Genomic DNA, 55,336 nt, shown 5'->3' on the forward strand with positions numbered 1-55,336 from the left:
GGGGGCACTGGATGCCCCCAACGCCGCTTTCGGGTACTTCCTAGGCCTCCACCGAAGCGGCGTGGACGAGACGGGCGTAGGGGCCGTCGGCGTCCAGCAGGTCCGCGTGGCTGCCCAGTTCGGTGATGCGCCCGTCTTCCAGCACGGCGACGCGGTCCGCGGCGGCCGCGGTGTGCAGCCGGTGCGCGATGGCGATCACCGTGCGCCCTTCCAGCACCCGGTTCAACGACCGTTCCAGCTCCCGCGCCGAACCGGTGTCGAGCAACGACGTCGCCTCATCGAGCACCAGCGTGTGCGGGTCGGCCAGGACGACCCGAGCCAGCGCGAGCTGCTGCGCGATCGCCGCGGGAACGGCTTGCGCGCCCGCGGCGAGCTTCGTGTCGAGCCCGTCCGCCAGCCCTTCCGCCCAGGCCAGCGCGCCGACCGAGGTCAACGCCGCCAGCAGCTCGTCGTCCGCCCAGTCGCCGCCGGCAGGGCGCACCGGGAGTGTCAGGTTCTCCCGCAGCGTCCCGGCGAAGACGTGGTGCTCCTGCGTGAGCAGCAGAACCTCGCCGCGTAGCACGTCTTCCGAAAGCCCGGAGACGTCCGTGCCGCCGATCCGCACCGAGCCCGACGTCGGCGCGGCGACCCCGGCCAGCAGTCTGCCGAGCGTCGACTTGCCGGCCCCGGACGGCCCGACGATCGCGAGCCGCTGCCCGCGCGGGATCCGTAGCTCGATGCCGTGCAGCACCTCGCGGCCCGTCGAGTACTCGAAGTGCACGTCGGTGACGGCGATGTCCCGGCCGCGCGGCGTGCTGCCGTCGCCGGACGCGTCGACAGCCTTGACGCCGAGCACCCGCCGCAGCGCGGCGATCGACACCTGGAGGTCCTCGAACCAGAACTGGATCTCGCTCAGCGGTGATGTCATCGCCTGCGTGTAGAGCAGTACGGTCGCGATCGTGCCGAGCCCGACCAGGCCTTGGCTGTAGGCCACGCCGCCGAGCACGAGCATCGCCGCGATCGGCATGACGTTGCTGATCTCCATCCACGGCAGCCAGTTCATCTGGATCCTCCGCAGCCGCTGCTCGCTGAGCAGGGCCAGCCGCAGTGCCTCGCGCCCGGAGGTGATCCGTCGTTCGGTCAACCCGAGCGCTTCCGCGGTCCGCGCGCCTTCGACGGTCTCGTGCATGTTCGACTGCACGTCGCCCCAGCGGTCCAGCATCCACGCCATCGACGCCGGGATGCGCCGCTGGTACCAGACGTTGGCGAGCACCAGCGACGGCACGGAAACCAGCAGCCCGAGCGCGAGCAGCGGTGAGGTCACGACGATGGCCGCGACCGTCAGCAGCACGGTGATCACCGCGACGAGGATCGTCGGCGCCGCGAAGCGCACCGAGTGGTCGATGCGGCCGATGTCGGAGGTGGCCCGACTGAGCAGGTCCCCGGTACCGGCCGCTTCGACGGTGCCCAGCGGCAACGTCAACGCGTTGCCTACGAGCTCCTCGCGGGTGTCCGCCAGCACGCGTTCGCCGAGCACCCGGGAGCGGAACTGCGCCAGCCGCTTCAGTGCGGATTGGACGAGCAGGATTACGACGAACGCGCCCGCCAGCAGATCGATCCGGCCGGCCGACATGCCGGCGACAACGGAGTCCACCAGCATGCCGATGATCTGTGGCCCGGCCAGCCCGACCACGGTGGCCAAGCCGAACAGCCCGATCATTACGGAGAACTCGCGCCGGTTGTTTCGCGCGGTGAGCTTCACCCACGCCCAGACCTCACGCCCGGACGCCAACGGCAGCCTTTTCATGCCCATACCTTCGAACTGAGTACTTCGTCGGCAACCACTGTCCATAGTGGACTTTGGCTGAACACCACGGTGGTCTTTCCCTGCCGCAGCTTCGCGACCCGCTCGGTGATGCGGGCTTCGGTATGCGCGTCGACGGCCGAAGTCGGCTCGTCGAGCACCAGTACATCCGCGTCGATGGCCAGCGCGCGGGCCAGGCTCAGTCGCTGCCGCTGCCCACCGGACACTTCCCGGCCGCGCTCGCCGATCAGCTCGTCGACACCGTTCGGCAAGCCTTCGATGATGTCGTCGGCGTCCGCGGCGAACAACGCCGCCGCGACGCCGACCTCGCTGGGTACGGCCGGGCTGACCTGCTCGCCGAGGATGCCGGAGAACCAGAGGTCCTGGTTGTGCGCGTAGACCACGCGCCGCCGCAGCTCGGCCAGAGCCACCTCGCGCACCGGAACGTCACCGACGCGGACGTCCTCGCCGTCCGACGGATCGGTGAAGCGGGCCAGCCTGTCGGCCAGCGATTCGGCGTCCGCACCCGCGTCGATCACGATCAGCTTGCCGGCGGGCACCGTGACGCCGGTCTCGGAGTCGTGCAGGCTCAACGGGCCCTCCGGCAGCGCGACAGGGTCGGCGGTGTCGATCATTTTCGGCTTCAGGCCAAGGATTCCGCAGACCTTGCGGGCCGAGACCAGGCCGGAGCTGAAGGAGCCCACCGCTTCGGTCGCCGTGGTCACCGGCACCACGAGGAACGCGGACACACCGTAGAACGCGACGAGCTGGCCGACGCTGATGGTCCCGTCGAGAGCCAGCCGCGCGCCCAGCCAGGTGATGGCCACCGTGACCAGCCCCGGCAGCGCGATCTCCGCCGCGGCCAGCCAGCCTTCGCTGCGCCCGACCTCGACACCGGCCCGGCGCACCCGCTGACTGGCGACCCGGAACCGGCCGAGGAACTGCCGTTCGCCGCCGACCCCGCGAAGGATCCGCAGGCCGGACACGATGTCCGCGCCCAGTGCGGTGACCCCGCTGAGCTCCTCACGCTGCTTGGTCTTCCGCTTTTGCAGCGGCGACAGCAGCGGGCCGATGCCGAGCACCGCGAGCGGCACGCCGACCAGCGCGACCACGCCGAGCAGCGGCGACGTCGAGAGCAGCGCGATCCCGATCGCGACGAACATCACGGCCGAACCGACCGCACGCCCGATGACCTCCAGCACATTGCCCAAGTAGTTGATGTCGGAGGAGGTGACGGTGACCACGTTGCCGGTTGTCGTGCCCTCGCGCAGCGTCGCCCCGAGCTTCGCGGCGTGCTTGGACACCAGGCGCTGGGTCGAGCCTGCGCCGTGCAGCCACATCCCGAACGAGCTGAAGTGCAGGACACCGCCGGCGATCGCCTGCAGGATCCCGAGCCCGGCCGCGGCGAGCGCCCAGAACCAGATGTCCGGCTGGTCACCGGCGGCGATGGCTTCGATGCCCTGACCGACGACGAGCGGCAGCACCGCGCTCGGCAGCGCCCACACCGTGCCGAAAACCGCCGCTGTGACGACCAGGCCCGCCCGGGCGCGCAGGAGCGCCAGCAGGTACCTGCCCGGCGTGAGGCGGGTCGGCAGGCGCAGCTCTGGCAAGGGGTACGGGGTCAGGGGCACAGTTACTGAAGGTATGCGGGGGACTTCGCCACCGCGAACGATTTTCCGCCGGGCGTGAGTCGACATGCCGGAGCCGGAGGCGCTCTGACCTCCAGCTACGCTCTTGTCGTGGCGAACCCTGACGTGGACACCTTGACCGTCGACACCACCGCGCGTGCCGGGGACACCCCGGACCTCACGCAGCCGTACGTCGAACTCGGCCTCGCCGAAGACGAGTACGCGCGGATCCGCGAGATCCTCGGACGTCGGCCGACCGACGCCGAGCTCGCGATGTACTCGATCATGTGGAGCGAGCACTGCTCCTACAAGTCGTCGAAGAAGCACCTCGCGTACTTCGGTGAGACGACCACCGACGAGATGAAGGCCAAGATGCTGGCCGGCATCGGCGAGAACGCCGGCGTCATCGACGTCGGCGACGGCTGGGCCGTCACCTTCAAGGTGGAGAGCCACAACCACCCGTCCTATGTGGAGCCGTATCAGGGCGCGGCGACCGGTGTCGGTGGCATCGTCCGCGACATCATGGCGATGGGCGCCCGCCCGATAGCGGTGGCCGACGCGCTGCGCTTCGGCCCGGCCGACGCCCCGGACACCCGCCGCGTGCTGCCCGGCGTGGTCGCCGGTGTCGCCGGCTACGGCAACTGCCTCGGCCTGCCGAACGTCGGCGGCGAGCTGGTCTTCGACGAGAGCTACTCGGGCAACCCGCTGGTCAACGCCCTGTGCATCGGCGCGATGCGGGTCGAGGACCTACACCTCGCGTTCGCCACCGGCACCGGCAACAAGATCATCCTGTTCGGCGCGCGTACCGGCCTCGACGGCATCGGCGGCGTTTCCGTGCTCGCCAGCGACACCTTCTCCGGTGACGAGTCCGGCGGCCGCCGCAAGCTGCCGAGCGTGCAGGTCGGCGACCCGTTCACCGAGAAGGTGCTCATCGAGTGCTGCCTCGACCTGTTCAAGCAGGACCTCGTCGTCGGCATCCAGGACCTCGGCGGTGCCGGGCTGGCCTGCGCGACGTCGGAGCTCGCCGCGTCCGGTGAGGGCGGCATGCGCGTCCAGCTCGACAAGGTTCCGTTGCGGGCACAGGGAATGAGCCCGGCCGAGGTGCTCTCCAGCGAGTCGCAGGAACGTATGTGCGCGGTCGTCTCCCCGGCCAACGTCGAGGCCTTCATGGCCGTCTGCGCCAAATGGGACGTCATCGCCACCGAGATCGGCGAGGTCACCGACGAGCCGAACCTGGTCGTCACCTGGCATGGCGAGACCGTCGTCGACGTCCCGCCGCGGACCGTGGCCCACCAGGGCCCGGTGTACGACCGGCCGGTCGTGCGTCCGTCCACACAGGACGCACTGCAGGCCGACACCACGGCGTCGCTCAAGCGCCCGTCCACCCCCGACGAGCTGCGCGCGGCGGTGCTGAAGCTGATCTCCTCGCCCAACCAGGCGTCGAAGGAATGGGTCACCCAGCAGTACGACAGGTACGTCCGCGGGAACACCGTGCTCTCGCAGCCGTCGAACTCCGGGGTCATCCGGATCGACGAGTCGACCGGCCGCGGTGTCGCCGTTTCCACCGACTGCAACAGCAAGTTCGTCTACCTGGACCCGTACGTGGGCGCCCAGGCCGCGCTCGCCGAGGCGTACCGCAACGTCGCCACCAGCGGCGCGACCCCGGCCGCGGTCAGCAACTGCATGAACTTCGGCGCCCCGACCGACCCGGGCGTCATGTGGCAGTTCGAGCGCGCGGTGCACGGCCTCGCCGACGGCTGCGCCGAGCTGGGCATCCCGGTGACCGGCGGCAACGTGAGCTTCTTCAACCAGACCGGGGACAAGGCGATCCTGCCGACGCCGGTCATCGCCGTGCTCGGCGTGATCGACGACGTCAAGCGCCGTATCCCGACCGGTGTCGGCGCCGAGGCGGGCGAGACCCTGCTGCTGCTCGGTGACACCCGCGACGAGCTCGACGGCTCGGCGTGGGCGCAGATCGAGCACCAGCACGTCGGCGGCCTGCCGCCGAAGGTCGACCTGGCGCGCGAAAAGCTGCTCGCCGACGTCCTCGTCGCCGGTTCCCGCGACGGCATGATCTCCGCCGCGCACGACCTGTCCGACGGTGGCCTCGCCCAGACACTGGTCGAGACCGTCCTTATTGGACAGTGCGGCGCCCGGATCTTCTTCGACGCCGACCAGGACCCGTTCGTGCAGCTGTTCTCCGAGTCCGCCGGCCGCGTGCTCGTCGCCGTGCCGCGCAGCGAGGAACTCCGGTTCACCGAGATGTGCACCGCCCGCGGCCTGCCGTGGCGTCGCACCGGCGTGGTCGACCCGGACTCCGGCACGCTGGAGCTCCAGGACATCACCACGTTCACCCTGGACGAGCTCCGCGAGCCGTGGGAAGCCACCCTTCCGGCGCTGTTCGACTAGTCGCACTTTCTCGCAAAAGTGCCTCGTGAGGGCACTTTTGCGAGAAAGTGCCTCAGGTGGGCAGCGTCAGGCGGGAGCGGCCGTCTCGCAGGGTCTCGATCTGCCAGCCGTGGGGGAGTTCGTGGGTGCGGTCGGCGTCGACGAGCGTGTTGTAGAGGTCGACGCTTTTCGGCGGTGACGCGAACGCCAGGTCAGTGTGGCCGTCGAACTGGGTTTGGCGCAGATTGAGTGAATCGCCGAACTCGGCGTCCTTCATGGAGAAGTCGCCGTGGAACACCGCGCCTTTGAAGTTCGCTTCACCGTCGAAGGTCGTGCCCTCGAAGTCAGCGTCCGCCTGGAATTCGGTCCCGCTGAACCACGCCTGCTCGTGGAATTTCGTGCGCTGGCAATAGAACCGGCCACTGAGTCGTCCGGTTTCCGTGGCGGCGGCGGTGAAGTACGCCCGCCCGGTGATCTCGCAGTCGCTGAGGTTGGTGCTGTTGCACAGCTTCGCGTAGCGCAGCAGCAGATCACCGACCTTGTGCCCGCGCAGGTCGAAGTACTCCAGCACCGCGCCGGTCAGATCGAGGTCGTAGCTCGGCGCTTCGGCGTCTCCCGCCTTCGGCAGCAGTCCGACGATCAGCCGCTGGGCGGTCAGGCGGACCTGCAGCTCACGCTCCAGCTCGGCGTTGCCCGCTGTGCGCGGTGCGTCTTCGTCGCCTTGCTGTGGATGTGTGAACGGCCGGTGCAGGTACGAGCACAGCACGTCGAGCACGGTCTGCGTGTAGTCCGTCCGGCTCCGCGCCACACCCGCCAGTGCGTGCATCGCGCCGACCCGTACCTGGTCGGCGTCGTTCCCCATCAGCTCGATGGCCTTCGCGAAGCGTTCGTCGGAGATACGCTCGCGATCCTGTTCGGTCCGCCGCATCTCCAGTTCGTGCCGCTGCCGCTCGATCTCCTGACGGCGTTCCTCGACGCGCCGGCGCCGGTCGTTGAGCCACAACGCGTAGAGCGCTACGACGGCACCGCCCGCCAGGCCGCCGGTTTTCAACGCCTCGCTGCGGCTGGTCGCCGGGTCGGTCAGCAACCAGCTGCCGACGCCGATGAGCAACAGCAGCGACACCGCGAAGGTGATCGCCAGTGGTGACTTCAGGAGCTTCATGCGACAAGACTCCGCTGCAGTAGCACGGTGTCCAACCACCGGTCGTGTTTGAACCCGACGGCTCGCAGCCGTCCGGCCTCGGTGAAGCCGCGTTTCTGGTGTAGCACAAGGGATGCTGGGTCACCCGAGTCGGCGATGACGGCGAGTACCTCACGCACGCCCGCCGCGGAACTCCGCAGCAGCAACTCGTCGAGCAGCGCACCACCAAGTCCGTGGCCCGCGGCCCAGGGCGCCACGTAGATCGAATCCTCGGCGGTCTGCCGGTACGCGGGCCGGGTTTTCCACGGCGAGCAGTAGGCGTACCCGGCGATCCGGCCATCGAGCTCGGCGACCACGAACGGCAAACCGGCCTCGGCGATGGCGTCGAAACGCCGCGCCCACTCGTCCGCGTCCGGCGCGACCAGCTCGAAAGTGGCCACGCTGCTGGCGACGTAATGCGCGTAGATCTCGTGTGTGGCGGCCAAATCCTCGAGCCCCGCCGCCCGTACCGATTTCTCTATAGTGAAATCATCCACTACTATAGTGTACATGGACCTGGTCAAACTGGGCCAGCGTGTTCAGGGTCTTCGCGCCGAGCGCGCGATGACGTTGCAGGAGCTGGCCGACGCTTCGGGTGTCAGCGTGAGCATGCTTTCCTCGGTCGAACGCGGGGCGAAGGCGCCGACGGTCGTGGTGCTCGATCGCGTCGCCCACGGCCTCGGCGTCCAACTCGCCACCCTGGTCGCCGAGTCCGACGACCAGCGGGTCGTGGTCCGACGAGCCGCCGAGCAGGACGTCGCCGACGAGCCGGGCGGCTGGCGGCGCACCATCCTCACCCCGGTCGTGCCGGGCGTGAACTTCGAATGGGTCAGCGTCACGTTGCCCGTGGGCTGCGAGCCGGGCACTTACTCCGCCTACGCGCCGGGCTCGCACGAGTTCGTCGTTGTCTCCACCGGAGTTCTGGCCATGACCGTGGGAGAGCAGCGGTATGTGCTGGAAGCGGGCGACTCGCTGTACCTCGCGGCCGACGTCGAGCACGGGTTCGCCAACGTGGGCGCCACACCGTGTTCGTATGCCGTGGCCGCGTTGATCATGCGGCCACGAGATGCCGGTGCCAGACGCTAGGGCGTGGTGCCCTTCGCGATGTCCTTCCAGCACCACTTTCCGTCCTGGTTGGCGAAGGTGACGGTGTAGGGCGCGGGCTTACCGGCCGATGTCACGTTGATCACCGCGGAGTCTTCCGTGTCGTTCACCTTGATCGGCGGGCCGTTGAGGGTCGCGGCCTTGACCTTGTCGATCTCGTCGATCGCCCGGCCGACGTCCGGCCCGGTGATCGTGCATTTCAGCGAGTTCAGCGTCGCGGTGTCTTTCTTGCCCAAGGCGTCGACCAGTTGCTGCGCCACGGTTTCCGACTTCTGCGTCTCGCCGCTGAGCAGGAAACCGGGGGCGAGGAAAGCGGTGACGGCGAAGGCGATCAACAGCACGATCACCACCAGGATTCCGGCCCACAGCACGGTTCTGCGCTTCTTCTTCGGTTCCTGCGATGGCGCGAAGTCCGGATACTGCTGCTGTGGTGGCGGGTATTGCTGCTGTCCGGAGTACTGCGGTTGCTGAGGGTATTGCGGCTGCTGCGGATACATCGGCGGGTACTGCTGCGGCGGGTACTGCTGGCCTTGGTAGGGCTGCTGCGGGAAACCACCGGACGGCGGATTGCCGCCCTGGCCGTAGGGATCGGGCTGCTGACCCGGATACGGCTGTCCTGGTTGCGGTGGGTACGTCATCGCCTGCTGCCTTCCATGACCTGGGGGAGCGGACCCTGACCAGGGTGACACGAAGGGGACGCCCAGAACATCAGATGTCCCGAACGTCCCCTTCGTATTACGACAGTTGGCGCAACGCGGGGTCAGTACACGACGAACCCGGAGATGCAGAAGGCGCCGCCGGTGATCCGGCCCAGCACGATGCCGCCGGCTTCCTTGCCGTTGTAGGTGCCCCCGATGTCGGCACTGACGAAGCTGCCGCCGCCCGACGGCGTGGCGGTGATGGCGGGCGAGTCGCTCGCGACGGCCTTGTCGATGTAGGGCACGGAGTTGGCCTCGGAGCCCTGGCAGACCATTGCCGTCGCGCCGGCCTTGTCCTTGGCGTTGACCTTGTCGACGAAGCTCTTGATGCCATCGGCGGCTTCACCGGTGCTCGGCGTACCCGGCGTGCTGCTGCGGGGCGCCGCCGGAGACCGGGGAGTCGTGGACTTCTTCGTCGAGGTCGGCGTGCGAGCCGAGCCGATCAGCTTGAGGCACCACTTGTCCCCGGCGCTGGCGAGCGTGCCGCTCACGGTGGCCGGCCGTCCACTGACGGCCAGCGACACCGTGGCCTTGTATTCGGAGTCGGAAACCTTGTCGAGCTTGTCGAGTTTGGCGTTCGACACCGTGCCCACGTCGTTGATCATCTGGCTGACATCCGACTCGGCGTCGGCGCACTTCAGCGAGTTGAGGGTGGCGGTGTCCTTCGCGTTGAGGGCGTCGACGATCTGCTGCGCGGTCTTCTCGGGAGTGGCGGTGGCCGCCCCGTTCTTGCTCAGGAAGAACCCAGGCGCTACGAACCCGGTGACACCGACCGCGATCAGCACGACAGCCGCGATGGCGATACCGATCAGCAGACCGGTCTTGCTTTTCTTCGGGGGCGCCGGAGGTCCGCCGAATCCCTGGCCATACGGCTGGCCGTAGGGGTTCTGCTGGCCGTAGGCGGCGGTCTGGTCGTAGCCGCCGTACGGCTGCTGCGGCTGTTGCTGCCAGGCGCCGTTCTGGTCGTAGTAACCGCCGCCCTGCTGGGGATACGGCTGCTGACCCGGGTACGGCTGGCCCTGCTGGGGGAAGTCGCCGGACGGGGGTTGCCCACCTTGGCCGTACGGGTCGGGTTGCTGGCCGTAGGGCTGCCCGGGCTGGGGTGGGTATGTCATCGACGGTGCCTTCCGTGTGTCCCTGAGTCGCGCGACCGCGTGCCCTGCTGTGACGCGGTGGCGGTGCCACTGGTTCCGCGTCGGAGCAGTGCTGGTCAGGGGCATTCTGCTCTGTCAGCGCCAAAACACGAAAACGGAGCCCGTCCGACGACACTGTCGGGCGGGCTCCGTGTTCACTACTCCGTCGCGCAGAGTCCGATCAGCCGTTGGCGAGCGCCTGCAGCCGGTCGTACGCACCGTTGAACGTGTCCTGGTCCAACGGGCTGGAGGTGTACTGCCACACCGTGTGGAAGCCCCAGCCGGTCGGCAGCGCGCCGACCGAAGAGGCGTACCTGGCGACCCACAGCGGAACCGTGCTGCCGAAGGTCTGTGCGCTGCCGACACACTGGTTCCACCAGCTCGTCGACGTATAGATCACGGGCCAGCGCCCGGTGCGGGCGTGGTACTGGTCGTGGAACGCCCGGACCCACGCGGCCATCGACGCCTGGCTCAGGCCGTAGCAGGTCGCGCCGTACGGGTTGTACTCCATGTCGAGGGCGCCCGGCAGCGTCTTGCCGTCCCGCGACCAGCCGCCCCCGTGGTCCACGAAGTAGTTGGCCTGCGCCACGCCGCCGGAGTTGTTCGGGAGGGCGAAGTGGTACGCGCCGCGGATGAAGCCGGCGTTGTAGGAACCGTTGTACTGCTGGGCGAAGTACGGGTTGGTGTAACCGGTGCCTTCGGTCGTCTTCGCCCAGACGAACCGCTTGCCCTGGCTGTAGTAGGACGCCCAGTTGACGTTGCCCTGGTAACTCGCGACGTCGATGCCCGCGACCGTCGCCTGGATGCCGATGCCGTCGGGGCCGGCGACGTTCTGCGGCTGCTGGGCCGCGGCGATGGTTTCGGGGGTGGACTTGTCGCCTTCGACGCGGGCTATCTGTGAGCCCATCGTGTGGTTGTTGGCGGCGATATCGTCGGCGATCGCCTGGTCATAGGCCCTTTCTTTCCCATGCAGGGGCTCGCCGTACAGAAAGCTTGGAGCGGCGGTCGCCGGAGCGAGCGTGCCGAGCAGAAGCACACCGGCCGAGGCGGTGGCAACGGCGCAAAACGCGCGCCGCCAGCCTCTTCGAGCAGCGGACATCACGGATTCCCTTCACAGATACCCTCGCGGAAAGCGGCTCTTGCAGGTAGCCGCTGGCCGTCGATTGTTATCGATGGAGGTGCGCTTTGTCACTAACTTCCGTGAATCAAACGGTGCACGTGGGTGATTCACAACTAAAGCATGATCACTTGTTGTTACAAAGTCACCGTTTGATGTTCACGAGCGGGTCAGGGCGGTCAACCGGTCGTTGGGCCCGTTGAACCAGTTCTGATCGCCTGGAAGGGTGCCGGCGTCGGCGAACTGCCAGATCGTCTGGAACGACCAGCTCGCCGGAAGCTCACCCACCTGTGTGTTGTAGCGGGCGAGCCAAAGCGGGTTCTCGCCGAATTCCGCGCTGTTTCCGGTGCACCGTTTCCACCAGCTCGTGCTGGTGTAGATCGTCGGCGGACGGCCCGTCAGCGCCTTGTAGGTGTTGGAGAAGTCCTTGATCCAGTTCGTCATGGCGCGCTGGTCGAGGTTGTAGCAGGTCTCGCCGTACGGGTTGTACTCCGCGTCTAGCGCTCCCGGCAGTGTGCGGCCGTCGCTGGACCAGCCGCCACCGCGCTTCACGAAGTACTCGGCTTGCGCCGCGCCGCCCGAGACGTCGGGTCTGGCGAAGTGGTACGAGCCGCGGATCATCCCGACGTTGTACGAGCCGTTGTACTGCTGCGCGAACTGCGGATTCTGGAACCCGGTGCCCTCGGTCGCCTTGATGTAGACGAACTTCGCGCCCCGGCCGACCGCGCCAGGCCAGTCCACCGGACCCTGGTGCCCGCTGACGTCATGGCCGAGGACCTGCTCGTCGACGCCGTAGACCGCGCCCGGTCTAGGCGTTCCGTGCACTCCTTCGACGGCTGCGATCTGCGAGCCGGCGTAGTGGTCTTCCGCGCCGTCGTACCGGGCCGAGGCAATCGCCGTTGCCGGGAGCCCCGCGGTGAAGAGCACCCCCATGGCGACGATCCCGCCGAGCCGTTTTCCTGCCTGCCGAACCAACGAATTCCGACGGCTCACCCTTGACTCCCAACCACTTCGCTGATTCCCCGAGCGTCACGATGCCTCGGCAGAGCGAATTCGGCGACTCGGGTGTCACTCGAAGGTGTGAAGGGAACTGAAGGTTCTTTAGCGCTGTTCTTCCGCCGCGGCCCTCGCGAGGTGCTCGGCCGGGATGACGGCGGTGACGACGTCGTGCGGGTTGATCGCGACCGGATGCCCGGCCAGCAGGGAGACCATGTCCCGGCCCAGCACCGCGCGGGCGTGCGGCCATTCCTTGGGCACCAGCGACTTCGCCGTGTACGCCGGCACCAGCACGCGGCCGTCGGCGTTGTGGAAACCGATGACCGTGCGCTGCACGGGCGACATCGCGTAGACGAACAGCGTCGAGCGCAGGACGACGCTCGGCAGGTCCTCGGCGGGCCGGTGCTTGGTGTAGACCAGTTGGAGCAGCCGCTCGAGATCGGTTGCCGGCTCCGGGAAGCCGATCGCCTTGGGGGACGGGCGATAGCGGTCGTTGGAGTGGAAGTCCTCGACGATCTTGCCCGCCGCGTTCACCGGGTACGCGCCGACAACGGCCCACGACGGCACCGGGCCGTTGGGGTCGAAAGCCTCGTCGATGACGTAGAGCCAGCTGTTCGGGTTCGCCCTGGCGTTGGCGCGCATCTCTTCGGTGATCTTGGGTTTTCCCGATTTCCCCGTCGGTGTGGGGGTGGGGATCAACCGGTCTGCCTCGTCCCGCTGCGCCATCTTTTCCAACGCTCCAGTCATCCACGTTCCGGCTTGAACCACTTTGCCGTGAGCCGTCACTCTACTGTTTCCCCTATGGTCTCTTCGCGTTCGGTCGACCCCGCTGAGTTACGAGCCGCTGTGCAGGCGGTTTCGGCCTGGTTGAGCGGAGACGGGCCGCAACCGGCTCGTCCCGAGCTCGCCGCGGCCGTCCGGCTGAGCCTGCGCACGCTGGCTTCGGACGTGCCGGGACGCAGTGTCGAGGTGCGGGTGCCGCCGTTCGCGGCGGTTCAGTGCGTGGAAGGGCCGCGGCATACGCGGGGGACGCCGCCGAACGTGGTGGAGACCGATCCGCGCACTTGGCTGGAACTGGCCACCGGGCGGCTCACCTGGGCGGACGCGATCGAGGCCGGCCGGGTCACCGCTTCCGGTACCCGGGCCGACCTCTCGCATTGGCTGCCGATCCTCAAGATCTGACAGAGATCCGGCAGCGGTGTTCTGTTGTCCCTGCCCGCAATTGCGAAATGCAATCCTCGGAGCAGGCTGAAGCTGTTCGGATCCGGTGCGTTACGGCTTGCGGCCGACACCACCGGAGATGCAGCGCTGGGCGTCGTTGAGGGCCAGGAGCCGGGGGCCGTCCGGCCACCAGTCGGCACACAGCGTGACGCCCGGCTTGACCAGTTCGAGCCCGGTGAACAGGTCTTCGATGTCGGACTTGGTGCGGAAGGTCCCGGAGCCCATCGGGCTGTGCAGGAAGACTTCCTCCATCTTGCGGGCGAGTGCGCTCAGTTCGTCCTCCGGGTCGGAGAAGTGGCTGATCCCGACGTAGGAACCGGACGGCAGCGCCTCGACGTACTCACGCATGATCTCGGCCGGGCGCCCCGCGGGGCCGTTGTAGTGGTGCAGCGTGCCCATCTGCAACAGCGCCACCGGCTCGGTGAAGTCGATGTACTTGCGTACGGTCTCGTTCTCCATGATCTCGCGCGGCTCGAAGATGTCGGCGGCGACGAAATGCGTGTTGTCGTTCTCCTCTAGCAGCGCGCGCCCGTGGGCGAGGACGACCGGGTCGTTGTCGACGTAGACGACGCGGATGTCCGGGTCGAACCGCTGCACGACCTGGTGGGTGTTCTCGGCCGTCGGCAGGCCGGAGCCGCAGTCCAGGAACTGCTTGATCCCGGTCTGGCTCGCCAGGAAACGGCAGGCGCGGATCAGGAAGTTGCGGTTCTCGGTGGCCAGGTCCTTCGCCTCCGGCGCGACGCTGGCGACCTTGGCCAGTGTCTCGCGGTCGATGGCGTAGTTGTCCTTGCCGCCGAGGAACGCGTCGTACACGCGAGCGATGCTCGCCCGAGTCGGGTCAACGCCTACTGGAGCGGGACGATCGGTGGAAGGGGCGGCACCGGGCATATCAGCCTCACAAACTCACAAAACTGTGTCGAATATCGCGGACTACACGTAGGGTAAGGGCATGCGCCCGCCGCGTAAACTTCAGCATCCGCCCGAAACATCTGCACGTGCGTGTACTCTGGGTAGTTGGACTGTTTCCGGCGGCTATGCTGAAGTGCTCGCTAGCTTCGGTTCGTATGAAAGGGCCCGTTCATGAACGCCGTCAGTGCGCCCGGTGGAGAGCAGAGCCTCGGTCCCACCGCCCGACGGATGATTCTCGGCTCCCAGTTGCGGCGCCTGCGTGAGCGGGCCGGCATCACGCGTGGCGAAGCGGGCTACAACATCCGTGGTTCCGAATCGAAGATCAGCAGGCTGGAACTCGGCCGCGTCGGCTTCAAGGAACGCGACGTCGCCGACCTGCTGACCATGTACGGCATCACCGAAGGCGACGAGCGGAACTCCTTCCTCGACATGGTCAAGGAGTCCAACCAGCCCGGCTGGTGGCGCCGCTACAACGACCTCATGCCCGGCTGGTTCAACGACTTCGTCGGCCTCGAAGAAGCCGCTTCGCGGATCCAGACCTGGGAGCCGCTCTACGTCCCGGGCCTGCTCCAGACCGAGGACTACGCCCGCGCCATCGCGAGCCACGGCCGTCCGGAAGCCGCCGACGACGAGGTCGAACGCCGTGTCGCGCTGCGAATGCGGCGGCAGAAGCTGCTGGCCAGGCCCGACGCTCCGCGGTTGTGGGCGGTCCTCGACGAGTCCGTGCTGCACCGGCCGATCGGTGGCCGCCGCGGCCTGCGCGCACAGCTCGAGTACCTGCTCGACATCACCTCGCTGCCGAACGTGTCGGTGCAGGTCCTGCCCTGGCATCTCAGCGGGTACGCCGCCGAAGGCGCCTTCGCCCTGTTGAGGTTCGCCGAGCCCGAGCTGCCGAACATCGCCTACGTCGAGCACCTGACAGGCGCGCTGTACCTGGAGAAGCTGGACGAGATCGAGTCGTACAGCCGTTCGCTGGACAGGCTCGCCGTCGATGCGGAGACGCCGGATCGCAGTCGTCAGCTGCTCTCGAAGCGGCTCGCGGAGATCTGAGCAGGCGTTTTCACTCGTCCGCGCATTAGGTGACTTTCGGTGAATGATTGGCTGGTGGAGATCACTTTTTTCACCCGTTTGCCACTGATGGTTTCTTCATGATCGTTACTTGGGGAGAAAGTTCCGGCCAACTTCTGCACGTGCATTTACGTCTGCATCCACCCGTGCTAGCTTAAGAATCACAATCGGATGCACGTGCATATGCATGTCGTCCACCCGGGGGCTGATGTCGGGAAAGGTGATGGTCATGGCGGAACAGTTCGTGAACGGCGTTTCGGCGGAGCTTTTGACGGACGCACGCTGGCGCAAGAGCAAGCACAGTGGCGCGGTCGGCAACTGTGTCGAGGTCGCGCCCCTGCGCAACGGTGAGATCGCGATGCGCAACTCCCGTTTCCCGTCGGGCCCCGCGCTCGTCTACACCCGTGCCGAGATGGCCGCGTTCCTGGCCGGAGCCAAGGACGGCGAGTTCGATGACGTCCTCAACTGACACGCTCGACAAGGACCTCGACTTCGAGACCGGCCTGCAGGAGCTGATCTCCCGCGGCTACCAGTTCGTGCACCCGCGTGACGAGAACGGCGAAGTGCTCGAGATCGTCGGCATCCGCATGCACGACAACGTGGTCGACGTCGTCCGCCTCAGCGCCGAAGACGACGTCACCGCGATGCGCGTCCCCGGGAGCGAGGAGAACATCCTCAAGCCGAGGCAGGTCCTCTGGCACTCCAGCGGCCCGGTCGCTTCGGTGCTGGCCGAGACACTCGCGCTCCCCGAAGACCGCACCCCCGGCTCGCTGCTCGTCCCCGGCACCGACTGGCTCTCCGTCTGATGCTCCCGAGGTCGCGGGTGTGACGCGTGGGGGCGCCACACCCGTTCCCGGGCGATCGACGACACAGCGAAGCCGCAGACCAGAGCGGTTACACTTGCGTCGGCCTGTCTTCTTTCTTTGGGAGCACCTCGGTGGTTTCTGACCAGTCACATGCTGGACAGCCCTTGCTAGACCTAGTCGACCAACCTGATCCGGAACCCCGTGAGGAATGCGGCGTCTTCGGTGTCTGGGCGCCCGGTGAAGAAGTCGCCAAGCTGACCTACTACGGGCTGTACGCGTTGCAGCACCGCGGGCAGGAAGCGGCCGGCATCTCGGTGTCCGACGGCAAGCAGATAGTGGTGTTCAAGGACCTCGGCCTCGTCAGCCAGGTCTTCGACGAGCAGATCCTGCAGTCGCTGCAGGGCTATATCGCCGTCGGCCACTGCCGGTACTCGACCACCGGCGCGACGATCTGGGAAAACGCCCAGCCCATTTTCCGTACCACCGCCACCGGCAGCGGGATTTCCTTCGCGCACAACGGAAACCTGGTCAACACGGCCGAGCTGCGCCAGCGCACGGTCGACGCCGGGCTCAAGCCGCATATGCAGCTCACCGGGTCGTCCAGCGACTCCGACCTCATCTGCGGGCTGCTCGCCGCGAACGCCGCGGACAAGGGCATCGAAGCCGCCGCGCTGGAACTGCTCCCGACGTTGAAGGGCGCTTTCTGCCTGGTCTTCGCCGACGAGTCGACGCTGTACGCCGCGCGTGACCCGCACGGGGTGCACCCGCTCGTGCTCGGCCGCCTGGAGCGTGGCTGGGTCGTCGCCAGTGAAACAGCGGCCCTCGACATCGTGGGCGCGTCGTTCGTCCGCGAGGTCGAGCCGGGCGAGTTGCTGGCCATCGACGCCGAAGGCCTGCGTTCCTCGCGGTTCGCGAACCCCGAGCCCAAGGGCTGTGTCTTCGAGTACGTCTACCTGGCGCGCCCGGACACCACCATCGCCGGGCGCAGCGTGCACGCGACCCGCGTCGAGATCGGCAAGAAGCTCGCGGTGGAGCACCCGACCGACGGTGACCTGGTCATCCCGGTGCCGGAATCCGGTACGCCCGCCGCCATCGGCTACGCGCAGGCGTCGGGTATCCCATACGGCTCCGGCCTGGTGAAGAACGCCTACGTCGGCCGGACCTTCATCCAGCCGTCGCAGACCATCCGCCAGCTCGGTATCCGGCTCAAGCTCAACCCGCTGCGTGAGGTCATCCGCGGCAAACGCCTGGTCGTGGTGGACGATTCGATCGTCCGCGGCAACACCCAGCGCGCGCTCGTGCGAATGCTGCGCGAGGCCGGCGCACTCGAGGTCCACGTGCGGATCGCGTCGCCGCCGGTCCGGTGGCCGTGCTTCTACGGTATCGACTTCGCCTCGCGGGCAGAGCTCGTCGCGAACGGCGTCGACCTCGACGGCATCCGCCGCTCGATCGGTGCCGACTCGCTCGGCTACGTCTCGCTGGACGGCCTGATCGCCGCCACCGAGCAGCCGAAAACCCGGTTGTGCACGGCCTGCTTCTCGGGGGAGTATCCGATCGAGCTGCCCGACGACGCTCTGCTGGGCAAGCATCTGCTGGAGAGCCTGGACGCGGTCAATGGCGCGGCTCAGCCCGTCTCCCCGGCGGGGTACGGTGCCGAAGACGCCGTTCGGCGTCCGTAGAGCCCGTTCTTTTACCGTTTCAGGATGGAGACCGCTTCCGTGAGCGAGTCCACGAGCGCCACGTACGCCGCCGCCGGAGTCAGTATCGACGCCGGTGACCAAGCCGTCGAGCTGCTCAAACCACATGCCGCCCGGGCCACCCGGCCCGAGGTGCTGGGTGGTGTCGGTGGTTTCGCGGGGCTCTTCTCGCTGAAGCTCGACAGGTGGAAAGAGCCGGTACTGGCTTCGTCCACCGACGGCGTCGGTACCAAGATCGCCATCGCGCAGGCGCTCGACAAGCACGACACGGTCGGTATCGACCTGGTCGGCATGGTCGTCGACGACCTGGTCGTCACCGGCGCCGAGCCGCTGTTCATGCAGGACTACATCGCCATCGGCAAGGTCGTCCCGGAGAAGATCGCCGCGCTGGTCGGCGGCATCGCCGAGGGCTGCGTCCAAGCCGGTTGCGCCCTGCTCGGCGGCGAGACGGCCGAGCACCCCGGGCTGATGGGCGAGCACGACTACGACATCTCGGGCACCGGGGTCGGCGTGGTCGAGGCATCCGCGATCCTCGGGCCGGAGCGGGTGCGGCCGAGTGACGTCGTCATCGCGCTGGGCTCGACCGGACTTCACTCGAACGGGTACTCGCTGGCCAGGCACGTGCTTCTCGACATCGCGCGCATGTCGCTCGAAGGCCATGTCGAGGAGTTCGGCCGCACGCTCGGCGAAGAGCTGCTCGAGCCGACGAAGATCTACGCCAAGGACTGCCTCGCCCTGATGGCCGAGACAGAGGTGCGCACGTTCGCGCACGTGACCGGCGGTGGCCTGGAGGCGAACCTCGCCCGCGTCATGCCGCGTGGCCTGGTCGCCCACCTGGAGCGCGGCTCCTGGAACCCGGCCGCGGTGTTCGCCGTCATCGGCCAGCTCGGCAAGGTCGAGCAGGCCGAGATGGAGAAGACGTTCAACATGGGCGTCGGCATGGTCGCGATCATCGCGCGCGATGACGCCGACCGCGCCCTCGCGATGCTCACCGCACGCCACGTCCCGTCCTGGGTCCTGGGCGAAATCCGGCCTGCCGAAGACGCGGACGGCCCGAGGGCGATTCTTTCCGGTGACCACCCCAGGTTCTGACCTTGTCATCACCGGGCGCCTGACGATCCCGCTCGGAGAACTGCGTGAGCGGTTCTCCCGGTCGTCAGGTCCCGGCGGGCAGGGGGTGAACACCACCGACTCCAGGGTCGAGCTGTCCTTCAACGTCGCCGATTCGCCCTCTATCCCGGATGACTTGCGCGCGCGGCTTCTGGAGCGGCTCGCTTCCCGGCTGGTCGACGGCGTGGTGACGATCGCGGCGAGCGAGCACCGGTCGCAGCTGATGAACCGCGAGGCCGCTCGGGCTCGGTTGGTGATCCTGCTCAAGGAAGCCGCTTCGCCTCCCCCACCCAAACGCCGGGCCACCAAGCCCTCCCGAGGCTCCAAAGAACGCCGCCTCGCCTCGAAAAAGCGCCGTAGCGACGTCAAAAAAGGCCGCGGCGGCCACTTCAACGACTAACGCCACCGCAACACACACCTACGCAGACGTGCAACACACCTACGCAAGTGGGAAACACGGCTATGTGGGCGGGGATCGGGATGTTTCCCGTCTGGGTAGCTGTGTGTCGCGTTGGCGTGTGGCTAGCTGGCGTTGTGGGTGTGGGCGGGGTGTTGCCAGGGTTGGGGGCGGAGGTGGGGCTGGCGTGGCTGGGTGAGGGTCGGGTTTTCGCAGACGGTCAGGCGACGGCGTTGTGCGGGGATGGGGAGCGGGGCCGGCAGGATTCGGGGACTCCAGAGCCACCATTTTTTGGTGGCGGTGGCGCCGACGGTGGCGCCCAGGGTGTTGAGCAGGACGTCGTCGGTGGCGGTCACCCGACCCGCGTGGATCAGATATTGCACACCTTCCACCAGCATGGACACGATCAACGCGGCCAGCGTGATGCGGATGAGCGAGCGCAGGAACGGGGTGCGCATCGGGAGCAGGGCGCCCAGCGGGCTCAGCATCAGGAGGTTGCCGCCGACCTGCCAGAACGAGCCGTCGTCGCCGAGCGCGGTGCGGATGTCGGTGCCCGGCACCAAATGCAGCATGCTGGTCCGCGCGCCGGCCACGGGCATCAACACCAGGCACAGCGCCAGACCGGCGATCAACAGAATCGTCACGTCGACGGCCGCGGTGAACACGGCCGTCCGTGCCGGATGTTTTCGTCTTCGCTGGGCCGCGAGCAGTGGCCAAATGAGGAGTGCGTAAGGAAAAGCGATCACCGTCAACGGGATCATCGCGCCGAAATTTCGCAGCAAGTCACCCACCAAATCCCCTTCCCCTGAACGCGATTCCAAGATCACCTTCGCATCACAAGATCCACTGCGCGCGCTCAACGGCGTTCACTAAGAGGTGATTTTGAAGTGGCGGGCGCGCCGAGCACATGCTTTTGCGCGCCAGGTGATAGTGGTGTTCATCTAGAGGAGATCGTCCACAGTGGACACTGTGGACAACCTGTGGAAGAACTGGGCCCCCGACCTCGGAAACCGTTGGTTGTGAAGGATTTTCGGCTTGCTCGCCTGTGTACTACTCTCCGGCGAGCAGACGGGTTTCGTGAATAATGCGCTGCAGGTGGAGTCCGCGTCGGACGTCGCAGGGGTGTTCGGTGGTGCCGCAGGCGACCATCGCGGCGAAGTCGTCCAGCAGCGAGGTGTAGGACTCGCCCGCCGAGCCGGGCTTGCGGCCGAGTGTGCGATAGCCGTCCCGGCCGTAGACGGCGAACTCGGTGACGGTCGGCTGGACGGGGAGCCGCAGCGAGAGCGTGGCCGTGCTCGTGGCGCCGCCTTCGTGCTGGAACATGACCTGCCAGAGGTCGTCCGGGGTGCGGTTCGCGGCGAGCACCTTGGTGATCGTGCCGAGCGTGGCGTCCATGAGGTCGAAGACGTGCGGGCCGATGTCGGCGAGCGCGCCGTCGGCCACCCGCCACGGCGAGTTCTGGTACGCGCCACCGAGCAGCGCGCCGGAAAGCCAACGGGCGCCACCGCCCTGCCAGCCGCCCGTCTCCGCGATGTCGGCCAGCCACTCTCGCGTCTGAGCCGCATATCGCAAGGTCAGCACCACCAACGCGGCCACGCCGGCGGACGCCACGGCGTCGGCCAGTCGCTGTGCCGACGCCAGATCCGCGGCGATCGGCTTCTCCAGGATCAGGTGCTTCCCGGCTTCGGCGGCCTGGACGGCCAGCACACCCTGCACCGCGGGCGGGACGGCGAACGCCACCGCGTCGACCTGGTCCAGCAGCTCCTCGAAACTCTCCGCCACCACCGCGCCGTGCTCGTCGGCGAGTTCACGTGCAGGCTCGGGTCGTCGGGCCCAGACCGCTGTCAGCGTCGTGCCGGGGTGGTCGGCCAGGCCGGGCGCATGGATCTGCTTCGCCCAGGGGCCGGTTCCGATGAGTCCTACGCGGAGCATCTGTTCGTCAGGCACGGCCGCAGTCTATTTGCGTCGCGAAATTCGTCGGTTCACGATGTCGAAACGAGGCCGGCAGCTTCTACGTCTCCACGAGAGGCGGCCACCAAGGGCGCCGAAATCCGAGGAGACAACCATGACCAGCCAGGACGAGGACCGGATCCGCGAGCTCATCATGGGCCAGGAGACGGCCATGCCGAAGGCGGACGCCGAGTGGCTCGTCGGCCGCTACGCGCCGGAGATCGTCAAGTACGACCTCGCGCCGCCGCTGCGCCACGGCGGGGACGACGTGCTCGACCCGAGCGGCCTGCGGAGCTGGTTCGCCACCTTCGACGGGCCGGTCCACACCGAGATCCGCGACCTGTCGATCACCGCCGGCGAGGATGTCGCGTTCTGCCACAGCCTGAACAGCATGTCCGCGACGCCCGCGGGCGTGCCGGGCGGCTTCGAGATGTGGTTCCGCGCGACGGTCTGCCTGCGCAAGATCGACGGCGAGTGGAAGATCGCCCACGAGCACACCTCCACGCCGTTCTACATGGACGGCTCGTTCAAGGCCGCCACCGACCTCAAGCCGTAGAGAAGGCGAGTGAAGATGTTCGAACACACGAAGGCGTTCAGCGGGTTCTCGGTGGACGACGTCGGCAAGGCGAAGAAGTTCTACGGCGAGACGCTCGGGATCCGGGTGTCCGAGGAACACGGGATGCTCCACCTGCACCTCGCGGGCGACCGGGACACGCTGGTCTACCCCAAGGACGACCACACGCCGGCGTCGTTCACGATCCTGAACTTCCCCGTCGACGACATCGAGGCCGCGGTGGACGAACTCACCGCGCGCGGGGTCGAGTTCGAGAAGTACGAGTGGGTCGATGCCAAGGGCATCAACCGGCAGGGCGGGCCGCTGATCGCCTGGTTCAAGGACCCGGCGGGCAACACCCTGTCAGTGCTGCAAGAAGGCTGAGCTCTAAAACGCCAGGTGCGGTGGGGGCGGGCGAACCGCCCCCACCGGCGGCCTTATGAGTACGAGTAGAAGCCGCGGCCGGTCTTCTTGCCCAGCAGGCCGGCGTCGACCATGCGGAGCAGAAGCGGCGGCGACGAGTACAACGGCTCTTTGAACTCCGCGTACATCGAGTCGGCGATCGCCTTGACGGTGTCCAGCCCGATCAGGTCGGACAGCCGCAGCGGGCCCATCGGGTGGGCCGTGCCGAGCTCCATGCCGCGGTCGATGTCCTGCGCCGAGGCGAACCCGGACTCGATCATCCGGATGGCCGAAAGCAGGTACGGGACCAGCAGCGAGTTCACGATGAACCCCGCCCGGTCCTGCGACCTGATGACGGTCTTGCCCAGCACGCCGGTGGCGTGCTCGTCGGCACGCTTGACCGTCTCTTCACCGGTCAGCAACGACGGCACCAGCTCGACGAGCGGCAGCACCGGCACCGGGTTGAAGAAGTGGATGCCGACCACCTGTGCCGGGCGGTTCGTCGCCATGCCCAGTTTCATGATCGGGATCGACGAGGTGTTGGACGCGAAGATCGCGTCCTCGCGCTCGACGATCTTGTCCAGCTGGCGGAACACGTCGACCTTGGCCTGCTCTTGTTCCAGGATGGCCTCGATCACCAGGTCCCGGTCCGTGAAGCTGCCGATATCGGTGGTGAAGGTCAACCTGCCGAGCGCCGCTTCGGCGTCCTCGGCGGCGAGTTTCCCGCTCTTGACGCCGCGTTGCAGCGACTTCTCGATGCGGGCCCGGCCGGCGTCGAGCGCAGGCTGGCTCACCTCGGTGACCATCACTTCTAGACCAGCGCGTGCGTGCACCTCGGCGATGCCCGAGCCCATCAGGCCCGCACCGATCACGCCTACTCGCTGGATGTCTGCTGTCATCAGCCCGCTCCTTTTCGATCTTGTTGACCCGAGGACAGGCAGCAAGCGACACGCGAGGGTAGGCGCCGGGAGTGCCCCGGACCCACCCTCGCGTGTTACGCCTGCTCAACGACGATATTCGTCGTATCCGTCTGGATACGGCTCCTCGTCGTCCTGCTGTTTGGAGTCCTCGTGCCTGTCGTCAGAGGAACTACTGGACAGCTCGCGCTGCAAGGCGTCGAAGTCGGTTTCATGGGAGCTGTACTTGAGCTCCCTTGCAACCTTCGTCTGCTTTGCTTTAGCCCGGCCGCGCCCCATGGCTCGACCCCCTCGCACAGGGGCGGGGCGGCCGGGGGAAATCGGCGGCCCCGCATCTCTCGACAACTATTTCCTCCTGACACCGTACCGTGTCGCGGGGGTTGGATGCGACGTGGCACGGTGTGCCGGTCGTGACAGTGTCGGGAAAAGTTCCGTTGTCGGCCGGTCGGTGCCGATCGGCGCAGGTCGGCGTGCCACGATTTACCCGTGCTCCGTCCGTTCGTGTCGTATCTCCGGGTGTACGAACCCCTGTCCGCCTTCGGGGATCCACCGGATGAGCTGCTGCTGGAGGCCGTGGCGGCCGCTCGCCTGAAACGGGCGGACGTCGGCGAGCGCGAACAGCTGATGTGGCTCAAGTCACAGGTCGCCGCGCCGGTCCGGCTGTTCCCCGCCGAACTCGCCGACGGCCGCGCCGCGCCGAGCACCAAGACCGACGTCCTCGTGCTCGACGCCGCCGATGTCCCGGCCGCGGAGAACGGCCGGGTCGGCTCCGGGACGCTCGTCTGCCCGCTCGAACTGCGCGCCCGGTCCGCGGCCGCACTGGTCAGTTTCCTCAGTGACGCGCATCCGACGCTGAGGTCGACGATCCTGTCGGCGGGCGGGTTGCCGGTGGAGACGATCAGGGCCAAGGCGAAGGACGCGCTCGGCGGGCTCGTCAAGCCGGTGGTCCACGTGCTGTCGACGACGTGGACCGTGCCGCTGCCGTGGTTCGCGATCGTCGATCCGGACCAGCGCCGCGTCGTGCTCGGCTCCGGCCGCTACGACTCCGCGCGTGAGCTGTCGTGGCGCGTGCCGATGTCCGACGCGCTCAGCCGCGTCGCCGAAGCCCGTGAGCTGGTGGACAACAGCTTCGGGGACTCCGGCCCGGGACGGATCCTCGCCGACACCCAGCGGTGGCTGGCGAGCTTCCACGAGGATTCGGCCGTCGAGCTGGACTACGGCGGCATCGTCCAGCTGATCCCCGACGCGGTCCTCGAATCCGACACCACCGCGGACGAGGTCCACGGCATCCTCGAGGCGCTGCGCTCCGGAGACGTCGAAGAACTGGCCGAGCTCTTCTCCGACCTCCGCGAGTACTGGGGCGACCTGGCCGCCCATGAAAGCGCCAACTAGAGGTCCCAGCTAGAGATCCCTGAGCGCTCCGGCGACAACACGGAGTTCGCCGACGGGGACGCCGCCGCCGAGGACTTCGCCGCGGCCCAGCGCGTCGAGCACCGGGTTCGTGGCCGGGTCCTCGGAGATGACGCCGAGCGCGCGCAGGACGGCGATGAGCACGGTGTTCCGCGGTCGTGCGGCGCCGTCTTCGATCTTCAGCGCCACCGCGGTCCCGTTCGGGAGCGCGATCGCGTGGACACCTTCCGCGCCGCCCTTGGCGAGCAGGCCGTCGACGTTCGTCATCAGCACGGTGTCTTCGCGGTCAGTGCCCGCGACCAGCCACGGGTTCGCGCGCATGGCGTCGGCGACGCGCTCCGAATCGGTCACCAGCCTGCCGAACGCCTTGGCCAGCCCGGTCAGGGAGAACGCGGCGAGCGGCAGGCCACAGCCGTCCACTCCGATCTTCGCGATCGGTTCGTCGGTGAGCTCGGGGATGACCTCGGCGATCAGCCGCTGCAGCTCGTGGTCCGGATTCTGGTAGTCCGCTGTCGGCCAGCCGCGTTGCACGCAGGTGGCGAGCATCGCGGCGTGCTTGCCGGAGCAGTTCATCGCCGCGCGCCGGGGGCCTTCGCCCGCGGCGATGGCGGCTACCCGGCTCGGCTCGTGCATCGGGTACGCCGGCGGGCAGATCAGGTCGGCTTCCGTGAGCCCGTGCCGCTTGAGCAGGTCCAGCGCCCGCTCGACGTGCTTCGGCTCGCCGTTGTGCGAGCCCGCCGAGAACGCCAGGTCCTCGTCGTCGACGTCGAGCCCGGCCCGCAGCATGCCGAGCGACTGGAACGGCTTGTTCGACGACCGCGGGAACACCGGGCGTTTGACGTCGCCCAGCGAGAAGCGGACGGATCCGTCCGGGTCGGTGACGACGAGCGCACCACGATGCACACTCTCGACAAAACCGGACCGGACGACCGCGACGAGCGCCGGATCAGTCATGCGAGCCTTTCGGGGTTTGACCCCGTTCGGTCGCGAGCAGGTCGTCGACCGAGGCCGTGCCGCTGCGATAGCGCCCGGCGATTTCCGCGTTGATCGTGTCCATCACGGCCTGCACCTCGCGGCGGCGGGTGGACACGGAGGCTTCTGCCTTGGCGTACGTCTCGAGGACGTTGGTGAGCTGCTCGTCGGACAGCGCGCTGACGTCGGACAGGTCGGCGTCGCCCACGAGCGCTTCGGCCTGACGCCGGTACTCACCGGCGCGCGAGGGCTCGAGGTTCTGGTGCCTGCCGGAACCCATGGCCGGGCCGATGGCGTTGTCGGACAGGATCGCGGCCAGCTGGTCGACGATCCGGCTCTCACCACCGGTGCTCCGGCGCTGCTGCTCGGCGCGGACGATGTCTATCCGCGCGTGCAGGAGCCGGCGCAGATAGGACAGATCGGTCTCTTCCTGGGCGGCATCGTTGCGGCGCTCGCGGAGTTCGGCGAGCGCCAGCTCACCCAGGCTCAGCACATAGTCCGCGGCGAGCACACGGTCGATCCGACGGCGCCCACCAGGCCGAACTTCGATCACGTTGTCATCCTGCTCTACGGGGGTGTTATTTGCCAGCGTTGGAGTCAATCACCCACGGAGTCGTTGCGCGGCCTCGCGACCGGGGGCGACCCCTTCGGCGGGCACCGAATCCGGGTCGATAGCGGCCTGGACCACGCGGTCTTCGGCGCCGACGAGCAGTTCGGCGTCGACCGGGGTGCTGCGTTTGACCAGCGCGAGCGCGATGGGACCGAGTTCGTGATGCTGCACGACACTGCCCACTCGCCCGACGGTCCGCTCGCCGAGGACGACCGGATCGCCCGTCTCGGGCAGCACCGCGGGCGAACCGTCGAGGTGCAGCAGCACCATGTGCCGCGGCGGCCTGCCGACGTTGTGGACCTTCGACACGGTTTCCTGGCCGCGGTAGCAGCCCTTCGCGACATGCGCTGCCGAGCCGATCCAGTTCACCTCGTGCGGGATCGTCTTCTCGTCGGTGTCGATGCCGAGGCGCGGGCGCAGCGACTCGACACGCAGCGCGTCGTACGCCCAGCTGCCGACCGGGCGCGCACCGGCGTCGGTGATCCGGCGCCACCAGTCGACCAGGTCCGCGCGCGGCACGGCGAGGTCCACACTCGACTTGCCAGGCCACGGCATCCGCCGGGCGAAGCCGCCACCGGGGATCGCGGCGACGCTGTACGGCTCGGTGCCGAGCTTGACGTCCACAGTGGACAGAATCTTTTCGGTGTCCGGGCCCAGCACGGTGATCAACGCGAGTTCGCCCGTGGCGTCGCGGATCTCCACCTTGGCCCAGAACTTCATCGCTTCGAGGTAGGCGAGCAGCGACTGCGGGCCGCCTTTCGGCAACGCGCTGGTCACCGTCGCGCCGCTGTCGCTGTCCAGCCAGACCGTGCCGTCGACGTTCGCCACGACCATGTGCGCCTCGACGCGGCCGTTGGTGTCGAGCACGAGCGCTTCGGTGCCGGTGCCCTCGGGCAGCCCGGTCATGTACTGCGAAATCACGAGGTGCAGCCACGAAAGCCGCTCTTCGCCGCTCACCGCGATGAGTTCCCGGTGCGATCTGTCGACGACGGCGGCGTTGCGCACGGCGGTGCGCTGTTCGGCGAACGGGTCGCCCCAGTGCCACGGGACGCCGGCTTCGGGGTGGCCTTCGGGGGTGGCGATCGAACCGCGTAGCTCGAGCAGCGGTGAAAGGTAGGCCATACACACCATGTTAGGTGAGTAGGTTAAAGCCATGCGCGTTCTTGCCTTCCTGGATGGGACTCTCGCCGCCCCTGATGCGGCCCATATTCGCGTCGACGACCTCGGGCTTCTCCGTGGTGACGGCGTTTTCGAAACGATCCTCGTGGTCGGCGGCCGGGCTCGGGAGCTCGCGCCGCATCTGGAGCGGCTCGCCCGCTCTGCCGAAATGCTGGATCTTCCCGCTCCTGATCTCAAGGCTTGGGAAAACGTCTGCGTTCGGGTCATCGACAACTGGACCGGCGGCACGGAGTTCGCCCTGAAACTGGTCTACACCAGGGGCGTCGAAGGCGATCCCGAGGGAAAGCCGACGGCGTTCGCGATGGGGCTGGAGATCGACGAGAAGGTCCTTCGCGCCCGCGAAGAAGGCATCTCGGCGATCACCCTCGACCGCGGCGTCGAGCCGGATCTGGCGAAGCGGGCACCTTGGCTGCTGCTCGGTGCCAAGACGGTGTCGTACGCGATGAACATGGCCGCGGTGCGCGAAGCAGCCCGGCGCGGGGCCCAGGATGTGATTTTCACCGCTGGTGAGGATTCCGTCTTCGAAGGGCCCACGTCGACCGTGGTCGTCGCCAGGGAAAAGGTGCTCTACACGCCGCCGTTCGACATCGGCATCCTGCCCGGCACCACCCAGTCCGCGCTGTTCCGCGGCGCGGCGCGGCTCGGGTGGACGGTCAAGCAGGAGCCGTTGAGCGTTTCGGACCTGTACACCGCCGACGGTGTCTTCCTGGCGTCTTCGGTCCGCAAGGTGACGCGGGTGCACACGTTGAACGGCCGCGCGCTGCCCGACTCCACCGCGGTCCACGCCGAGCTGGCGGGCGCCTACGAGGGCGAGTACCGCTAGCGCGGCTTGACCTGGATGACCACGGGCGTGACGCCTTCGGCCTGGTAGGCCGCGAGTTTGTGGTGCCCGTCGAGGACTTGGGTGTCGAGCAGGACGGCGATCGGTTTGTGCCCGGCGCGGATCGCCGTCCGGTAGTACTCGACGCGGATGGCGTCGGCGGGCGGCCACGGATCGAGCGGGCGGACGTCGACGTCTTCGGGGAGCCGTTGGGGGCCTACGACCTCGTAGTCGCCGTCCACCAGCAGGTCGAGCAGTTGGCGCAGGCTTTCGCGCAGCGGGCGGCGCAGCTGGCCGGTGGCCAGTGCGATCCGCAGTGCGGGCGCGAGTTCGGGCCGGTCCACCGGTTCCCGCAGGTCGATTACTCCGGTGCCCCCGGCGACAGTCAGCTCTTCCACAGCTAACTGGACGGCTGAAACCGCACGGAGGTTCCAGGTCGTGCCTGGGCGAGTGCGGCCAGTGAGGCCCGCCGGACCACCGCTAACACGGGGTAACCGCCGGTCGTGGGGTGATCGGCGAGGAAAACCAGTGGTAGGCCACTTGGCGGTACCTGGATCGCGCCGGTGACGAGGCCTTCGCTGGGCAATTCGCGGTCGGCGAATTCAGCCGTCCGGGTTAACGCGGTTCCGTCGAGCCGGACGCCGACGCGGTTGGACTCCGCGGTGACCGTCCACGGCCCGGCGAGGGCGGCGGGGCTTTCGAACCAGTCGTCGCGCGGGCCGAGCAGCACCGGCACCTCGAGTTCGGCGGGCGCTTGCGACGGCGTCACGACGTCCAGTCCGGTCGGCACGCCTCGCGACGGGCCCAGTGGCAGGACGTCACCCGCGCACAGCGGCGGCGGGCCGATCTCCGACAGGACATCACGTGACCGGCTGCCGAGCTCCGCGTCGACGTCGATTCCGCCGGACAACGCCAGGTAGCAGCGCAACCCGGTGGCCGGCGTGCCGAGCGCGAGGGTCTGCCCCGGCTTGACGAACACGGGCGTGTGGGAGCCGACCTCGTGGCCGTCGAGCGTGACCCGCACGAGCGGGCCTGTCACGGCGACCGTGCACGAAGACCGGGCCCGCAGCTGCAGCCCGCCCAGCAGCGACTCGATTCCGGCCGCCGACTCGGGATTGCCGACGAGCCGGTTCGCCAGCCGCAGCGCCGGGCCGTCGAGCGCGCCGGACGGCGGCACGCCGAGATGCCCGCTGCCGGCCCTGCCGAGATCCTGGACCAGCGCGGACGGCCCGGCCGACACGATTTCGACGGCCCTCACCGAGTGCCCTGGAAACGCACGTGGTCACCGGGGGCGAGCAGCGACGGCCGCTCGGCGCGCGAGTCGAACAGGACGGTGTCGGTGTGGCCGAGGAGCCGCCAGCCACCCGGCGACGCCCGCGGGTAGACCCCGGCGAACTCGCCCGCGACACCCACCGAGCCCGCGGGGACGCGCGTGCGCGGAGTGTCCAATCTGGACTGTCGCAGCGGCTCGGGAAGGCCGGTCAGGTAACCGAATCCGGGCGCGAAACCGGTGAAGGCGACGGTGTAGTGGGCTCCGGTGTGGAGCTTCACGACCTCGTCGACGCTGATTCCGGCTGTCTCGGCCACGAGCTCCAGGTCTTCGCCGTCGTAGCGGACGTCGAGCACGATCTCGCGGGGACGGCTTTGCGGTGGATGTTCGAGGTCCGCGGATTTCAGCAGCGCCCGGACTTGCTCGAGCACAGTGGAGCCCGGACGCGCCTCGATCAGCAAGCTACGAGCGCCGGGTACGAGCTCGACGATGTCCGCCAGGTCAGCCGCGGCGACGGTGGCCCTGGCCGCGCTCATCTGCTCGAGCGAATCGCATTCGAGCAGCGCCGCGTCTTCCCCGTACCGCCGCCAGCGCATGGAGCGGCGGTGGATCAGCCGACCACGCGGCGGAGGATCGCCGACGCGTGCGGCTGCAGGGGCTGGCCCACCATGGCGCGTTCCTCGACATAGCCGAGGTCGCCGTTGGCGACGAGACCGTAGAGCCGCTGGGCCCCGGTGACCTCTTTGGCTGTCGAGGTGCGGACCACCGCGTCGGTGGCCATCTGCCAGGACGCCTGGCCGCGGGTGGTGCCGTAGAACAGTTCGAGGATGCCGCTGGAATGCGTCAGCAGGAGCTCGAGCGAGTCGTCGGGCTGCGGACGCCAGAAGCCGGACTCGCGGGCCGCGGGACGGACGACGTTGCCCTCGTCGTCCAGTAGCCAGGAGCGGGCTTCGTGGATGAGGAACGGGCGGCCGTCGTGCGCGATCGTCAGCTGCTGCGCGAACTTCCGCGGGCCGTCGATCGTCGGGTACGTGATCTCGCCCTCGCCGCGCCACACGCCGACGAGCGGGAGCAGCGCGAGGCAGGCGTCGTTCAGGCTAGGACCTTCACGCAGGTTCGCCGTGTCCACCGGGATCGGCAGGTCGTCGAACTGCGGCAGGTTCCGCTTGGCGGTGCTCTTCGAGCGCTCTTCCGCGGCCTCGATCGCCTCGTTGGACGTCATCTCAGCGCTGGTCTGCGTAGAGCCGGTACACGACGTAGAAAGCGAACCACGTGATGGCGACACCGGCCAGGACCAGGAGCGTCGTAAACAGGATTTCCACGTTTCGCAGTTTAGTCCGTACTCACCGGTCTCACCCGGCCACCCGCCGCACGTCACAGCTCCGTCGATACGACCATGGCCACCTTGGTCGCATCTAACGCGACCTAGGTGGCCATGGTGGCACTTCGGGTGGAGCGGATCAGGCGACGGAGATGGCCAGTTCGTGCACGCCGGGACTGTCGACGGTCACGGAGGTTTCGCCGTTGCCACTGCGGTGCAGTGCGCGAACGGTCCACGCGCCAGGGGCGGCGTAGAAGCGGAAATCGCCTTCGGGCGAGGAAACGACCTCGCCGGTGAAGTCGCCGCCGCCGTCGAGCAGGCGGACGAACGCGCCGCCGATCGGTCCGTCGGTGCCGGTGACCTTGCCTGCGAGCACTACCTGACCTTTGGTGTCGAGGTCAGCGGGGGTCGTCGTCTGTGCGGGGGCGCCGCAGCCGTCGGCGGCCATTACTTGGCCGCGCCGAGCTCGACGGGAACGCCCACGAGGGAGCCGTACTCGGTCCACGAGCCGTCGTAGTTCTTGACGTCCTCGTAGCCGAGCAACTCGTGCAGCGCGAACCACGCGATGGACGAACGCTCACCGATGCGGCAGTACGCGATGGTCGGCTTCGCGGTGTCGAGGCCCTGGTCCGCGTAAAGCTCCTTGATCTCTTCCTCGGTCTTGAAGGTGCCGTCCTCGTTGGCGACCTTCGCCCACGGCACGTTCAGCGCACCGGGGATGTGGCCCGGGACCTGGGACTGCTCCTGCGGCAGGTGCGCCGGCGCGAGCAGCTTGCCGGAGAACTCGTCGGGCGAGCGGACGTCGACGAAGTTGCTGGCGCCGATGGCCGGGACGATCTCGTCGCGGAAGGCGCGGATCGAGAGGTCCTGCTCCTTGGCGGTGTACGAGGTGGCCTCGCGCTTGACGTCGTCGCCGTTCAGCTCGCGGCCGTCCAGCTCCCACTTCTTGCGGCCGCCGTCGAGAAGCTTGACGTTCTCGTGGCCGTAGAGCTTGAAGTACCAGTAGGCGTACGCGGCGAACCAGTTGTTGTTGCCGCCGTAGAGCACGACGAGGTCGTCGTTGCCGATGCCCTTCTCGGACAGGAGGGCGTCGAAGCCCGCCTTGTCGACGAAGTCTCGGCGGACCTTGTCCTGCAGGTCGTTGCGCCAGTCGAGCTTCACCGCGCCGCGGATGTGCCCGCCGTCGTAAGCGGTGGTGTCCTCATCGACCTCGGCGAACACGACGCCGGGGGTGTCCAGATTCTCCTCGGCCCACTGGGTGGTGACCAGGACGTCTTCACGGCTCATGGAAGAGGCACTCGCTTTCTTATCGGTTGGTCTTTTTTCTTGAATCTTTTCGCCAGACAGCACAGGACGGTTTACGGAAGTTTTAGGACGCCTGTCCGGTCGGGCTGCGGGTGAACCGCTTGAGCAGCAGGTACATCTCGCACCCAAGGCAGAAACCGAACGCGCCGTTGAGGAACGCGGCGAGCAGTGCGAACGCCGTCGCGACGATGCCGAGCGTGGTCAGCCCGGTCACGAACCCGATCGTGCCGACTAGGCCGAACACGAAGCCGACAGCCTGCGCGAACCGCAGCGGCGCCGCGTCCTCCCGCTCGGTCGTCGGGCCGAGCCGTGGCGCGATCAGGTAGCGGTAGAGCAGGCCGTATGGCGACACCTTCAACCCGATGAACGCGCCGATCGCGAACACGACCGTCTGGATCGCGAGCAACCACCATGCCTGGGTGATGAGCACTATCGCGAGTACGACCGTTGTCAGGATGGCCTGGAAACGGGGACCCCTGGGGTCGACGGCTGGTCCGGCTGACATGGCACCTCCTGCGTTTGAGGCTGCGTTGAGCGAGGTGGACGCGTGCGAGCGCACGTGAAAAGGGGATTCGGCGGACGTGGTTCAGCTCGAAAGCGGGAAAGCCCGACACAGGCTGGAACGCACGCGGCACAGGTCGACTGCGCGGCGCTGCGTCAGCAGGGTGACGGGCAGCTTGTCCACGAGGTCGAGAGTACCCACTGGTCCCTCAGAGTGGGAACAACGTTCATACCGTGGGACGAATCCCAGAGTCCGAGAGCTCACAGACGGTATGAACGGACCTTTCCTGGCGTCTCGCGCAAGGAAAGGTCCGTTCATAGCGCCGGAGCGAGGTGGGGCCGCAGCGCGTCGAGCACGTCCGCGCCCTTGGGCACCCCGCCGATGCGGAGCAGCTCACGGCCGTCGGCGGCCAGCGCCAGCGTGGTCGGCGTGCGCAGGATGCCCAGCGCCTGGGCGACTTCGGGCTGGTCGGTGACGTCGAGCTCGACGTGCCGCAGTCCTTCGGTGCCCGAAGCGAGCGTCGACAGCACGGCCTTCGCGTGGCGGCAAGGGGCGCAGAACGTGGTGGAGATCTGCACCAGCGTCACCGCGACGGCCGGGTCGAGCACGTCGGCGACGGGACCGGGCAGGGCCTGCTTCGCCGATGCCGGGCGCGCGGCGCGGACGCGGCCGTTGCGTGCCTTGAGCACGACTCCGGCCACCGAACCCAGCGCGAGTGTGCCCAGCACGACCCACAGACCCAGCATCGGCTATCCCCCTGTCACTGGCGTTCCGCTGAACGTCACGTCGTTGGCCTTGCCCTTGAGTGTCACCGACCCGCTGTTCACGCGGACCGCCGTCGGCTGCACGTTGAACGGCAGGCTGCCGCCGTCGATCTTCGCCTCGAAGTTCGGCAGTAGCGCTTTCTGCACTTCGGCTGGAACGACGGTGGTCTCCTTGTCATTCCCGAACTGGAGACGTTCCGGGCTGATGCTGATCGCCTTGTCCTTGACCTGAATCATCGCGAAGCAGAAGATCTCGACCTTCGTCCCGGCGATCTGCACGTAACCGGAGAGGCGGACGCCGGCCGCGGTCTTGTCCTGCTGCGCGTCTTCCTTCTTCTCCTGGTCGGACATGGTGTCTTTGCCGGTCTTGACGTACTCCTCGGTGGACGGCTCGATCTTGAGGTCCTCGACGTTGTCGAGCGGCGAGATGCGCGCGATGTCGCTGGCCTTGATCGTGACCGAGCCTTCGAGCTCCCCGATCTTGATCGTCTTGGTGTTGCCGTTGAGCAGGTCCGAAAGCGGCGCGGTGACGTTGTTCAGCTCGGCACTGAGATCGACGTCACGCAGCTTGCCGACGGTGACGCCCGCCGCGGAGACGGTGATCTGACTGTAGTCGCCGGACAGCGCCTGCGTGGTGAACGGGAAGCCGTGGATGGTGACCGACGGATCGTCGGCGAGGCTCAGCTGTTCACGGGCCTTTTGGGAGATCGTGTGCTCGGCGAAGGCGGCCAGACCGAAGTCTGCGCCGACGAGCAGGGCTGCCAGCACGACCAAGACGATGATCCACCGCTTCGCGCGGCGGCCTCGCTTGCGGCTGTCCGGCCGGGGGGCCTGGCGGTCCTGTTGGGCTACTGGCCTGGTCACCATTACATCCGATCTGTCGCCTTCGAGGGCAGCTTCCGCCTGCTTCACGGTCCCACCAGGTGTGATGGACTCGGCAGGGGGGAGGTGTTTCGCCGGTTCACCCGCTATTCTCACTTAGCACCGACCGTAGCCATGTTCGAGGCGACGAAATGACAAGGCGGTGTGGCGATGAGCCTGGACCTTTTGGTGCTTACGGCGGAAGCTGACGCGACCGCGGTACTGCCCGCGCTCGACCTCCTTCCGCACACCGTGCGTGTACGTGCGCCCGAGGTGACAGCCCTCCTGGACGCCGGTCATCGCGACGTCATCCTCCTGGACGCGCGCACCGATCTCGCTTCCGCGAAAAGCCTGTGCCGGCTGCTCAAGGGCACCGGCGAGGACGAAGGCGCCACCCCGATCATCGCCGTGGTCGGTGAAGGGGGACTGGTCGCGGTGAGCGCCGAGTGGCGCACCGACGACATCCTCCTGCCCACCGCCGGCCCCGCCGAGGTGGACGCCCGGCTCCGGCTGGCGACGACGAGGGACGGCGGTTCGGCCCAGGTCGACGCCGAACTGCGGGTCGGCGAGCTCGTCATCGACGAGGCGACGTACACCGCGCGGCTGAAGAAGCGCACCCTCGAACTGACCTACAAGGAGTTCGAGCTCCTCAAATACCTCGCGCAACACGCCGGTCGCGTCTTCACTCGCGCGCAGCTGCTGCAGGAGGTCTGGGGTTACGACTTCTTCGGTGGCACGCGGACGGTCGACGTGCACGTGCGGCGGCTGCGCGCGAAGCTCGGCCCTGAGCACGAGCAGATGATCGGCACCGTGCGCAACGTCGGCTACAAGTTCGAGCGGCCGTCCAAGGGCGTCCCGAAGCCGCCAGGCCCGCCGCCCGCCGTCGTGCCGGAGCCCGTTTTCGAGCCCAGCGAACTCTCCTCGACGTAATTGTCCCCGCAGTAGCATTCAAGGATGCTGAACGCGGTCTGGTCCGAAGAGCTGGATGCCGATTCCCGACGCCGGGTCCGTGAGTTCTTGAGCGCGGTCCGGGAAGCCGACGGCAAGCCCGAGGCCGATGGCTTCTCCGGTGGCAAGCACCTGCTGGCGAGCGCCGACGGCGAACTCGTCGGCTATGCGTTTCTGGACACCGAGGGCGACTCGTTCGGCCGTCAGGTCGCCGAGCTGTTCGTGCACCCCGCGCACCGGCGCAAGAGCTTCGGCGCGGCGATGGTCCGGATGCTCCCCTCGGAGAACCTGCGTGTCTGGTCGCACGGCGATCACCCCGCGGCCGCGCGCCTGGCCGAGCGGGAAGGCTTCTCCCGGGCCCGTGAGCTGCTCGTGCTGCACACGGAGACCGGCAGCTGGCCCGAACCCGTCCTGCGCGAAGGCGTCCGGCTGAGGACGTTTGAGGTGGGCAAGGACGAGCAGGCCTTCATCGACGTCAACGCGCGCGCCTTCGACTGGCATCCCGAGCAGGGCAGTCTGACCGTCGAAGAACTCAAGGCGACCGAGAACGACCCCTGGTTCGACCCGGCGGGCTTCTTCCTCGCGGAGAACGCCGACGGCAAAGTCGTCGGCTTCCACTGGACGAAAGTGCACCCGCCGAACCCGAAGGAGTTCAAGGGTGAGCCGGTGGGCGAGGTTTACGTCGTCGGTGTCGACCCCGGCGCGCAGGGCGGAGGCCTCGGCAAGGCGCTCACGCTGGCCGGATTGCGCTACCTGAGCGAGCTCGGACTCCGGCAGTTCATCTTGTACGTCGAGGGCGACAACGCACCGGCACTCGCCGTCTACGAAAAGCTGGGATTCACTCGTTATCAGGTCGATGTGCAGTACGCCAGATAGCCTCGGATCAACACAGAGACAGCGCCTCGTCACACAGGGCAAACCCGCAGGTCACGACCAGGACACGGGAAGCTCTCGGCAGGAGTAGCACTGCTCACATCCGGGGGCTTGTTCACTTTCCGTTCATCCGCACACGGCCGACCGGCCATTGTCGCTGCCTACTGTCCGAATTCGACGCGGCGAGTCGACCGCGCGACTTCGATCTCTCCTACTGGAGGAAATGCAGTGAAGATCATGCGGCCGATGAGCGCGGTTGGCATTCTGGCGAGCGCCGCCCTCGTGCTCGCCGCCTGTAGCTCCGACCCCGCGGCAAGCAACACCGGCGCTTCGGCGCCGGCGGTTCCCGCGGCGACCGGTACGGCACAGGTGGACTGCGGTGGCAAGAGCCCACTGTCCGCGGAAGGTTCCTCCGCGCAGAAGAACGCCATCGACATCTTCTCGCTGGAGTACGGCAAGAAGTGCCCCGGCGCGCAGGTCAACTACAACCCGAGTGGATCCGGTGCCGGCGTCAAGCAGTTCAACGCCAACCAGATCGACTTCGGTGGCTCGGACTCCCCGCTGTCCGGTGCCGACGTCGCCGCCGCGAAGGCCCGTTGCGCGAGCGACGCATGGAACCTTCCGCTGGTCGTCGGCCCCGTCGCCATCGCCTACAAGCTGACCGGCGTCGACAAGCTGGTGCTGACCCCCGAGGTCGCCGCGAAGATCTTCAACGGTGGCATCAAGAACTGGAACGACCCGGCCATCAAGGCGGTCAAGGGCAACGAAAGCCTGACACTGCCGGACAAGCCCATCCAGGTCGTCTCGCGGTCCGACGAGTCGGGCACCACGGACAACTTCCAGCAGTACCTGACCGCCGCCTCCAAGGGTGCTTGGACCCAGGGTGCGGGCAAGGCGTTCAAGGGCGGCGTCGGCAACGGTGCGGCCGGCTCGAATGGTGTGGCGCAGGCGGTCAAGGCCGCTGACGGAGCCGTGACCTACGTCGAGGGCGCTTTCGCCAAGGACGGCCTCACCCCCGCTCTGCTCGACAGCGGTTCCGGCGCGGTCGAGCTCTCGGCGACGAACGTCGCGAAGGCACTCGACGCTGCCAAGTTCAAGACCCCTGGCTCCAACGACCTGGCGCTCGACCTCGCCGGCATCTACGGGAGCAACACCCCGGGTGCGTACCCGCTGCTGCTCACGACCTACGAGATCGTCTGCTCCAAGTACTCGGACCCGAACGTCTCGAAGGCCGTCAAGGCGTTCCTGAACGTCTCCGCGACCGACGGCCAGGCGCCGCTGTCCGCGAAGGGCTACGTGCCGATCCCGTCCACGCTGCAGGAAAAGGTTCTGGCCGCCATCGCGGCTATCGCCTGATAGCTGACCGATGTTTCACTTGGTAGCGAACCTGAGTAAAGACGGGCTGGACAGAGATAGTCGATGAGCGAGTCATCCTCGACGCGAACGCCCACCGGCGACCCCGGTGGGCGTTCGTCGTCGGCGCAAACACTTCCGGAGGGCCAGATTTCGGAGCAACCAGCGGCGCCGGCACCACCAGACGGCAGTTCTTCTGGGCCGATAGCCAGCAAAAAGGGCACCAAGGTGCGGCCTGGCGACCGCATCTTCAAGAACCTGACCACCGGCGCCGGCATCTTCGTGGTGGCGCTGATCGGCCTGATCGGCCTGTTCCTCCTGGTGCAGGCGATCCCCGCGTTGCGAGCCAACAACGCGAGCTTCCTGTTCTCCCGGGCGTGGTCCACCAACGACCCGACCAACATGAGCTTCGGCATTCTGGACCTGCTGCAGGTCACCATCGCGACCTCGCTGGTCGCGCTGATCATCGCGATGCCGGTCTCGCTCGGGATCGCGTTGTTCCTGACCCAATACGCGCCGAAGAGACTGGCCAGGGCCTTCGCGTACATCATCGACCTGCTCGCCGCGGTGCCGTCGATCATCTTCGGCCTGTGGGGCATCCTCGTGCTGGCGCCGGCGATCGAGCCGTTCGCCATCTGGATCAACGAAACCTTCTCCTGGTTCCCGGTCTTCGCGCCCGGCAACGTCGCGCCGAGCGTGCGCGGCACCATCTTCACCGCGGGCGTCGTGCTCGCCGTGATGCTGCTGCCGATCATCACCTCGCTGACCAGGGAGGTGTTCGAGCGCACGCCCACCCCGCATATCGAGGGCGCGCTCGCGCTCGGCGCCACCCGCTGGGAGGTCATCCGCACCACGGTCCTGCCGTTCGGCAAGGCCGGCTACATCGGTGCCTCGATGCTCGGCCTCGGCCGGGCGCTCGGTGAGACGATCGCGCTCGCCGTCATCCTGCTCATTCCGGTCGGCTCCTTCTTCGACTGGAGTGTTTTCGACGGTGGCGCCACGTTCGCGTCGAAGATCGCGTCGAACTACAGCGAGTTCAACAACCCGACCTCCGCCGGTGCCTACATCGCGGCCGGTCTGGTGCTGTTCCTGCTGACGTTCCTCGTCAACTTCGCGGCCCGCGCCATCATCGCCGACAAGAAGGGGGACTGAGACCGTGACGACGTCAACTTCGCTGTCCGCTCCCATCACCACCCCCGCCTTCCAGCAGGTGAGCCTGGCGCGCAAGGCCAAGAACGGCGTGGCCACCGTGCTGGTGTGGCTGTCGTTCCTGATCGCCGTCGTCCCGCTGGTGTGGGTGCTCTACACCGTGGTCGCCAACGGCATCACCCGGATCCCGTTCTCCAACTGGTGGACCGAGGACCTCGGTTCGGTCCTGTCCGACGAGGTCGGTGGTGGTGTGCTGCACGCCATCATCGGAACGTTGCTGCAGGGCATCGTCTGCGCGATCATCGCCGTGCCGCTCGGGCTGCTGGTGTCGATCTACCTGGTCGAGTACGGCCGTGGCACCAAGCTGGCCAAGGTCACCACGTTCATGGTGGACATCCTCTCGGGTGTCCCGTCGATCGTGGCGGCGCTGTTCATCTACGCGCTGTGGATCACGACGTTCGGCTTGCCGCGCAGCGCGTTCGCCGTGTCGCTCGCACTGGTGTTGCTGATGATCCCGGTGGTCGTCCGGTCTTCGGAGGAGATGCTGAGGATCGTCCCGGACGACCTGCGCGAGGCCTCCTACGCCCTCGGCGTGCCCAAGTGGAAGACGATCATCAAGATCGTGCTCCCCACGGCATTGTCCGGCATCATCAGCGGCGTGATGATGGCGCTGGCCCGGGTGATGGGTGAGACCGCGCCGCTGCTGGTGCTGGTCGGTTACTCCGCATTCGAGCACTGGAACATCTTCAAGGGCGAAATGGCGTCCTTGCCGCTGTTGATGAACAACGAACGCGTCACCAACACGATGAGTGTCGGCACTGTCGGCTTCGAACGGATCTGGGGTGCCGCACTGACCCTGGTGATCATCATCGCCCTGATCAACCTCCTCGCCACGGTGATCTCCCGCGTGGTCGCCCCGAAGAAGAAGTGAGCTATGGCAAAGCGAATCGATGTCAAAGACGTGGACATCTTCTACGGCAAGTTCCACGCCGTGGACAACGTCACGCTCCAGGTGCCGCCGCGTAGCGTCACCGCGTTCATCGGCCCGTCCGGCTGTGGCAAGTCCACCGTGCTGCGGACGCTGAACCGGATGCACGAGGTCATCCCGGGCGCGCGGGTCGAAGGACAGGTCCTGCTCGACGGCGAGGACATCTATGCGTCCAATGTGGACCCTGTTCAGGTGCGCCGGACCATCGGCATGGTTTTCCAGCGCCCCAACCCGTTTCCGACAATGTCCATTGGGGACAACGTCGTCGCCGGGCTGAAGTTGGCCGGTACCAAGAACAAGGACAAGCTCAAGGACATCGCCGAGCGCGCGCTACGTGGGGCGAACCTGTGGAACGAGGTCAAGGACCGGCTCAACAAGCCCGGTGGCAGCCTCTCGGGCGGGCAGCAGCAACGACTCTGCATCGCCCGCGCGATCGCCGTGCAGCCCGACGTCCTGCTGATGGACGAGCCGTGCTCCGCGCTCGACCCGATCTCGACCCTCGCCATCGAGGACCTCATCGGTGAGCTGAAGAAGGAATACACGATCGTCATCGTCACCCACAACATGCAGCAGGCCGCGCGTGTTTCGGACCAGACGGCGTTCTTCAACCTCTACGGCGTCGGCCAGCCCGGACGGCTCGTCGAGCTGAACGACACGGAGAAGATCTTCAGCAACCCCAACGAAAAAGCGACCGAAGACTACATCTCCGGCCGCTTCGGATAGCCACTGGTGGCACTTTCTCGCTTAAGTGCCCTCTCTCACTTCGTGAAGGAGGGCACTTAAGCGAGAAAGTGCGGGGCCTTACACGTCTTCGTTGGCTCCGTAGCCGGGCATCTTGCCGGTGACGACGAAGACCATCCGGCGGGCGACGGAAACGGCGTGGTCGGCGTAGCGCTCGTAGAAGCGGCCGAGCAGTGTGACGTCGACGGCGGCAGCGACACCGTAGGGCCAATCGCGGTCCATGATCACCGTGAAGAGGTGCTTGTGGATGTCATCGACCTGATCGTCGGCGGCTTCGAGCGACCGCGCGGCCTCGATGTCCTTGTTCTTGATGACCTGTTCGGCCTGCCGCGCCAGTGCGACGGCGACCGCGCCCATCTCGGCGAAGTACGGGCGGACCGACTCCGGCAGCACGGGCTCGGGGTGACGCCGGCGGGCCGCCTTCGCGACGTGCAGCGCCAGGTCGCCCATCCGCTCCAGGCTTTCCGCCGCGTGGATGGCGGCGAGCACGGTCCGCAGATCGGTCGCCACGGGCGCCTGGAGGGCGAGCAGCGCGTACGCCTGCTCCTCGCACTCGGCCCTCGCGTCGTCGACCTTCTGGTCGTCGCTGATCACCTGCTCGGCAAGGCCGAGGTCGACCTCCAGCAGTGCCTTGGTGGCCCGCTCCAGTGCATCCGCCACCTGAAGGGACATGGCCGCCAGGTTCCCGGCCAGTTGTTCGAGTTCGACATGGTAAGCCTCGCGCATGGCCTCACCTTACGTGCAGCGATACTCCAATGCCGCATCGCCGGGTGAACCGGACATGAACCCGGTCTAACGAATTCGTTGGCAGAACGGCATGTCAGGGCGTGTCTTGTGGATCACGAATCCCATCGAACAAGATCCACAAGACACGCCCTAGCCGGTAGAGGTCTTCTTCGAACCGGTCGACTTCGTGCTGCTGCTCGGCGCGGCCGCACTCGTGGAGGCCGGCGGCGCGGCCGCCTTGTCGTCGGGCAGTGCGACGTTTTCGATGAGAGCACGGAAGATTCCGGTCGCCTTGCTCGGGACGAGTACCTCGTTGCCGCGGGCGTTGGAGTTGCCCGTCGTCGGCACGGTGAGGAAGTTGATCTTTTCGGCGCTCAGCCCGCGCATCGACTGCGCCAGCGTCAACATCTGGTCGACACCGAGGTTATCGCCGAAGGTGGCCTTCGCGAACGCGGTGACGAACCCGGTGATCTTGCCGGCGTTCAGCATGACCTCCTTGGACATCACCGCTTTCAACAGCGAGCCGATGAACTCCTGTTGCCGCTTGATCCGGCCGTAGTCCGAAGTGATGTCGCCCTTGACATGCCGCGCCCGCACGAAATTGAGTGCCTGGTCGCCGGTGATCCGGATATCGCCCGCCTGCGGGATAACCTTGCCCAACACCGTGTCGTCGATCGGGATATCGGTGTGGATGGTCACGCCCTGTACCGCGTCGACCATTTCCTTGAAACCGTTGAAATCGATTCCGACGAAATGCGTCATCTTCATTCCGGTGATCTGCTGGATCACCTTCGTGACACATTGCGGACCGCCGACGGCATACGCGGTGTTCAGTTTCGCGATCTTCTGCGCGGGCGACTTTTCGTTGCTGTACTGGGAAGTTATCGGATCCCAGCGATTGCATTCCGGCCTGGCGATTTCGAGGTCACGCGGAAAGGAGACCATCACCACGCGCTGCCTGTCGGCGGGGATGTGCGCGATCATGATCGTGTCCGAGCGGGCGCCGGGGGCTTCGGTGGCGTCGCCGACACCGTCTTCCGCCTTCGCGCCGTCACGGGTGTCGGAGCCGACCATGAGGAAGTTCTCGTCGCCGGTCTGGCCCGCCGCGTTCTGGATGTCGGCCGAGTTCTCGTCGAGCGCGGCGACCTTGTTGAACTGCGAGTCGTACCAGCTCTTCGTGCCCCACGCGGCGCCCGTGCCGATGAGGACGATCGCGGCGAGGACGGCGGTGGCGATCCGGGTGATCAGGATCGACCGCTCGCTGCGGCGCTGCTTCTTTTCCTGCAGCCGGGTTTGCGGTGCCTTGTCGGCTTCCGCCCTCGTGGCGGCGTCCGGTTCGGGCGAGGTCGCGATGACCCGCTGCAAGGCGGTGCGGGTCTGGTCCAGGAACGCCGCCGGACGGGCCGCGAGGCGCTCACGGCGCTTCTTGCGTTCGTCCTCTTCGGCGTTCATCTCGTCGTGGGCCGCCGAGAACCTGGCCAGCGTGTTGTCGATCTTGTGGCGGACCGCGGTCGCGTCGTCGATCGCTTCCATCTGGTCGGTCATCGTCAACGGGTCCAGCTCCGCGCGCGGCGGCACCGGGACAGCGGACACGGGACGGCGCGGCGGACGCGGCGGCTGCTGAGCGCGCGGCGCCTGCGGGGCCTGAGCTGCCTGCGGCGGCTGAGGCGCCTTCGATGCCTGTGGCGGCGCGGGCACGTCGGCGGGCACAGGCGGACGACGGCGGGTCGGCATGTCGGCGACGGGCATTTCGGGTGCCGCACGACGTGGCTGCCGAGGCCTCGGCGGTCTGTCCTCGGGCAACGCGTGGGAGCCCGACTGCGGCGCCTGCTGTGGCTGACGTGCCGTGGGCGGCATCGGCGGCTTGGGCGCCTGCGCCGGCGGAGCGGGCGGGGCCTGCGGCGGCGCGACGGGACGCCTGACCGGCGCCGGTGGCTTCAGCGCGGGCGACTTCGGGGGGACTGGGGTGCGAGGTGCCGGCGGACGCGGCGCACTGGCCTTCGGGGCCGGCGGCCTGGCTGCCGGGGGTTTCGCGGCGGCGACGTCGGCGGCCGACGGGATCGCCTGTTCCCCGGTGCTCCTCGCCATCACCTCGGAGACGCTGATACCGCCGTAGGTGTCCATGGAACGACGACGCTTGTGCCGCGATGGGCGGCCGTGCGCCGAACCGTCATCCGAGCGGGGACCGGTGCCGTGGTCGGGTCGATCGTCGGGCACTCAGTCTCCTCTCGTAACAGGTGAAGCAAACAAATAAGAGCGTCGCCCCAGCCATACTGACGGTCCGCCAGTACTGACCTTTTCGTTATCGTACGGACACCCGAGGCTCGTGACGACACCCTCCCGCGAATTTCTTTCACGGTCAGTACCTCCGCAGCGGGTGATCGCCACTATCTGGTGAAGATCGACGTTCCCAGCTGGCGGAATGCTGAATTTAACGTTACTGAGGGTGTTCGACGATCTGGATGGATTCCCGATCCCGATACGCCACCATGTTCCGGCCGGCCCGTTTTGCGGCATAAAGGAGCGTGTCGGCGCGCACGAGTTGCCACTCGGCCTCCGTCACGCGGCCGGACGCGGGGCGCGTCTCATGCGCGATCCCGACGCTGATGGTCACCCGCAGGCCGGGTCTCAAGCTCGACCACGGGAAGCGCGCGACGCGGGCTCGGGCGTCCTCGGCCATCTTGACCGCGGTGTCGGCGTCGACGTCCGGCAGCACGAGCGCGAACTCCTCCCCGCCGTAGCGGGCGCAGAAGGCACCGGTGGGCAGGCCTTCCTGCAGGAGCGCGGCGACCTGGCGGAGCACGTCGTCACCGACGAGGTGGCCGAAGGTGTCGTTCACATGCTTGAACAGGTCCAGGTCGATCAGCGCGATCGCGATGCCGTCCCGGCCCTGGTGGTCGGCCAGCAGACCGTGCAGCCGCTGGTCGAGGTAGCGGCGGTTGTAGCTCGCCGTCAGCGAATCCCGCAGGCTGCCCGCGTGCGAGATGTCGAACGCGGCGCGCAGATGCTGGTACGCGCGCCGCCAATCGCCCTGGGTCGCGAGTAGCCCGGCAATGGATTCGTGAAGTGCCAGCAGGTCGCTCGGTCCGGCCTGGCTCGGAACGAGCGCGGCCTTGGGTTGCGACATGGTCACCTCCGTCACGAACAGTTTGTCGTCGTACTGGGGTGAGCTCTTGAGGTATCAGTACGGTCGAAAGCGAAAATCGCTCAAGTGGTCGATGCGGCCCGGTCTTCGTCACTCGCTGGAGTTGTTGATCTACCAAGCGATGCGAAGTATGGCAAATGTTCCAAATACGGGTATTGATCCTTGGCCCAGTAGCTCATGTTCTGCCGCTCGTCATGCAGCAAATGGGTGTATTCCGGCCAGGTGCGCCATTGGAACGAGTCGACCTCGATCGGGTTGGGTTCCGGGTCGGCGTCGGCGTACGCGACGAAAATCGGGCAGAACTCGTGCTCGATGATCCCGTTGAACGGCGGAGTCCGGTAAATGTAGCGGGGGACGACGCACTCGAGAGCTGTGAGCCCGGTCATACCCAGCTCGAATTCCGCGCGCCGCACCACGGCGTCCTCGAGCGCTTCGCCGGGCAGCGGATGCCCGCAGACGCTGTTGGTCCAGACACCGGGCCACACCTTCTTGGTGAGCGCGCGGCGGGTCATCAGCAGCGCGTTGTCGCTCCGCCGGAAGACGTAACAGGAAAACGCCAGATGGAGCTTCGTCCGGTCGTGATGGCTCGCCAGTTTGTCGCCGGTTTCGCCTGTCGGTTCGCCGTCTTCGGTGACGAAGACGATCTGTTCGGTCTCGGTTGCCGCAGGGGTGCCATCCACTCGGCTCACCCAACTACAACCGCGACCGCATCGCTACCGCGATGAGTGTCGTAGGGCCCTGCTAAAAAGGGAGATTATGGGGACTGACGGTGAGCTTGAGTCATTCGATTGGGTAGTGGAGAGCGAGATCGGCGAGGCGGGGTGCCTGACATTGGCCCGATCGACCGATTCCGAGACGGTTGCCCGCGCGTTCGGCGGGCAGGTCGAGCAGGCGCGTGAGATGTGTCTCGACCAGATCTGGACGGAGTTCGAAGGCGAGTCGGTGGTCGCCGTCCGGCGTCAGGGCGAGTGGATCGTGGCCGTCGAGGGCAACGGCTGGCAGGGCTCGCGGGTGGAGGTCCTTCGTGGACTCGGGTTCGCCGTCAGTGCTTATTGGAACGTCAACGCGCTGACCAGGTTCAGCTATGCGCGGGACGGACAAGTACAGACGGCGTTCGAAGCGATGGCACCGAACTGGCGCTACGGCGCCGATCCGGACTGTCTGGAAGAGATCCGCGCGGATCTGCCCTGGGACGACGACCGCTGGGTCGAGTTGATGTTCGCGCTGGCCGCGCGCGTGACCGGGCAGGCCGTCGAACCTGAGTGGTTGCAGGGTGAGTTCACGGTGTACCCGGTCGTCGAGCTGGTCGAGGACGTCCGAGCCGAGGTGGATCCCCAGTACGAAAGCTTGACGTACCAGGAACCTTTGCTGGGTTACGCGCTGCGGACGGCGGGCGATGTTTCACTTCGCGCTGTCGCGCGCGTCGCGGCAGAGTACGTCACCGAAGTCTGCGAAATCGGGGAGGTGGCGGAGGCTGATCTCGACGAGAGAATCCGTTGGGCAACCCATGAAGCCTCGGAAATCGGCCCGACGGCATGGCCGGCTATCCGTGCGCTGGAAGCTGTTCGCGCCTTGCGCAGTGCCAGTTCGATGGCCGCGGCGTTCCAGGCGTTGTACTCGGCCGGCTTGGCCTTGGCGAAAAGTCCTGAAGGACGGGCGGAACTTAACCTTCGAGCTATGGCCACACTTGGTGATCCGGCGCCGCCGCGAGGTTCCGCCGGAGTCGGTAAGCGTCCGGAGTGGATTACCGGGCATTGGCTCGCTCCGGCGGCCATCGTCACTTACGTGCGGACGACCGACATCCACGCGGTCGCCGCCGTGTTCGGCAGTGAGTCACATCCCGGCCCGGTGGAGTTGAGCGACACGTCCCAAGCCGCGCTGCGTGTCGACGGTGAGTGGGTGGTCGCGATCGAGTTCGGTGAGCTCAAGAGAAACCTCCAAGGGCAACTGAAAACGCTGTCGGCGGAGACGACAGTCGTCTGTGTTCAGTGGTGCGCCAGGGGAAACACGCAGTTCTACCACTACGAATCCGGGGAATCGCGCGTGGGTTTCCGCCCGCATGATGACGTGCCGGCTTCGCTCGCATCGCATGTCGAGGAATTGGGAGAACCGTTGCAGGGCAACGGAAGTGAGCAGGCGCCTTGGCTGCTCGCGCTGGCGCGGCGGCTCACCACCGTGTCCCTGGAACCGGCGTCACTCGACGAGGAGCATCTTGTGGTGAAGTTCTAGAAGTCCGAACAGGTCGCGAGCGCGAACGGCCCGGTCGCGGTGCCGGTCTTGGCTTCCTTGCCGTCGACGACGACCTTGCACGTCACGGTCCCGCCCTCTTCGCCGGTGGTGACCGTCAGCGAGCCGCCCTTCATGAATCCCTTGGTGTCCAACTGCTTCGACCACGGGAGCGTCGCGACGGGCTCCTGGTTGCTGCTGACACCTTCGCCGAACGTGGTGTAGCTGATCGTCACGTTCTTGGCGTCACCGGTCACCTCGTACTGCACGGTGGCCACGCGGTTGGCTTCCTCGTTGACGTCCGCCGCGACCTGGCCGAACGCGGCGGCCCACAGGACGCAGACCAGCAAACCGATGGCGGACAACACGATTCCGGCGATCGCTAGCCCTTTGTTGGTCGCCACGCCCTTGCGGGCGCGGGAGAACCCGATGATGGAGAAGATCAACCCGAGGATGACCATCGGCCACGCCACGATGCCGACGATCGGGATGATGGCGATGAGCAGGCCCACCAGGCCGAGGACGAAACCCGCGGTACCGAGGCCGTTGCGGGGAACGGCGGGGCCGGTCTGGGGCGGGTAGAGGTTGGGCTGAGTCATGACAATTCCCTTCGGCTGTCTTGTAGCCGAAGGGTCGAGCCTGCGAGGAGGGACGTTACGGCCATTTGGCCTAAGTCCCCCGTTAGTGGTTTAGCCGCCCGAGTGCATTTCTTCGGCTTCGGGAACGCAGTCGTCGTCGGGATCGTCGAGCCAGCCGTGCGGCAGCGTGACCTTGCCGGGCGAGCCCTGACGCCCGCGCGGGCCTTCGGCTGCCGTCGGGAACGGCGCTTCGTGGTCGAGCTGTCCGATGAGGCCGTCGAGCTCCTCCAACGACGTCACCAGCGCGAAGCCGCGTCGCAGCTCTGAGCCGACCGGGAAGCCCATGAGGTACCACGCCATGTGCTTGCGCAGGTCACGCATGGCCTTGGTGGGGCCGTCGTGCTCCACCAGCAGCTCCGCGTGCCGCCTGAGCACGCGACCGACCTCGCCGAGGTTCGGGCCCCGCGGGACGGGACGCCCGGCGAACGCGGCTTCGAGCTCGCCGAACAGCCACGGCCTGCCGAGACACCCACGCCCGACGACCACGCCGTCGCAGCCCGTCTCGGCCATCATGCGCAGCGCGTCGTCGGCGGAGAAGATGTCGCCGTTGCCCAGCACCGGAATCGTCGTGACGGCTTCCTTCAGCCGCGCGACCGCCGACCAGTCGGCCTGACCGGAGTACCGCTGCGCCGCAGTCCTGGCGTGCAGCGAAACCGCCGCCGCGCCCTCGGCCTCGGCGATGCGCCCGGCGTCGAGGTAGGTCTGGTGATCCTCGTCGATGCCGATGCGGAACTTCACCGTGAACGGCACCCCGGCCGACTCGGCGGCCGCGACCGACGCCTTGACGATGTTGCCGAACAGCTTGCGCTTGAACGGCAGTGCCGCCCCGCCACCCTTACGCGTCACTTTGGCGACCGGGCAGCCGAAGTTGCTGTCGATGTGGTCGGCAAGGCCTTCGCCGACGATGATCTTGACGGCCTCGCCCATGGTCTTCGGGTCGACTCCGTAAAGCTGCATGGACCTGGGCGTTTCGTGTTCGCCGAAGGTCATCATGTGCATGGTCCCGGGATGGCGCTCGACGACCGCACGGGCGGTGATCATCTCGCAGACGTAGATCCCGGCCCCGTACTCGGCGCACAGCTGCCGGAAGGCGACGTTGGTGATGCCTGCCATCGGCGCGAGCACCACCGGCGGATCGACCTGGTAGGGGCCGATCTTCAGGGCGGGTTTCGTCTCGACGAGGGCAGTCACATCCTCCATTGTCGCTGGTGACCGAAGCGATCCAGAAGTGGGTTGCGCGAAATTGTCGGCGTCGGCCTCTAACCTGGGCGCGTTCCTAACCACGGAGTACTGAGGAGGCGCAGCTCATGACCACCCTCGAGAACCGCCCGAACACCGCACTTCTCGTGGTCGACGTGCAGCAAGGCGTCGTCCATGAAGCCCATGAACGCGATGTCGTCGTCGCGAACATCGGTGGCCTTGTCGAAAAAGCGCGGCAGGAGCAGATCCCCGTTGTCTGGGTCCAGCACTCGGACGAGCACCTCGTGCAGGGAAGCGACGAGTGGCGGATCGTCCCCGAGTTGACCCCGGGCGACGCGGAGTCGCTCATCGCGAAGAACCACGGCGACGCCTTTGAGGGCACCAACCTCGAGACCACGCTGTCGGAGCTGGGCGTCGGGCGGCTCGTCGTCGTCGGCGCGGAAACCGACGCGTGCATCCGCTCGACGATCCACGGCGCGTTCGCGAGGGGCTACGACACGACCCTGGTCAGCGACGCCCACACGACGGGGGACAAGTCGCAGTGGGGCGCGCCGCTGCCGGACCAGGTCATCGCGCACACGAACCTCTACTGGACCCACCAGAGCGCGCCGGGGAAGACGGCCGGGACGGTCGAGACCAAGGCCGTCGGCTTCGGGGAGCCGTTCTGACCCAGCGTGGGTCGTGAGTGGCTACGAGTGTTCTAACCCTTGTTGCCACTCACGACCGGTGACCAGCACAGCCGGCCCGAGGACGCCGCTGACAGGACGTGCGCGTCCACCCAGGTCCTGATCCGATCCCACGCCGTGACCACCCCGCTGACAGTCCGAGCCGGGTGAGTGCGAGCTGGGTACAAGCTCTCGTTCGTGACCTGGAATGAGTAGTGCTACGGATCCGTTTCGCCCCTGGCTGTCCCATGCTGGTCACATGCCTGCCGATGTAGATGCTTTCGTCAAACTCGCCGAGGAGATCGACGACCTTGGGCGACGTCTGAAGCAGGTCGGCGTCGAGTTGCGGACCCTGCAGCCGGGCCAAGCCGCCGAGACGGCGACCGAGGCCCCGCAGCCGCAAGCACCGACACCGGCCCAGGCGCCGCAGCCACCACAGCAGCCGTGGCCCCAGATGCAGCCCCAGCCGTGGCCCCAGCTGCCGCCGCCACCGCAGTGGCAGCCGATGCCGCCGCCGTACACCCCGGTTCCGCGCGAGTCGCTGGCCGAGCGGATTGGCAAGGAAGGCGCCGGGAGCCGGTTGCTGGCTTGGATCGGTGGCGCGGTGACGCTGCTCGGCGTCGTGTTGTTGCTGGTACTGGCGATCCAACGTGGCTGGCTCGGGCCGTTGCCGCGGGTTCTCGTCGGCGCGGGGTTCGGCTTGGCGTTGATCGGGACGGGCGTGTGGCTGCACCGCAATCCCGCGGGCCGGACGGGTGCGTTCGCGCTGGTGGCGACGGGGATCGCGGCGTTGTTCCTGGACACGATCGCGGCGACGACGTTGTACGAGTACCTGCCCGCGCTGGCCGGGCTCGCGATCGGGCTGGTCGTGACGGTCGGTGGGTTGTTGCTGGCGGCGCGGTGGGAATCGTCGTTGCTCGCGACGGCGGTGGTGGTCGGGTGCGCGGTGTGCGCGCCGATGATCACGAAGGGGTTCAACCCCGAGCTGGTGACGTTCCTGCTGGTGGTTCAGGTCGCGACGACGCCGGTGCAGCTGCGCCGCGAGTGGTCGTCGGTCGCGCTTGCCGCGGGGATTCCGCCGCTGCTGGCGTCGGTGTTCAGCACCGCGCTGACCGGCCCCCGCGGTTCGTGGACGAACACGGCTGCCGCGTTGGCGGCGGGGCTGATCGGGATCGCGCTCGCGCTGGTCGTGGTGCGGCGCCGGACTGACAACGGCGCGCTCACGTTGCTCGCCTTCGCGGCGGCGCCGGCGTTGTTCGCGGCCTTGCTGCTGCCGAAGTCCCAGGCGGTGCTGGTTTCCGGCGGTGTCGCGGTGGCGCTGTTCGGGGTGTGGCTGACCGGCCGCTGGTGGCCGGGACACGCGGGCGCGCTCGCCGGAGTGGCCGGGCTGGTCGCGCTGTTCCAGACGACTGTCACCCAGTTCAACGGGTCGGCCTGCGCGGCCGTCCTGCTCGGCGAGGCGATCCTGGTCGCGCTGGTGGCACTGTGGACGCGCAGCAAGGTCGCTTTGCTGGCAGCGCTGGTTTTCAGCATCATCGGCGTGTTCTTCGCGTGGGCCGGGGACTTCCCGCCCGCGTTGCTCCTGCTGTTCCGCGACAGGACGTCCGGCGAGCTGGCCGGTGCCTGCGCGGTGGCCACGTTGCTGCTGGTCGTTTCCGTCGGGCTGCCTTGGGTGGCGTCCCGGCTCGGGATGCTCGGCGAGTCTTCGGAGAACGCGGCGCCGTGGCTGTTCGCCGGACTCGCCGCGCTTTACGGTGCGGCCGGGCTCGTGCTGAGCGCGTCGCTGCTGGTCATGCCCGGCCGGTCCGGGTTCCTGCTGGGCCACGTGCTGATCACCGTGTCGTGGACGGTGGCGGCGCTGGTGCTGCTCGTCCGCGGTATCGACGTCGTGGCGTTGCGAGTGTCCGGCCTGGTCCTCGTCGGCGCAGCGGTGCTGAAGCTGGTCCTGTTCGACCTCGCCACGCTGGACGGCATGGCCCGCGTCGCCGCGTTCCTCTGCGCCGGCCTGGTCCTGCTGGCCGCCGGCACCCGCTACGCCCGGCTCGTCGCATCCCGCTAGAACGCTAGAAGTCGACGTCCAGGCAGGCCAGCCTGGCACCGGCTGTTCCCGCGTGGCCGGGGTCGGTGTGCGTGTGGGTCTCGTGGATGACGACGGACTTCGCGCGGCGCTCGCCGAACGTCCAGTCCACCCTGGACACCGCGACGCCGATGCCGAGCCGATCGGTGGTGAAGTCCAGCCAGACCTCGTTGCGCGGGTTCGCATAGGTCGGGTCGACCGACGGCAGGACCGGGTCGGGGTGGTACTGGAAGTGCGGGCCTGCGACGTCGCCGGTCGCGCCGCACGCCTTCGCGTGGGCGTGGGCGCCGTACTCGTGGTTGGGCAGCAGGCCGTACACCGACAGGACCGTGGTCGTGCCCAGCGCCGACAGCGCGAAGACGTGCGCGCGGGTGCCGTCTGGGACGAGCTCGGGGTTGTAGACGGTGAGAGGACCGTTCGCGGTGGTGATGTGGAAGTCGGCGGGGGCCGCGGAAGCCGGTAGGGCGCCCGCGAGAGCGACGACGGAGGCGACAGCGATGGAAGACAGGAGTGCGGAAGCGATACGCATGGTCCTTCTTTAGTCAGTGGGACACCCGCAACGCTATGTCAACCACACGATCGTGTTCCAGATCGTAGGCTGACGTCCGTGACCGTGAATCCTCCCGACCGCACCTGGCTCGTCGCCATCGCCGCCGCCCTCTGGGGCACGGACGGCCTGCTCAGGCTGCCGCTGGCCGAGAAACTGCCCGCGGCGACCGTGGTCTTCTGGGAGCACCTCCTCGTGGTCCTGGTGCTGAGCCCGCTGATCCCCGGCGCGATCCGTGCGCTGCGCCGTTGTTCGCCGCGCGAGTGGCTGGCCGTGGTGGTCATCGGCGGCGGTTCTTCGGCGCTGGCGACAGCGTTGTTCACGGCCGCGTTCAAGCTCGGCGACCCGGTGACGCCGTTGGTTCTGCAGAAACTCCAGCCGGTTTTCGTGCTCATCGCGGCGTTCTTCGTACTCGGCGAACGGCTGCGGCGGGGCTATGCCCTGTTCGCGCTGCCCGCGTTGCTCGGCGCGTGGCTGCTGGCCTTCGCCGACCCGCTGCACATCCAGGTCGCCGCGGTGAAAGCCGCGCTGCTCGCCGTCGGGGCGGCCGCGTTGTGGGCGGCGGGAACGGTGCTGGGCAGGCTGGTTTCGACCAGTTTGCAGCCGCGCGAGGTCACGGTCCTGCGCTTCACGATCGGCCTGCCTGTCTCGGCACTCATCGTTCTGCAGCAGGGCAGTTCGTTCACCGTCGGCTGGAACAACGCACTCGGCCTGGCGCTGCTGGCGTTCGTGCCAGGCCTGCTCGCGCTGAGTTTGTACTACATCGGACTCCGTTCGACCCCCGCCGCTCGCGCGACGCTGGCCGAGCTCGCCTTCCCGGTCACCGCGGCCGTCATCGGGGTGACCTTCCTCAACGCGCATCTTTCCGGCACCCAGTGGCTGGGCCTGGTGATCGTGATCGGCTCGATCGCCGCCCTCGGCTGGCACGAAAAGGCGCGCGTCAAACCGATGGTGCTGGAGGGCGCGGTATGAGCGACGAGAGCGAAAACCAACGGCTGACGCGCAACGTCAGCGAGTTGCTCAGCGAGCTTCGGGTCGCGCAAGCCGGGGTGCAGATCCTCTTCGGCTTCCTGCTTTCGGTCGTGTTCACGCAGACCTTCCGCGATGCCAGCGGTTTCGAGAAGTCGCTGCATCTGATCGCGGTTCTGCTCGCCGTGGTCTCGACGGCGTTGCTGACCGCGCCCGCGGCCTGGCATCGCGTGCTGTTCCGCGAGAACCGCCGGGAGGAGATCCTGCGGGTGGGCAATCCGGTGGTGATCGCCGGGCTGGTTTCACTGGCCGGTGCGCTGGTCGTGACCGTGGCACTGATCGCGAAGGTCGTGTTCGGCCCGATCGCGATGGCGGTGATGGGACCGGTCGTGCTGATCCTGTTCGCCGTACTTTGGTTCGTGGTCCCGGCCCGCTTGCGGCGCTAGCCCAGCCCGAAACAATCGCCATTATACGCGCCTTTCGGCGACGCCGAAAAGGCTTGACAAGACCCTCATAATAAAAAGTCGACGTGTGCAAAGTATCTGAGAAAGATACGCACCACGCCGACGAACTATCCGCAGTTTACCGTTGCGAGGGGCATTTGTCAAAGACCGAGTACCACGCGGAATTACAGGCGGAACGACGGCAGATCGCTTTCCTGTACGAACGGCTCGAGTCGGCGCGCGCGGAGGCCGCGGTCGCGCTGGCTCGGGCCCAGCGATCGGGAGTGGACTCGCTCTGGGAGCGCGATGTCGCTGTGGACCACAAGGAACAGGAGGCCGCCCGGCTGCGGATCGCGGACAACGGGCTGTGCTTCGGCAGGCTCGACGTCGCTGACGACGAGCGGATCTACGTCGGCCGCATCGGGTTGTTCGACGTGGAAAACGATTACGAACCGTTGCTGACCGATTGGCGGGCGCCGGTGTCGCGCCCATTCTACTGCGCGACCGCGGTGAATCCGGAGGGGATCACCCGTCGTCGCCAATTCCACGCACTCGGCCGCGCGCTCAGCGGGTTCACCGACGAGGAATTCGGCGGCGAAACCGCATTGCTGGCCGCGTTGAACGCGCCGCGGGAAGACACCATGCGGGACATCGTCGCGACGATCCAAGCCGAACAGGATGAGATCATCCGGCTGGCGCATCCGGGCGTGCTCGTCATCGAAGGTGGTCCTGGCACGGGAAAGACGGCCGTCGCGCTGCATCGGGTCGCCTACTTGCTGTACGCCCAGCGGCAGCGGTTGTCGAAGCGCGGTGTGCTGGTCGTCGGGCCGAATTCCGGCTTCCTGCGGTACATCGGCCGGGTGCTGCCGTCGCTCGGCGAGACCGACGTCGTGTTCGCGACTCCCGGCGGACTGCTGCCGGGACTGCGCACGGAGGCCGAGGAAGCGCCGGAAGTCCGGCGGATCAAGGGATCCGCGGCCATGGTCGGCGTGCTCGCCGCCGCGGTCGCGAATCGGCAGGAGCTGCCGGAAGAGACGATTCCGATCGAGCTGGACGACGTCACCATCGAGTTGGATCGTGAGCTCGTCGCGCAGGGGAGAGCGCGCGCCCGCGCCACGGGTCTGCTCCACAACGCCGCCCGCGCGGTGTTCCGCGACTACGTGCTCCCGAAACTCGCGGCGCGCGCCGTGGACAAGAGCGGCACCGGCTGGCTCCACCGGGACGAGCCGATGCGTAGCGAACTGATCGGGTACGTACTGGAGGAACTCGCCGAAAACCCACGCGTGCAAGCGGAGTTGGACGCGCTGTGGCCGGATCTGACACCGCGGCGGCTGCTCGGCGACCTCTACAGTTCGCCGGAACGTCTTGCCGAAACAGGCGCCGATCCGCGTTTGTACCGCGAGAGCACTGCCGCCTGGACGGTTTCGGACGTTCCGCTGCTGGACGAAGCCGTCGAACTGCTGGGCAAGGACACCACCGAGGATCGCCGCGCCGAGCGGGAACGCCGTCAGGAGGCCGAATACGCCGCCGGAGTCCTCGAGGTCATGAGCATGGAAGAGCTCGACGAAGACGGCGAAATCCTGTACGCGGCCGACGTCGTCGGAGCCCAAAGACTGTCCGAGCGGCACAGCGAACGCGACCACCGTGACCTCGCCGAACGCGCCGCCGCCGACCGGGAATGGACCTACGGCCACGTCGTCGTGGACGAAGCCCAGGAACTGTCCGCGATGGACTGGCGGGTGCTCATGCGGCGCTGTCCCAGCCGGTCGTTCACCATCGTCGGTGACCTCGCGCAGCGGTGGTCCTCGGCAGGCGCCCGCTCGTGGGACGAGATGCTGTCGCCGTACGTCACGGACCGCTGGCGGTACCGCGCGCTGACGATCAACTACCGCACGCCCGCCGAGATCATGGCCGTCGCGGCACGCGTGCTGACCGAAGTGGATCCAACAGCCACCCCACCGGAATCCGTGCGCGCCAACGGAATCCGGCCGACGTCGAAGCAGGTCGGCGACCTGAACCAGGCCGTCCGGGAAGCCACAGCGGGCGAGAGTTCCGTCGCCGTCATCGTCCCCGAAGGCCTAGAACTCGACGTAGAAACCCTGACCCCGCGCGCGGCGAAAGGCCTGGAATTCGACGCCGTGGTGCTCGTCGAACCCGCCCGCATCCTGGCGAACGGCTCGCGGGGCGCGGCCGATCTGTATGTCGCGCTCACCCGCGCCACGCAGCGGCTCACCGTGGTCCACACCGAGCCGCTGCCGGCGGTGCTACTTGGTGAGGGAACCCCAGGCGTAGGTCTGTTTCGCCAGCTTGAGGTAGACGAAGGTCTCGGTGCTGACGATCCCCGCGATCCCGCGGATGTCGTCGTTGAGCACCTTGAGGAGATGGTCGTCGTCCCGGCAGATCACCTCGGCCAGTAGGTCGAACCCGCCGGCACACAGCACGACGTAGTGCACGTCCGCCAGCGCGGAAAGCCTGTCCGCGACGGCGTGCAGATCGCCGCTGACCTTGATACCGACCATGGCCTGCCGGGCGAGGTCGACGTCGAGCGGGTCGGTGACGGCGACGATCTGCATGGTC

The 55,336-nt window shown here is 67.4% G+C and carries 58 protein-coding genes and 1 pseudogene (1 of these 59 cut by a window edge); 25 read left to right on the top strand and 34 right to left on the bottom strand.

The features are described 5' to 3' along the window. Positions 1 to 40: 40 nt before the first annotated feature. Complete coding sequence (locus tag VGP60_RS08155) at positions 41 to 1,786, bottom strand: ABC transporter ATP-binding protein (protein WP_327547276.1); 1,746 nt, start codon at positions 1,784 to 1,786, stop codon at positions 41 to 43. Then, complete coding sequence (locus VGP60_RS08160; protein WP_327547277.1) at positions 1,783 to 3,414, bottom strand: ABC transporter ATP-binding protein; 1,632 nt, start codon at positions 3,412 to 3,414, stop codon at positions 1,783 to 1,785. Before VGP60_RS08160 ends, VGP60_RS08155 begins: the two co-directional genes overlap by 4 nt. A gap of 108 nt (positions 3,415 to 3,522) precedes the next feature. Between VGP60_RS08160 and purL the strand changes: the two genes are divergently transcribed. Next, entirely contained in the window at positions 3,523 to 5,820 is a 2,298-nt protein-coding gene (purL, locus tag VGP60_RS08165) for a phosphoribosylformylglycinamidine synthase subunit PurL (RefSeq protein WP_327547278.1), read from the top strand. 52 nt (positions 5,821 to 5,872) lie between these two features. On the opposite strand, the gene VGP60_RS08170 is transcribed toward purL, so the two are convergent. Both VGP60_RS08170 and VGP60_RS08175 read right to left on the bottom strand, forming a co-directional pair. Beyond that, complete coding sequence (locus VGP60_RS08170; RefSeq protein ID WP_327547279.1) at positions 5,873 to 6,961, bottom strand: pentapeptide repeat-containing protein; 1,089 nt, start codon at positions 6,959 to 6,961, stop codon at positions 5,873 to 5,875. Then, positions 6,958 to 7,476 carry an N-acetyltransferase family protein gene (locus VGP60_RS08175; RefSeq protein ID WP_327547280.1) on the bottom strand — a complete coding sequence of 173 codons (519 nt, stop codon included), beginning with the start codon at positions 7,474 to 7,476 and terminating at the stop codon, positions 6,958 to 6,960. Before VGP60_RS08175 ends, VGP60_RS08170 begins: the two co-directional genes overlap by 4 nt. Before the next feature lie 13 nt (positions 7,477 to 7,489). Between VGP60_RS08175 and VGP60_RS08180 the strand changes: the two genes are divergently transcribed. Next, positions 7,490 to 8,065, top strand: a complete 576-nt coding sequence (locus VGP60_RS08180) for an XRE family transcriptional regulator (protein WP_327547281.1) — start codon at positions 7,490 to 7,492, stop codon at positions 8,063 to 8,065. Here the strand turns inward: VGP60_RS08180 and VGP60_RS08185 are convergent. The 5 genes from VGP60_RS08185 to VGP60_RS08205 form a co-directional block, all read right to left on the bottom strand. Next, positions 8,062 to 8,721, bottom strand: a complete 660-nt coding sequence (locus VGP60_RS08185; RefSeq protein ID WP_327547282.1) for a hypothetical protein — start codon at positions 8,719 to 8,721, stop codon at positions 8,062 to 8,064. The genes VGP60_RS08180 and VGP60_RS08185 overlap by 4 nt on opposite strands. Before the next feature lie 122 nt (positions 8,722 to 8,843). Further along, a complete protein-coding gene (locus VGP60_RS08190; RefSeq protein WP_327547283.1) occupies positions 8,844 to 9,896 on the bottom strand; it encodes a hypothetical protein in 1,053 nt (350 codons plus the stop codon). 199 nt (positions 9,897 to 10,095) lie between these two features. Then, positions 10,096 to 11,013, bottom strand: a complete 918-nt coding sequence (locus tag VGP60_RS08195; protein WP_327547284.1) for a lysozyme — start codon at positions 11,011 to 11,013, stop codon at positions 10,096 to 10,098. A 177-nt stretch (positions 11,014 to 11,190) separates the two neighbouring features. Then, positions 11,191 to 11,964, bottom strand: coding sequence for a lysozyme (locus VGP60_RS08200; RefSeq protein WP_327547338.1), 774 nt, complete (start codon positions 11,962 to 11,964; stop codon positions 11,191 to 11,193). A gap of 168 nt (positions 11,965 to 12,132) precedes the next feature. Beyond that, positions 12,133 to 12,753: a type VII secretion system-associated protein gene (locus VGP60_RS08205; RefSeq protein WP_327547339.1), complete on the bottom strand. Its 621-nt coding sequence runs from the start codon at positions 12,751 to 12,753 to the stop codon at positions 12,133 to 12,135. Between the two features lie 75 nt (positions 12,754 to 12,828). Here VGP60_RS08205 and VGP60_RS08210 point away from each other — a divergent pair, with 75 nt between their 5' ends. Then, a complete protein-coding gene (locus tag VGP60_RS08210; protein WP_327547285.1) occupies positions 12,829 to 13,209 on the top strand; it encodes a sterol carrier family protein in 381 nt (126 codons plus the stop codon). Between the two features lie 90 nt (positions 13,210 to 13,299). On the opposite strand, the gene VGP60_RS08215 is transcribed toward VGP60_RS08210, so the two are convergent. Continuing rightward, the gene (locus VGP60_RS08215; RefSeq protein WP_327547286.1) at positions 13,300 to 14,136 is read right to left on the bottom strand and encodes an SAM-dependent methyltransferase; all 837 of its coding nucleotides are present in this window, start codon (positions 14,134 to 14,136) and stop codon (positions 13,300 to 13,302) included. 192 nt (positions 14,137 to 14,328) lie between these two features. Between VGP60_RS08215 and VGP60_RS08220 the strand changes: the two genes are divergently transcribed. The 6 genes from VGP60_RS08220 (at position 14,329) to arfB (ending at position 19,238) form a co-directional block, all read left to right on the top strand. Continuing rightward, positions 14,329 to 15,207, top strand: a complete 879-nt coding sequence (locus VGP60_RS08220) for a helix-turn-helix transcriptional regulator (RefSeq protein ID WP_327547287.1) — start codon at positions 14,329 to 14,331, stop codon at positions 15,205 to 15,207. 247 nt (positions 15,208 to 15,454) lie between these two features. Further along, positions 15,455 to 15,694: a DUF397 domain-containing protein gene (locus VGP60_RS08225; RefSeq protein ID WP_327547288.1), complete on the top strand. Its 240-nt coding sequence runs from the start codon at positions 15,455 to 15,457 to the stop codon at positions 15,692 to 15,694. Next, entirely contained in the window at positions 15,678 to 16,031 is a 354-nt protein-coding gene (locus tag VGP60_RS08230; RefSeq protein ID WP_327547289.1) for a hypothetical protein, read from the top strand. The genes VGP60_RS08225 and VGP60_RS08230 overlap by 17 nt, the downstream gene beginning before the upstream one ends. Before the next feature lie 131 nt (positions 16,032 to 16,162). Next, the gene (gene purF, locus VGP60_RS08235; protein ID WP_327547290.1) at positions 16,163 to 17,710 is read left to right on the top strand and encodes an amidophosphoribosyltransferase; all 1,548 of its coding nucleotides are present in this window, start codon (positions 16,163 to 16,165) and stop codon (positions 17,708 to 17,710) included. 39 nt (positions 17,711 to 17,749) lie between these two features. Continuing rightward, positions 17,750 to 18,820 (top strand): phosphoribosylformylglycinamidine cyclo-ligase, encoded by a 1,071-nt coding sequence (gene purM, locus VGP60_RS08240; protein WP_327547340.1) that lies wholly within the window; start codon positions 17,750 to 17,752, stop codon positions 18,818 to 18,820. Then, complete coding sequence (gene arfB, locus VGP60_RS08245; RefSeq protein ID WP_327547291.1) at positions 18,801 to 19,238, top strand: alternative ribosome rescue aminoacyl-tRNA hydrolase ArfB; 438 nt, start codon at positions 18,801 to 18,803, stop codon at positions 19,236 to 19,238. Before purM ends, arfB begins: the two co-directional genes overlap by 20 nt. A 122-nt stretch (positions 19,239 to 19,360) precedes the next feature. Here arfB and VGP60_RS08250 read toward each other — a convergent pair whose 3' ends face one another. Both VGP60_RS08250 and VGP60_RS08255 read right to left on the bottom strand, forming a co-directional pair. Continuing rightward, positions 19,361 to 20,026, bottom strand: coding sequence for a VanZ family protein (locus VGP60_RS08250; protein ID WP_327547292.1), 666 nt, complete (start codon positions 20,024 to 20,026; stop codon positions 19,361 to 19,363). Between the two features lie 259 nt (positions 20,027 to 20,285). Beyond that, entirely contained in the window at positions 20,286 to 21,167 is an 882-nt protein-coding gene (locus VGP60_RS08255; RefSeq protein WP_327547341.1) for a Gfo/Idh/MocA family oxidoreductase, read from the bottom strand. A 133-nt stretch (positions 21,168 to 21,300) separates the two neighbouring features. Between VGP60_RS08255 and VGP60_RS08260 the strand changes: the two genes are divergently transcribed. Next, positions 21,301 to 21,741, top strand: coding sequence for a YybH family protein (locus tag VGP60_RS08260; RefSeq protein ID WP_327547293.1), 441 nt, complete (start codon positions 21,301 to 21,303; stop codon positions 21,739 to 21,741). 15 nt (positions 21,742 to 21,756) lie between these two features. Then, positions 21,757 to 22,122 carry a VOC family protein gene (locus VGP60_RS08265; RefSeq protein ID WP_327547342.1) on the top strand — a complete coding sequence of 122 codons (366 nt, stop codon included), beginning with the start codon at positions 21,757 to 21,759 and terminating at the stop codon, positions 22,120 to 22,122. 53 nt (positions 22,123 to 22,175) lie between these two features. Here VGP60_RS08265 and VGP60_RS08270 read toward each other — a convergent pair whose 3' ends face one another. Further along, positions 22,176 to 23,039 carry a 3-hydroxybutyryl-CoA dehydrogenase gene (locus VGP60_RS08270; protein WP_327547294.1) on the bottom strand — a complete coding sequence of 288 codons (864 nt, stop codon included), beginning with the start codon at positions 23,037 to 23,039 and terminating at the stop codon, positions 22,176 to 22,178. A 105-nt stretch (positions 23,040 to 23,144) separates the two neighbouring features. After that, a complete protein-coding gene (locus VGP60_RS08275; RefSeq protein ID WP_327547295.1) occupies positions 23,145 to 23,336 on the bottom strand; it encodes a DUF3073 domain-containing protein in 192 nt (63 codons plus the stop codon). Between the two features lie 207 nt (positions 23,337 to 23,543). Here VGP60_RS08275 and VGP60_RS08280 point away from each other — a divergent pair, with 207 nt between their 5' ends. Then, on the top strand, positions 23,544 to 24,449 hold the full coding sequence (locus VGP60_RS08280) for a hypothetical protein (protein WP_327547296.1): 906 nt from the start codon (positions 23,544 to 23,546) through the stop codon (positions 24,447 to 24,449). A 9-nt stretch (positions 24,450 to 24,458) separates the two neighbouring features. Here VGP60_RS08280 and VGP60_RS08285 read toward each other — a convergent pair whose 3' ends face one another. From VGP60_RS08285 to VGP60_RS08295, 3 genes are read right to left on the bottom strand one after another with little or no spacing between them, the layout of a single operon-like run. After that, a complete protein-coding gene (locus VGP60_RS08285) occupies positions 24,459 to 25,421 on the bottom strand; it encodes an asparaginase (RefSeq protein WP_327547297.1) in 963 nt (320 codons plus the stop codon). Continuing rightward, positions 25,414 to 25,992, bottom strand: coding sequence for an aerial mycelium formation protein (locus tag VGP60_RS08290; protein WP_327547298.1), 579 nt, complete (start codon positions 25,990 to 25,992; stop codon positions 25,414 to 25,416). The genes VGP60_RS08285 and VGP60_RS08290 overlap by 8 nt, the downstream gene beginning before the upstream one ends. A 48-nt stretch (positions 25,993 to 26,040) precedes the next feature. Continuing rightward, positions 26,041 to 27,171, bottom strand: a complete 1,131-nt coding sequence (locus VGP60_RS08295; RefSeq protein ID WP_327547299.1) for a folate-binding protein — start codon at positions 27,169 to 27,171, stop codon at positions 26,041 to 26,043. Positions 27,172 to 27,202: 31 nt separating this feature from the next. Between VGP60_RS08295 and VGP60_RS08300 the strand changes: the two genes are divergently transcribed. Further along, a complete protein-coding gene (locus VGP60_RS08300) occupies positions 27,203 to 28,051 on the top strand; it encodes an aminodeoxychorismate lyase (protein WP_327547300.1) in 849 nt (282 codons plus the stop codon). On the opposite strand, the gene VGP60_RS08305 is transcribed toward VGP60_RS08300, so the two are convergent. From VGP60_RS08305 to VGP60_RS08345, 9 genes are all read right to left on the bottom strand, one after another. Further along, positions 28,048 to 28,446: a hypothetical protein gene (locus tag VGP60_RS08305; protein WP_327547301.1), complete on the bottom strand. Its 399-nt coding sequence runs from the start codon at positions 28,444 to 28,446 to the stop codon at positions 28,048 to 28,050. The two genes, VGP60_RS08300 and VGP60_RS08305, sit on opposite strands and share 4 nt — an antisense overlap. A gap of 2 nt (positions 28,447 to 28,448) precedes the next feature. After that, positions 28,449 to 29,306: a biotin-dependent carboxyltransferase family protein gene (locus VGP60_RS08310; protein ID WP_327547302.1), complete on the bottom strand. Its 858-nt coding sequence runs from the start codon at positions 29,304 to 29,306 to the stop codon at positions 28,449 to 28,451. Continuing rightward, a complete protein-coding gene (locus VGP60_RS08315) occupies positions 29,303 to 29,914 on the bottom strand; it encodes an allophanate hydrolase subunit 1 (RefSeq protein WP_327547303.1) in 612 nt (203 codons plus the stop codon). The genes VGP60_RS08310 and VGP60_RS08315 overlap by 4 nt, the downstream gene beginning before the upstream one ends. Positions 29,915 to 29,928: 14 nt before the next feature. Next, complete coding sequence (locus VGP60_RS08320) at positions 29,929 to 30,540, bottom strand: FABP family protein (protein ID WP_327547304.1); 612 nt, start codon at positions 30,538 to 30,540, stop codon at positions 29,929 to 29,931. A gap of 238 nt (positions 30,541 to 30,778) precedes the next feature. After that, entirely contained in the window at positions 30,779 to 31,087 is a 309-nt protein-coding gene (locus VGP60_RS08325; protein ID WP_327547305.1) for a DUF1416 domain-containing protein, read from the bottom strand. Continuing rightward, entirely contained in the window at positions 31,087 to 31,926 is an 840-nt protein-coding gene (locus tag VGP60_RS08330) for a sulfurtransferase (protein ID WP_327547306.1), read from the bottom strand. Before VGP60_RS08330 ends, VGP60_RS08325 begins: the two co-directional genes overlap by 1 nt. A gap of 82 nt (positions 31,927 to 32,008) precedes the next feature. Next, on the bottom strand, positions 32,009 to 32,449 hold the full coding sequence (locus VGP60_RS08335; protein WP_327547307.1) for a DUF4395 domain-containing protein: 441 nt from the start codon (positions 32,447 to 32,449) through the stop codon (positions 32,009 to 32,011). Positions 32,450 to 32,760: 311 nt separating this feature from the next. After that, complete coding sequence (locus VGP60_RS08340; RefSeq protein ID WP_327547308.1) at positions 32,761 to 33,192, bottom strand: thioredoxin family protein; 432 nt, start codon at positions 33,190 to 33,192, stop codon at positions 32,761 to 32,763. A gap of 3 nt (positions 33,193 to 33,195) precedes the next feature. Beyond that, on the bottom strand, positions 33,196 to 34,077 hold the full coding sequence (locus tag VGP60_RS08345) for a DUF2993 domain-containing protein (protein WP_327547343.1): 882 nt from the start codon (positions 34,075 to 34,077) through the stop codon (positions 33,196 to 33,198). Positions 34,078 to 34,242: 165 nt separating this feature from the next. Between VGP60_RS08345 and VGP60_RS08350 the strand changes: the two genes are divergently transcribed. The 6 genes from VGP60_RS08350 to pstB all read left to right on the top strand — a co-directional run bounded on the left by VGP60_RS08350 (position 34,243) and on the right by pstB (position 40,105). After that, complete coding sequence (locus tag VGP60_RS08350) at positions 34,243 to 35,001, top strand: response regulator transcription factor (RefSeq protein WP_327547309.1); 759 nt, start codon at positions 34,243 to 34,245, stop codon at positions 34,999 to 35,001. A gap of 24 nt (positions 35,002 to 35,025) precedes the next feature. Next, the gene (mshD, locus tag VGP60_RS08355) at positions 35,026 to 35,895 is read left to right on the top strand and encodes a mycothiol synthase (RefSeq protein WP_327547310.1); all 870 of its coding nucleotides are present in this window, start codon (positions 35,026 to 35,028) and stop codon (positions 35,893 to 35,895) included. A gap of 225 nt (positions 35,896 to 36,120) precedes the next feature. Continuing rightward, positions 36,121 to 37,248: a phosphate ABC transporter substrate-binding protein PstS gene (pstS, locus tag VGP60_RS08360; protein WP_327547311.1), complete on the top strand. Its 1,128-nt coding sequence runs from the start codon at positions 36,121 to 36,123 to the stop codon at positions 37,246 to 37,248. 225 nt (positions 37,249 to 37,473) lie between these two features. Further along, a complete protein-coding gene (pstC, locus tag VGP60_RS08365) occupies positions 37,474 to 38,397 on the top strand; it encodes a phosphate ABC transporter permease subunit PstC (RefSeq protein WP_327547312.1) in 924 nt (307 codons plus the stop codon). 4 nt (positions 38,398 to 38,401) lie between these two features. After that, positions 38,402 to 39,325, top strand: a complete 924-nt coding sequence (gene pstA / locus VGP60_RS08370) for a phosphate ABC transporter permease PstA (protein WP_327547313.1) — start codon at positions 38,402 to 38,404, stop codon at positions 39,323 to 39,325. Positions 39,326 to 39,328: 3 nt separating this feature from the next. Next, positions 39,329 to 40,105 carry a phosphate ABC transporter ATP-binding protein PstB gene (gene pstB, locus VGP60_RS08375; protein WP_327547314.1) on the top strand — a complete coding sequence of 259 codons (777 nt, stop codon included), beginning with the start codon at positions 39,329 to 39,331 and terminating at the stop codon, positions 40,103 to 40,105. Positions 40,106 to 40,183: 78 nt separating this feature from the next. Here pstB and phoU read toward each other — a convergent pair whose 3' ends face one another. The 4 genes from phoU to idi all read right to left on the bottom strand — a co-directional run bounded on the left by phoU (position 40,184) and on the right by idi (position 44,674). Beyond that, positions 40,184 to 40,849, bottom strand: a complete 666-nt coding sequence (phoU, locus tag VGP60_RS08380; RefSeq protein ID WP_327547315.1) for a phosphate signaling complex protein PhoU — start codon at positions 40,847 to 40,849, stop codon at positions 40,184 to 40,186. Between the two features lie 150 nt (positions 40,850 to 40,999). After that, on the bottom strand, positions 41,000 to 42,427 hold the full coding sequence (locus tag VGP60_RS08385; RefSeq protein WP_414640310.1) for an LCP family protein: 1,428 nt from the start codon (positions 42,425 to 42,427) through the stop codon (positions 41,000 to 41,002). An 859-nt stretch (positions 42,428 to 43,286) separates the two neighbouring features. Next, entirely contained in the window at positions 43,287 to 43,976 is a 690-nt protein-coding gene (locus VGP60_RS08390) for a GGDEF domain-containing protein (protein ID WP_327547317.1), read from the bottom strand. A gap of 80 nt (positions 43,977 to 44,056) precedes the next feature. Beyond that, entirely contained in the window at positions 44,057 to 44,674 is a 618-nt protein-coding gene (idi, locus tag VGP60_RS08395) for an isopentenyl-diphosphate Delta-isomerase (RefSeq protein ID WP_414640309.1), read from the bottom strand. Between the two features lie 115 nt (positions 44,675 to 44,789). Between idi and VGP60_RS08400 the strand changes: the two genes are divergently transcribed. Further along, positions 44,790 to 46,223 (top strand): DUF6461 domain-containing protein, encoded by a 1,434-nt coding sequence (locus VGP60_RS08400; protein WP_327547319.1) that lies wholly within the window; start codon positions 44,790 to 44,792, stop codon positions 46,221 to 46,223. Here the strand turns inward: VGP60_RS08400 and VGP60_RS08405 are convergent. Together VGP60_RS08405 and dusB are read right to left on the bottom strand one after the other, a co-directional pair. Beyond that, positions 46,220 to 46,819, bottom strand: a complete 600-nt coding sequence (locus tag VGP60_RS08405; protein WP_327547320.1) for a DUF4190 domain-containing protein — start codon at positions 46,817 to 46,819, stop codon at positions 46,220 to 46,222. The genes VGP60_RS08400 and VGP60_RS08405 overlap by 4 nt on opposite strands. Before the next feature lie 90 nt (positions 46,820 to 46,909). Further along, positions 46,910 to 48,058: a tRNA dihydrouridine synthase DusB gene (gene dusB, locus VGP60_RS08410; protein ID WP_327547321.1), complete on the bottom strand. Its 1,149-nt coding sequence runs from the start codon at positions 48,056 to 48,058 to the stop codon at positions 46,910 to 46,912. A 107-nt stretch (positions 48,059 to 48,165) separates the two neighbouring features. On the opposite strand from dusB, the gene VGP60_RS08415 reads away from it, so the two are divergent. Beyond that, positions 48,166 to 48,726, top strand: coding sequence for an isochorismatase family protein (locus tag VGP60_RS08415; protein ID WP_327547322.1), 561 nt, complete (start codon positions 48,166 to 48,168; stop codon positions 48,724 to 48,726). A gap of 256 nt (positions 48,727 to 48,982) precedes the next feature. Next, positions 48,983 to 50,782, top strand: a complete 1,800-nt coding sequence (locus tag VGP60_RS08420) for a DUF2339 domain-containing protein (RefSeq protein ID WP_327547323.1) — start codon at positions 48,983 to 48,985, stop codon at positions 50,780 to 50,782. A gap of 4 nt (positions 50,783 to 50,786) precedes the next feature. On the opposite strand, the gene VGP60_RS08425 is transcribed toward VGP60_RS08420, so the two are convergent. After that, positions 50,787 to 51,329 (bottom strand): superoxide dismutase, encoded by a 543-nt coding sequence (locus VGP60_RS08425; protein WP_327547324.1) that lies wholly within the window; start codon positions 51,327 to 51,329, stop codon positions 50,787 to 50,789. A gap of 78 nt (positions 51,330 to 51,407) precedes the next feature. Between VGP60_RS08425 and VGP60_RS08430 the strand changes: the two genes are divergently transcribed. From VGP60_RS08430 to VGP60_RS08440, 3 genes and pseudogenes are all read left to right on the top strand, one after another. Next, positions 51,408 to 52,319: a DMT family transporter gene (locus VGP60_RS08430; RefSeq protein ID WP_327547325.1), complete on the top strand. Its 912-nt coding sequence runs from the start codon at positions 51,408 to 51,410 to the stop codon at positions 52,317 to 52,319. Beyond that, positions 52,316 to 52,762, top strand: coding sequence for a DUF6328 family protein (locus VGP60_RS08435; RefSeq protein ID WP_327547326.1), 447 nt, complete (start codon positions 52,316 to 52,318; stop codon positions 52,760 to 52,762). The genes VGP60_RS08430 and VGP60_RS08435 overlap by 4 nt, the downstream gene beginning before the upstream one ends. A 155-nt stretch (positions 52,763 to 52,917) precedes the next feature. Then, positions 52,918 to 55,038: pseudogene (locus VGP60_RS08440) on the top strand (helicase); the annotation flags it as partial. Here VGP60_RS08440 and VGP60_RS08445 read toward each other — a convergent pair. Next, positions 55,024 to 55,336, bottom strand: partial view of an Lrp/AsnC family transcriptional regulator gene (locus VGP60_RS08445; RefSeq protein WP_327547327.1) — the 3' portion only. 185 nt of this gene lie beyond the right edge of the window; 313 of the gene's 498 nt are visible here — the last part of the coding sequence; its start codon lies off the right edge, out of view; its stop codon occupies positions 55,024 to 55,026. The pseudogene VGP60_RS08440 and the gene VGP60_RS08445 overlap by 15 nt on opposite strands.

It is taken from the genome of Amycolatopsis sp., from assembly GCF_036008905.1.
Lineage (GTDB): Bacteria > Actinomycetota > Actinomycetes > Mycobacteriales > Pseudonocardiaceae > Amycolatopsis.

Bases quoted from the DNA above. Each gene is read 5' to 3' on its own strand.
- VGP60_RS08155 (WP_327547276.1), bottom strand. From the start codon at position 1,786: ATGAAAAGGCTGCCGTTGGCGTCCGGGCGTGAGGTCTGGGCGTGGGTG.
- VGP60_RS08170 (WP_327547279.1), bottom strand. From the start codon at position 6,961: ATGAAGCTCCTGAAGTCACCACTGGCGATCACCTTCGCGGTGTCGCTG.
- VGP60_RS08180 (WP_327547281.1), top strand. From the start codon at position 7,490: ATGGACCTGGTCAAACTGGGCCAGCGTGTTCAGGGTCTTCGCGCCGAG.
- VGP60_RS08185 (WP_327547282.1), bottom strand. From the start codon at position 8,721: ATGACGTACCCACCGCAACCAGGACAGCCGTATCCGGGTCAGCAGCCC.
- VGP60_RS08190 (WP_327547283.1), bottom strand. From the start codon at position 9,896: ATGACATACCCACCCCAGCCCGGGCAGCCCTACGGCCAGCAACCCGAC.
- VGP60_RS08195 (WP_327547284.1), bottom strand. From the start codon at position 11,013: ATGTCCGCTGCTCGAAGAGGCTGGCGGCGCGCGTTTTGCGCCGTTGCC.
- VGP60_RS08200 (WP_327547338.1), bottom strand. From the start codon at position 11,964: ATGGGGGTGCTCTTCACCGCGGGGCTCCCGGCAACGGCGATTGCCTCG.
- VGP60_RS08205 (WP_327547339.1), bottom strand. From the start codon at position 12,753: ATGGCGCAGCGGGACGAGGCAGACCGGTTGATCCCCACCCCCACACCG.
- VGP60_RS08210 (WP_327547285.1), top strand. From the start codon at position 12,829: ATGGTCTCTTCGCGTTCGGTCGACCCCGCTGAGTTACGAGCCGCTGTG.
- VGP60_RS08215 (WP_327547286.1), bottom strand. From the start codon at position 14,136: ATGCCCGGTGCCGCCCCTTCCACCGATCGTCCCGCTCCAGTAGGCGTT.
- VGP60_RS08220 (WP_327547287.1), top strand. From the start codon at position 14,329: ATGAACGCCGTCAGTGCGCCCGGTGGAGAGCAGAGCCTCGGTCCCACC.
- VGP60_RS08225 (WP_327547288.1), top strand. From the start codon at position 15,455: ATGGCGGAACAGTTCGTGAACGGCGTTTCGGCGGAGCTTTTGACGGAC.
- VGP60_RS08230 (WP_327547289.1), top strand. From the start codon at position 15,678: ATGACGTCCTCAACTGACACGCTCGACAAGGACCTCGACTTCGAGACC.
- VGP60_RS08255 (WP_327547341.1), bottom strand. From the start codon at position 21,167: ATGCTCCGCGTAGGACTCATCGGAACCGGCCCCTGGGCGAAGCAGATC.
- VGP60_RS08260 (WP_327547293.1), top strand. From the start codon at position 21,301: ATGACCAGCCAGGACGAGGACCGGATCCGCGAGCTCATCATGGGCCAG.
- VGP60_RS08265 (WP_327547342.1), top strand. From the start codon at position 21,757: ATGTTCGAACACACGAAGGCGTTCAGCGGGTTCTCGGTGGACGACGTC.
- VGP60_RS08270 (WP_327547294.1), bottom strand. From the start codon at position 23,039: ATGACAGCAGACATCCAGCGAGTAGGCGTGATCGGTGCGGGCCTGATG.
- VGP60_RS08275 (WP_327547295.1), bottom strand. From the start codon at position 23,336: ATGGGGCGCGGCCGGGCTAAAGCAAAGCAGACGAAGGTTGCAAGGGAG.
- VGP60_RS08285 (WP_327547297.1), bottom strand. From the start codon at position 25,421: ATGACTGATCCGGCGCTCGTCGCGGTCGTCCGGTCCGGTTTTGTCGAG.
- VGP60_RS08295 (WP_327547299.1), bottom strand. From the start codon at position 27,171: ATGGCCTACCTTTCACCGCTGCTCGAGCTACGCGGTTCGATCGCCACC.
- VGP60_RS08300 (WP_327547300.1), top strand. From the start codon at position 27,203: ATGCGCGTTCTTGCCTTCCTGGATGGGACTCTCGCCGCCCCTGATGCG.
- VGP60_RS08315 (WP_327547303.1), bottom strand. From the start codon at position 29,914: ATGCGCTGGCGGCGGTACGGGGAAGACGCGGCGCTGCTCGAATGCGAT.
- VGP60_RS08320 (WP_327547304.1), bottom strand. From the start codon at position 30,540: ATGACGTCCAACGAGGCGATCGAGGCCGCGGAAGAGCGCTCGAAGAGC.
- VGP60_RS08325 (WP_327547305.1), bottom strand. From the start codon at position 31,087: ATGGCCGCCGACGGCTGCGGCGCCCCCGCACAGACGACGACCCCCGCT.
- VGP60_RS08330 (WP_327547306.1), bottom strand. From the start codon at position 31,926: ATGAGCCGTGAAGACGTCCTGGTCACCACCCAGTGGGCCGAGGAGAAT.
- VGP60_RS08335 (WP_327547307.1), bottom strand. From the start codon at position 32,449: ATGTCAGCCGGACCAGCCGTCGACCCCAGGGGTCCCCGTTTCCAGGCC.
- VGP60_RS08340 (WP_327547308.1), bottom strand. From the start codon at position 33,192: ATGCTGGGTCTGTGGGTCGTGCTGGGCACACTCGCGCTGGGTTCGGTG.
- VGP60_RS08345 (WP_327547343.1), bottom strand. From the start codon at position 34,077: ATGGTGACCAGGCCAGTAGCCCAACAGGACCGCCAGGCCCCCCGGCCG.
- VGP60_RS08350 (WP_327547309.1), top strand. From the start codon at position 34,243: ATGAGCCTGGACCTTTTGGTGCTTACGGCGGAAGCTGACGCGACCGCG.
- mshD (WP_327547310.1), top strand. From the start codon at position 35,026: ATGCTGAACGCGGTCTGGTCCGAAGAGCTGGATGCCGATTCCCGACGC.
- pstB (WP_327547314.1), top strand. From the start codon at position 39,329: ATGGCAAAGCGAATCGATGTCAAAGACGTGGACATCTTCTACGGCAAG.
- phoU (WP_327547315.1), bottom strand. From the start codon at position 40,849: ATGCGCGAGGCTTACCATGTCGAACTCGAACAACTGGCCGGGAACCTG.
- VGP60_RS08390 (WP_327547317.1), bottom strand. From the start codon at position 43,976: ATGTCGCAACCCAAGGCCGCGCTCGTTCCGAGCCAGGCCGGACCGAGC.
- VGP60_RS08405 (WP_327547320.1), bottom strand. From the start codon at position 46,819: ATGACTCAGCCCAACCTCTACCCGCCCCAGACCGGCCCCGCCGTTCCC.
- dusB (WP_327547321.1), bottom strand. From the start codon at position 48,058: ATGGAGGATGTGACTGCCCTCGTCGAGACGAAACCCGCCCTGAAGATC.
- VGP60_RS08415 (WP_327547322.1), top strand. From the start codon at position 48,166: ATGACCACCCTCGAGAACCGCCCGAACACCGCACTTCTCGTGGTCGAC.
- VGP60_RS08420 (WP_327547323.1), top strand. From the start codon at position 48,983: ATGCCTGCCGATGTAGATGCTTTCGTCAAACTCGCCGAGGAGATCGAC.
- VGP60_RS08425 (WP_327547324.1), bottom strand. From the start codon at position 51,329: ATGCGTATCGCTTCCGCACTCCTGTCTTCCATCGCTGTCGCCTCCGTC.
- VGP60_RS08435 (WP_327547326.1), top strand. From the start codon at position 52,316: ATGAGCGACGAGAGCGAAAACCAACGGCTGACGCGCAACGTCAGCGAG.